We start from the raw sequence: 44107 nt of genomic DNA on the forward strand, positions 1-44107 counted from the left end.
CAGGGCCGGGATCGTCATCGAGAACTGCAGGCCGGGGTTGGCGGCCTTCAGCGCGGCGATGGCGGTGAAGTTCCGGGTGGCCGCGGCCTGGTCGGCGACGGCGGCGCCCTCGACGTCGAAGTCGAGGTGGTTCACGCCGTAGTCGCTGATGATCGCCTGGTAGCCGGACTGGATCGCCGACTGGTCGCTGCAGGTCCAGGCCAGCGGCTCGCCGGCGGCGCCGCCGGAGGAGATGATGACCGAGGCGCCCTCGGACTTGGCCCGGGCGATCTCAGGGTCCGTATAGGAGTCGTTGCCGACCGGGAGCGTGTCGCCCCACTCCTGGTTGCAGCCGACACCGATGATGAAGGCGGCGGTGTAGGCCTTCACGCCGTGCCCGGTGATCGCGGTGTCCAGGACCGGTTCCTGGCCGTTGGACATGTCCACGTACGGGGCGACGGAGTAGACACTGGCGCCGGAAGCCGCCTTCGGCGTGGCCGAGGCGCTGTGCACGAGCGCCGTCGCGGTCGCGGCTATCGCCGCGGCCAGGAGTGCGCCGGTCCGGATCGCCATGCGGCGTCGGCCCGGGGCTGGAGTCGTCATGGGAGGGTCGTACCTTTCCATGTGGGGACAGGAAGGTGACAGCATGAGGCGATGTAATCGCCCTGACACACAAAGTGGATTAGACCAATGAGTTCTGTCAAGGGTCTAAACCACTGATCTTTTCTCGCAGGTCAGCCGAGAGATCACCCATGCTTGACCCTTATTTGCCGCCCCTTTACCCGTAACCCTTGACGGGGAGCTGGTCTAGTCCAATCATGATTCGCTACTGACGGAGTCAGCATCTTCCCTCCCCCGCCACCCGTTCGGAGACCCCATGGCAACCGCGAGCTTGAAGCGGCGAATAGCCTTGCCCACAGCGGCACTGGCCATCGCCGCCGGCACCACCATGGCGCTCGCCGCCACCGGCCACGCCACGCCCGGCAAGGCCGCGCTCAGCAGCACCTGGTACGCCTCGGCGCCGTATCTGATGCCCGAGGACAACTCGCCGCCGGACATCTCGGCCGTCATGGACGCCACCGGCCAGAAGGCGTTCCAGCTGGCGTTCATCCTGGCGCCCAACGGCGGCGGCTGTTCCGCGACCTGGGGCGGCACCAGCCCGATCGGTTCGGACACCGCCATCCCGGCGGTGATCAACACCATTCGCGGCAAGGGCGGCGACGTCTCGGTCTCGGTCGGCGGCTACGGCGGTACGAAGCTGGGCCAGACCTGCGGCAGCGTCGCGGCCACGGCGGCGGCGTACCAGCAGGTCGTCAACACCTACCAGCTGCACGCCATCGACTTCGACCTCGAAGAGCCGGAGTACGAGAACACCTCGGCCATCGCCAACGAGCTCGGCGCGGCGAAGACGCTCCAGCAGAACAACCCGGGGCTGTACGTCTCGGTGACGATGCCGGGCACCAGCGCCGGCACCGGCTGGTTCGGCACGCAGCTGCTGGACCAGGCGCACTCGATCGGGTTCACGCCCAACAACTTCTCCATCATGCCGTTCGACGGCGGCTTCAGCGGGGCGTCGTCTCAGGTCTCTGCGCTGGAGGCGTTCCACGGCCTGCTGGAGACGCACATGGGCTGGGACTCCACGACCGCCTACCAGCACGAGGGCGTGTCGATGATGAACGGCCGCACCGACGCAGCGGAGTTCTTCTACCAGTCGGACTTCCAGACGGTGCTGAACTACGCGACCAGTCACGGCCTGGCGCGCTACACCTACTGGTCGGTGAACCGCGACCGGCAGTGCAACCCGCCGGACAACAACGGCACGTTGTCGGGCAGCTGCTCCTCGGTCCCGCAGAACAACTGGGACTTCACGAAGTTCACGGCGCAGTTCGCCGGCGTGGCGACCCCGCCCCCGCCGCCCCCGACCTCCAGCACGCCGAGCACGACCCCGCCCACCACCCCGCCCACGTCGTCGTCCTCGTCCTCGGGCGGCGGCGGGACGTGCACCGCGGCGCCCTGGAACTCGCAGACCGCTTACCTGGGCAACGCGGTGGTGTCGTACAACGGCCACCAGTGGACAGCCAAGTGGTGGACCGAGGCCGACGTCCCCGGTGGTTCGGCCGGGGTGTGGACGGACAACGGGCCCTGCTGAGGTCGCGACAGCCCGGCCGATCCGGCTGATCGGGGCTGATCCAGCCCGTGTGAGAACCCTGATGCCCCGCACGCTGACCCCGCTGCGGGGCATCAGGCTTTTGAGTCACAACCGCGTTTGAGTCACAACCGAGCTTGAGTCACAACCAGGCAAGCACCGCGTCGAGCGGATAAGGCACCGCTTCCAAAGGCACCCGCTCCACGAGCAACCGAGCCCACCGCTCCTTGCCCCCGCTGCGGCCCCCCATCATCCGCCGCAGCTGGTGAATCAGGCTCTTGTCGCGCATCGCCGGCTGCCGTTGCAACGTCCGGAACGAGCGCTCCTCCCCCTCGGCGGCCACCAGGCGCAGCACCTCGGTCGCGCCGACCGCGCGGATGAGCTCGTCCTCCAGGTCGGCGCGGCAGACGAAGAAGCCGAACTCCTCCAGGTCCTCGGTCTTGGGGCCGGGCTCCAGGCCGGCGCGCTCCAGTCCCAGGCGGAAGAAGCGCTCCTCGGCCTCGTCGAACAGCCCGGCGAGCTTCAGGGCGCGGCCTCGGGGCCCGTATTCGTGCAGATAGCGCGCGGCGTTGGTGGCGCCGTCCATCGCGACCACCTCGATGCCCTCGGCGTCCAGGTCGCGGCCCCGGCGGCGGGCCAGCGCGCACAGCGCCGCCTGGTCGCTCACTCCCTCGACGAGGATGGCCGCGCGCATGCGTCGAGGATAGATCAGCGACCGATCAGATGCTGAGGATAAGGGCCAGCGGTACCAGGACCAATGTCACGACCAGCACGAGGTAGCCGCTGAAGACCGCCGCGTACCGCACGACGTGGCGCACCGGGTGCGGCGGCGCGGCCGCCTCGAACTCGCGGTCCGCCACCTCGCCGCGCCGGGCCCCCTGCACCGCCAGCACGACCAGGCTCGCGCCGACCCAGCCCAGCACCGCGCCGCGGACGTCCCCACCCATGCCGCCGGGACCCCAGCCCAGAGCTCGGTAGAGCGCCCAGGAACCGAAGGCGACCGCCGGCGTCCAGAACCACAACGCGGCGGCGTGTACGGCCGCGTGGATGCTTCCGCGCGACCGCAGCACGGCTCGCAGATCGCCACGTGCCCGAGACCAGGACCACACCACCCGAAGCTTAGGGGGCGGCGACACGGAGCGAATCAGGGTCGATACGTCACCGACTACGTATTCAGCAGTTGATATAGTGCCGGACGTCGATCAATTCCCGCGCTTCGCCAGGTATTCACCTCTGGACGATCCGCCCCGCCGGATCGAAGCTCTAATGAAAACCGCACCGATCCGAGGAGTCGCACATGTTCCCCATGGGCTTGGTCATCCTCATCGCCGCCATCGTGGCCGTCGCGCTGGCGTTCATCTGTCTGATCGACGCACGCTCGGACCGCTGAGCGACGCTCGCACTGCTAACCACGCCGATTCGCACGCGGGTTCAGCCGCACGAAGAACTCCCAGTACCTCGCCGGGAACAGCCGGGCCAGCACGTCCGGCACCCGCGCCGACAGCGCGATCAGCACCCGGCCGCGCCGGTGCCGCACGCCCTCGATGATCCGGGCGGCGGCGCGGTCGGCCGGGTATGTCAGAACCTTGCTGAAGGCGCGCATGGCCTTCTCGCTCTGCTCCCGGTCGGCGCCGGAAGCCACCCTCGCGTCCAGCGCGATGCGGGTCTTGATACCGCCGGGATGCACGCTGGTCACCCCGACCTCGCCGGCCAGCTCGTGCCGCAGCGCCTCGGTGAACCCGCGCAGCGCGAACTTGCTCGCCGAATACGCGGTCTGACCGGGCGGCGCGATCAGCCCGAACAGGCTGGAGGTGTTGACGATGTGGCTGCCGGCCGACTCCCGCAGGCGTGGCAGCAGCGCCCGCGTCAGGGCCACGGGAGCTGCGAAGTTGACCGCCATCACCCAGTCGAACTCCTCGGCCGAGGTCTGCGCGAACGTCCCGGCCAGCGCCACGCCGGCGTTGTTGATCAGCAGGTTGAGGACCGGTTCGGCGTCGAGGATGTCGGCGGCCACCTTGGCGACCGAGCCGGCGTCGGACAGATCGGCGACGAAGGTGCGCACCCGCGTTTCCGGACGCCGCCGGGTGACGGTCCCGGCGACCTTCTCCAACCGGTCGCCGTCCCGGTCGACCAGCACCAGGTGCGAACCCCGCAGCGCCAGGCCGTAGGCGAGCTGCTCCCCCATCCCGCCGGCCGCGCCGGTCACCACGGCGACCGCGCCGTTGAAGCGGAACGGGGTGAGCTTGGGCGTCACGTCGGCCATCAGGAACCCACTCCCGCCTTCTCCCGCCGCGTCGGCCGCAGCGTCCGGTCCAGATCGGTCCGCAGCGTGGTCGCCGCGTCCAGGATGTAGTTCTGCCGCACCCGCCACGGGCTGCGGTGTCCGGCACGCGGGAACTCCTGGATCGAGCGCTGGATGTACCCCGAGCTCAGATCCAGCAGCGGCCGCTCCCGCAGCGTGCCGTCGGGCACCGGCACCACCGAGGAGTAGCCGCGCGCCGCCATGTGGTTCAGTATCTTGCACACCAGTCGCGAGGTCAGGTCCCCGCGCAGCGTCCAGGAGGCGTTGGTGTAGCCGACGCACACCGCGAAGTTCGGGATCCCGGTGACCATCGCCCCGCGCCACACGAACTGCTCCGCCAGCGGCACCTCGACGCCGTCCACGCTCGGCCCGATCCCGCCGAAGGCCAGCAGCCGCAGCCCGGTGGCGGTGACGACGACGTCCGCCGGCAGCACCTCGCCCGACTTCAGCCGGATGCCCTCGGGCACGAACGCCTCGATGTGGTCGGTGACCACCTCGGCCTTGCCGGAGCCGATCGCCCGGAAGAAGTCCGCGTCGCGCGCCGCGCACACCCGCTGCTCCCACGGGTTGTAGCTCGGCGTGAAGTGCTCGCGCACCATCTCCTCGTCCTTCACGACCCGGGAGACCAGCTTGGTGAACAGCTTGCGCGCGGCTTGGGGACGGCGGCGGCAGAACTGGTTGACGCCGACCGTGAACGCGATGTTCTTGGCCCGGATGATCCGGTGCGCGACCTTCGACGGCAGCACGGCGCGCAGCTGGTCGGCCAGCTTGTCCCGGCCCGGCAGCGGGCTGATCCAGGTCGGGGAGCGCTGGAGCATGGTGACGTGCCCGGCGTCCGCGGCCAGGGCGGGGACCAGGGTGACGGCCGTCGCGCCGCTGCCGATGACCACGACCCGCTTGCCGGCGTAGTCCAGGTCCTCGGGCCAGAACTGCGGGTGCACGACTGTGCCCTGGTAGTCCTCGATGCCCGGGAAGTCGGGGGTATAGCCGCTGTCGTAGTTGTAGTAGCCGGCGCAGGAGTAGAGGAAGTCGCAGGTCAGCGTGCGGCGCTCGACGGTTCCGTCGTCCCCGGCCTGCTCGACCGTGACCGTCCAGCACGCCTGCTCGCTCGACCAGTCCGCGCCGACCACCTTGGTCCGGAACCGGATCTTCTCCTCGATCCGGTACCGCCGCGCGGTGTCCCGGACGTAGTCCAGGACCACGGCGCCGTCGGCCAGGGAATCGGCGCCCCGCCAGGGCTGGAACGGGTATCCCAGCGTGAACATGTCCGAGTCCGACCGCACGCCGGGATACCGGAACAGGTCCCACGTGCCGCCGATCGCGGCGCGGGCCTCCAGGATCACGTAGCTGCGCTCCGGGCATTCGGTCTGCAGCCGGTACCCGGCACCGATCCCGGACAGGCCCGCGCCGACCACGACCACGTCGAAATGCTCCATGTCCCTCAGTGTGGCCGACGATGCTTTACGCGACAAGGATTTGTGTAAAGAAGATTCCGACACGCCTTAGCCGAGGTGCCTGCCGTGCAGGTGGTGGTGGCGGATGTGGGCGATGGTGCGATGGCGGCGGATTTTGCCGTGGCGTCGCCGCATCTTGTGCTTCTGGTTCATGTGCGTCCCCTTTGCAGAGTCCGATTGGTTCGAACCTAGTCACGGGACGTGCGCAGTCAATACCTGTGTGAAGTCGCCGCCGAAGCCGTCCACGCCACGCCGGCGCCGCACGTCAGCGATCCGCCCCGCCGAGCACCGGGTCCACCGAGGCCACCACCGCCACGACGTCGGCCAGCATCCCGCCCTCGGCCATCGACGACACCGCCTGCAGGTGCGTGAAGGACGGGTCGCGCAGGTGGACGCGGAACGGCCGGGTCCCGCCGTCGCTGACCACGTGCGCGCCGAGTTCGCCGCGCGGGGACTCCACGCAGGAGTACACCTGCCCGGCGGGCACCGCGAAGCCCTCGGTGACCAGCTTGAAGTGGTGGATGAGCGCCTCCATCGACTGCGCCATGATGTGCTGGATCCACTGCTCGGAGTTGCCCAGGCCGTCGGCGCCCAGCGCCAGCCGGGCCGGCCAGGCGATCTTCGGGTCGTCGAGCATCACCGGGCCGGGTTCCAGGCGGTCCAGGGCCTGCTCGACGATGCGCAGCGATTCGGCCATCTCGTGCAGGCGGACCAGGTAGCGGCCGTAGGCGTCGCAGCCGGTCTCGGTCGGCACCTCGAAGTCGTACGTGTCATAGCCCAGATACGGCTCGGACTTGCGCAGATCGTGCGGCAGGCCGGTGGCGCGCAGCACCGGCCCGGTGACGCCCAGGGCCATGCACCCGGCCAGATCGAGGTACCCGACGCCCTTGGTGCGGCCGATGAATATCGGGTTGGCGTTCAGCAGGCGCTCGTAGTCCAGCAGCCGCTTCGGGAACTCCGCTATCAGTGTCCTGATGTCCTCGACGACGCCGTCCGGCAGGTCCTGCGCCAGGCCGCCGGGCCGCACGTAGGCGTGGTTCATCCGGTTGCCGGTGACCGCCTCCAGGATGTCCAGGATCGGCTCGCGGTCCCGGAAACCGTTGGTCATCACGGTCATCGCGCCGAGCTCCATGCCGCCGGTGGCCAGCGCCACCAGGTGCGAGGAGATGCGGTTCAGCTCCATCAGCAGGACCCTGATGACGTTCGCGCGCGGCGGCACCTCGTCCTCGACGCCGAGCAGCGCCTCGACGGCACGGCAGTACACGGTCTCGTTGAACAGCGGCATCAGGTAGTCGGCGCGGGTCAGGAACGTCACCGCCTGGGTCCAGTTCCGATACTCCAGGTTCTTCTCGATCCCGGTGTGCAGGTAGCCGATGCCGCAGCGGGCCTCGACGACGCTCTCACCCTCGATCTCCAGGATCAGCCGCAGCACGCCGTGCGTCGAGGGGTGCTGCGGGCCCATGTTGACGATGAGCCGGTCCACGCCGCCGGGTCCGGCCCCGGGCTGGCGCTCGGCGTCGCGCAGGACTTCGTCCCAGTCGTACATATGGGGCATTTTTCCGCACCGAGGGAACTCCTGCCACCGGATGGGACGCGCAGCGCAGAACGGTACGCAATATGCCGGTGGGACATCCGCCGAAGAGGTCTCATTCGCGCGTATATTCGAAGAGGATGGACTGCCGCCGGGTGTCCTGCAGGTACTGTCCGGCGGCGTCGATGCGGGCGGGGCGCAGGTTTGCGCGGCCGCCGGCGTCGGCCGTGGCGGTCGGCCGCCCGTCCGCCGGGCCGGCCGGCCGCCGCTTGGGGGCTGCTCGGGGGCTGCTCGGGTGGCGCTCCAGCGCAGGTCGGGACCTCGGGGTTTCAGAGCGTCAGCAGGCCGGGCCGAGCTTGGCGCCGGGCTTGAGCGACGTGAGCGCCTGCCATCCGGGTGGACTGGCGTTGTCGATGCGGCCGTAGACCCAGGTGGCGCCGTAGCCGTTCACGGCGTGGCACCAGATGTACATGTGCTGACCGCTTCGGAAGGATCCGAGGCTGCCGCAGGTGTCGTAAGGGCCCGAACGCAGGGTGGACGCGCCGGCCGCGAAGCCCTTGCCGTCCTGGGCGGGAACGTGCGTCGTATGCCAGCCGGTGCAGACCGCGGGAGGCTTGCCGGCGGCCGGCGGCGGCTTCGGCGGCGGCGTGATCGCGGCGGGCGGATTCGCATTCTGATTCCCGAACGCGCCGTTCTGTCCGCCGCTGCTGGTAACGCTCTGGCCGCCGGGCGCGGAAGTAGCACCGTCCAGCGGCTGGCCGCCGTTCTGCGCGCCCTCGGTGGGGTCACCGGCGCCGGGCCCGAACGCCGCGTTGGACTTCCCGTCTGCGGCGGAGGAGGTCGATGGGGAGGATCCGTGGGTCAGCGATATCGCGCCGATCGCCACTGCCACGGCTGCGGCGGCGCTGGCTCCGATGACGAGGTTGTTGCGTCGCCGGCTGCCGTCGGGTATCTCAGGGCCCTCCCACGACGGATCCCAGGAGACTTCCGGGACCGGTTCCTGGATCTGCTGAGGCGGCGCCTGCGCCTCGGCCGGTCGCAGAGCCGCCGGTTCCGGTGCCACGGATCGCTGACGCGGCGCGAAGCCGGGCGTGCGCGCGGGGATCGCCTGGACCTCCGGCGGTATCGACCACACCGGCGTCTGGAACGGATTGCCAGTCGGCGTGCCGCCGCTCATCGACAACCCGGCGGCGTGCCCCGAGCCCGGTACCGTCCCAGGTCGCGACGGCGGTATCGACTCGATCGCCTTGTCCGTCACAACCCACTCCCAGTCCGCCAGTCCGCCGCGCGGCAACAACGTGTCAGGAGTCTAATACCGGCGCCAGTCAGCCCGCGGTCCACTCCACCGCCGGCGGCACCAGGCGGGCCGTGACCGGGTTCCCCTTGGCGTTGGTCAGCCCGCATCGGGCCGACAGCCTGCCGGCGGCGACACCGGCCTCGAAGACGTCCTGCGGGATCCCGGACAGCATCAGCTTCGCGCGGCAGAACATCGCGTACTCGCCTTCCTCGCCGATCCGGTACCACGACAGGTACACGAAGCGTCCGCCGATGCCGTCCGTCACGTGAACGCCACGCAGCGTGCGCTCCCCCTGCTTGTTCGTGAACGGCTCGACTGTCAGGTCCCAGGACGCCTCGGCGGCGTCGGCCGGCACCGGCTCCAACATCGCGTACGGCTTGGCCCTGGCCTGGACCGCGACCACGACGCCCGGCGTCCCCGGCAGGTCGCGTCCTTCAATGCGCAGCAGCATGTGACCATGCTCGCATGCCGGTCGGACACCGCCACGGCGCCGCCGCGCTGCGTATCCTTTTGCGGTGAACAACCGAGCGACGGGGGCGGGACGATGACGATCTGCGAAGTGCGGCAGGCGGCGGACCGGCACACGGTCGAGTCCTGGCAGCGGCGCGAGCCGGCGCTCCCGGCGGTCGCGGTGCTGGGCATAGGCCCGGTCGCGGACCGGCTGGCCGAGGCGGCGCAGGCGCTCGTGGCCGACGGCGCGGCGCTGCGCCTGATGGCCGACCCCGAGTACCTGGTGGTCCTCGGTGAGGAGGCGGCGCTGCCCTGGGTGGACGGCGCGCGCTACCTCGGCTGGGACGGCAACGCCCTGACTCTGACCACGCACCAGGTGCTGCCGGCCGCCGACCTGTGGCGCGAGGGCGCGCTGGCCGCCGCCGACGCCGACCCGGCCTCGCTGGTGATCGTGCTGCCGGACCAGGTGCTGATCGCGGCCGGGGTCGAGGCGGGGATCGAGATACCCGCCCCCGCCGCGCAGACTTCCTGAGCGCGGGGCGCACCGAACACCGGGGCCGCGTCCAGCTCGCCGCTCGCCCCGCGATACCGAGTCGAGGCACCGCGGCGCACCGCCGTAGCCGACTCGGCGCGCGACCCAACCGGCCGCCGCGCGCCTCCAGCCGCGCCCCGCACCCCTACTCACTCCACAGCAGCCTCCCCCGAGCCGCCACGCGCTCCCCGATCCGTTTGCCCGCCTCGGCCACCGACATCGGCTCCAGCCGCCGCCCGTCGCGCAGCCGGATCGCCACCGCCCCCGCAGCAGCCTCCCGTCCCCCGATCACCGCCTGGTACGGCACCAGCCGCGCCTCCCTGATCCGCGCGCCGAGGCTGCCGCGCTCCGGATCCAGCACCTCCGAGCGCAGCCCGAGGTCCAGGCACAGCTCGTGGAACTCCCGCGCCGCACCCGCCTCGTCCTCCCCGACCGGCAGCACCGCCACCTGCACCGGGGCCAGCCACGCCGGGAACGCCCCGCCGTGCTGTTCGATGAGGTGCGCCATCACCCGCTCCAGGCTGCCCACAATGCTCCGGTGCACCATCACCGGCCGGTGCCGCGCCCCGTCGGCGCCGATGTACTCCAGCCCGAACTGCTCCGGCTGGTGGAAGTCGATCTGCACGGTCGACAGGGTCGACTCCCGTCCCGCCGGGTCGGCGATCTGCACGTCGATCTTCGGCCCGTAGAACGCCGCCTCGCCCTCGGCCTCCTCGTACTCCAGCCCGGAGGCGTCCAGCACCTCGCGCAGCATCCGGGTGGCCCGCTCCCACATCTCGGGCTTGTCGACGTACTTCCCGCCCGGCCCCGGCAACGACAGCCGGAACCGCGCAGCCTCGATCCCCAGCGCCGCGTAGGCGTCCCGGATCAGCTGCAGCGCGGCCTGCGCCTCGGCGGGGACCTGGTCCAGGGTGCAGAAGATGTGTGCGTCGTTCAGGGTGATGGCCCGCACCCGGGTGAGCCCGCCGAGCGCCCCGGACATCTCCGAGCGGTACATGCCGCCGATCTCGGCCATCCGCAACGGCAGTTCGCGGTAGCTGTGCGCGCGGGAGCGGTAGATCAGCGCGTGGGTCGGGCACAGGCTCGGCCGCAGCACCACCTGCTCGGCGCCCAGGTCCATCGGCGGGAACATGTCGTCGCTGTAGTGCTGCCAGTGGCCGGAGATCTCGTAGAGCTCACGCTTGCCGAGCACCGGCGAGTACACGTGCTGATATCCGGCGCGTCGCTCGACGGAGCGGATGTACTCCTCGACGGTGTGGCGCACGACCGCGCCGTCCGGGAGCCAGTACGGCAGCCCGGCGCCGATCAGCGGATCGGTGTCGAACAGTTCGAGCTCGCGGCCGAGCCTGCGGTGGTCGTGCTGGACCTCGTTCATGGGACCTTCTCCTCGCCAATGCTCGATAGGGATCGGGTGGGGCGAGGGTCCCGGGAACGGCGAAGCCCCGGGGCACTCGCCCCGGGGCTTCGTAGCTGGTTCAGGAATCAGCGCGCCGGGACGGTGTCCGGCGTCGTCGTCTGCATGGCGCGCTTCATGTGATCAACGGTAGCAGATCTCAGGCCGACGACACATCCCTGCGTTGCACGCCGACCAGCCCCGCGACGGTCAACACCGCGGCCACCGCCGTCATCCACACCAGCGGCGTCCAGTGGAACACCCCGCCGGGCACCTTCGGGATGTGCGTGTACGGCGTCAGGTCCAGGAACCACTGCCCGGCGTTGATCAACGGCCCCAGATACGCGATGAACACCAGCACGCCGAACACCCCGTACGCCGCCGACGTCCACTTCGGCACGAGCCCGAACAACGCCACCGCGGCCGCCGCGACGATCCACAGCGCCGGCGTGGTGACCAGACCGGCCTTCACCATCTGCCCGACGTAGCCCCAGAAGTCGCCCAGCACCGCCCCGGCGCCGACTCCCACCCCGAGCCCGCCGGCGGCCATCACCAGCGCGCTGCCGACCGCCGGGAACACCAGATGGCTGCCGACCCACGCCAACCGCCCGGCGGACCCCGACAGCACCGGCTCGGCACGTCCGGAGGTCTCCTCCCCGCGCAGCCGCAGCACCGCCTGCACCGCGTAGAAGGCAGCGGCCATCCCGAGGAAGCTGACCGCGGTCGCCAGATAGGAGTCGGTCAGGCCCTTGGCCCCGCCGTAGCGGCCGATGATCTTCTGGACCTGCTGGTTGTCGTTCAGCAACTGGTCGATGCCCTTGGCGATGGAGCCCATGACGATCCCGAACACGAACATGCCGGCCATCCAGCCCAGCAGCGTCGGTTGCTGGAGCCGCCGTCCCAGGCCGAACACGCCGCGCAGCCCCGGCCCCGCTCCCGCCGGCCCCGGACGCTGCGGCAATAGCCCGCTGCCGAGGTCCCGGGCGTTCTGCACGCGGTAGCCGACGGCGGCGGCCACGACCCCGGCGACCAGCGTCAGGCCGACGACCCACCACCGGTTCCCGGCCCACGGATGCACGCGCTCGATCCAGCCGAACGGCGACAGCCACGCCACCCACCCGGCGCCGCCGCTGTTCCCGGCCGCGTCGCCGACCGTCCGCAGCAGGTACGCCACGCCGAGGATCAGCGCGCCGATCCCGTTGGCGGCCCGGCCGGTCTCGGTCAGCTGCACCGCGACCGCCTGCGTCCCGGCGAACGCCACGCCGACGGTGAACAGGCACGCGCCGAACACCAGCGCGCCGCCGACGCTCTGCCCCAGCGCCAGCATCACCACGGCCGAGAGCAGCCCGATGCCGAAGCACGCGCCGACCGCGATCGACAACGCCGCGCTCAACGGCGCGTCGCGTCCCACGGCGCCCGAGCCCAGCAGCTCCAGCCGCCCGGACTCCTCCTCGGCCCGGGTGTGCCGGGTGATCAGCAGGACCACCATGATGCCGATCAGCAGGCCGCCGAAGCCGAGCGTGCGCCAGGCGGTCAGGGCGCCGAGGCTGTGCGTGTCGTAGAGCGGGCCGTAGAGGGCACGGAGCGAGGGGTTGGTGCCGATGCTGCCGGCGAGCTTGTCGCGGTCGGACTGCGCCGGGTACAGCTTCTTGAGCGAGTACGCGGTGCTGCCGACGGTGGCCAGGAGCGCGTAGATCCACACCGGGAGCATGACGCGGTCGCGGTGTGAGGCGAGTTTGATCAGGGTTCGAAGACCGCCGTCGGCGTTCCTTTGGGCACCGGGCTCGGTGGCGAACTTCGAGGTCTTGTTCGGGTTCTTCGGGTTCTTCTTCGAGTTCTTCTTCGGGGCGTTCTTCGACGCCTCCGGGGCCGTCGCGGTGCTCACGGCTGCACCGCTTCGGGCTCGTAGTGCCGCAGGAACAGCTCTTCCAGCGTCGGCGGCCGGCTGACCAGGGTCCTGACCCCGATCGCGGTGAGGGCCTTGAGCACGCCGCCGAGGTGGTCGGTGTCGACCTGGGCGGTGAACTTCTCGGCGCCGGCCTTGGCGTCGACCTTGGCATCGTGGACGCCGGGCAGGTCCGCCAGGCCGGTCGGGGGTCCGGCGAGTTCGGCCTCGACGGTGGTGCGGGTCAGGTGCCGCAGGTCGGCCAGCGAGCCGGTCTCTACAGTCTTGCCGGCGCGGATGATGTTCACCCGGTCGCACAGCGCCTCGACCTCGGACAGGATGTGGCTGGAGAGCAGGATGGTGCGGCCGCGTTCGCGCTCGTCGGCCACGCACTGACGGAAGACGTCCTCCATCAGCGGGTCCAGACCGGAGGTCGGCTCGTCGAAGACCAGCAGTTCCACGTCGGAGGCCAGGGCGGCGATCAGCGCGACCTTCTGGCGGTTGCCCTTGGAGTACTGGCCGCCCTTCTTGGTCGGGTCCAGCTCGAAGCGCTCCAGCAGATCGGCGCGGCGGCGGGCGTCGACCCCGCCGTGCAGACCGCCGAGCAGGTCGATCACCTCCCCGCCGGACAGGTTCCGCCAGAGCGTGACGTCGCCGGGCACGTAGGCCAGGCGCTTGTGCAGGGCCACCCGGTCGCGCCAGGGGTCGCCGCCGAGCAGGGTCGCGGCGCCGGAATCGGCCCGGATCAGGCCCAGCAGCACCCGGATGGTCGTCGACTTGCCGGCCCCGTTGGGCCCGAGGAAGCCCAGGACCTCGCCCTCGGCGACGGTGAGGTCCAGCCCGTCGAGCGCGCGGGTCCGGCCGAAGGTCTTCACCAGGCCGGACGCGCTGATCGCAGTCGTCATGGAACCGATCCTACTCCGAACTTTCAGAGTTTTGTGAATGTTATGAAAGTGCAAGCGGAACCGCTACCGTGGACAGATGCGCAAGGACGACCGCCCCGCCGGGCAAGACGCCGACCACGAGGCCGACCACGACGCCCGCCCGGCCCCGGACCCGCTGCTGGTGTACATCGACCGCCTCGCCAGCGTCCTGACCGACAGCGGCATCCCGCGCATGCCCTCCCGCGTCTTCGCCGCGCTGATCACCCAGGACGACGGCCGCCTGACCTCCCAAGAACTGTCCGAGATGCTCGACATCTCCCCGGCAGCCGTCTCCGGCGCCATCCGCTACCTGACGCAGGTCAACCTGGCCACCCGCGAACGCCAGCCCGGCACCCGCCGCGACCGCTACCGCGTCCTGGACGAGGTGTGGCAGGACGCGCTGTTCGAACGGGACACGATCATGTCGCGCTGGGAGGGCAGCCTGGCCGAAGGAGTCGCGGTGGTCGGCGCGGAAACGCCGGCCGGGCGACGGCTGACGGAGTCGGTGCTGATGTTCCAGTTCCTGCGCGGAGAGCTGTCGGGAATGCTGGAGCGGTGGCAGGCGCGGCGCGCGGAACTGCGGGCCGAGGGGGATCAGGCTGCGGCGGTGGCGCGGGCGCTGGGGTCGAGGCGCGGGTCGGGGCCGGGGTCAGGGGTGGCGGGGTCAGGGGGCTGAGTCGCAGCACGCATTTTCACCGCGCCCCATTTTTCGGCGCTGCTGGCCTGTGTGTGGGTGCTGGTGGCGGGTGCGGTTTGTTTGTGGGTTGACGGTCAAGGGCGTTTTTTGACGGCTTCGCGCGGGTTTAAGAAGGATCCGCTGGGTGGCGCAGTTCGGTGGTGTGCCTGGGGACGCGCTGGCGGCCGGCGGGTGATGCTGGGCACGACCGCGCGCGGGTCCGAGTCACTGCGCACGCGTCAGGTAGACGGGCGGCGGCCGCGTGTGGGAAGGATTCCCCGAGTCTCGGACGCACCACGTCACGGCCGGGCGTGTGCGCACCTGGTGGACCGTGTCCACACCACAGGCCGGGGTTGTCCCGGGTTCCCCGTCGCGTCGGCGGGCGTAGCCAAGCTGACCGGGCCGGTGGTGTCAAGTCGCACGAAACCCGACCGAAGCAGCAGCGATCCGACTTGATACCACCGGACCGGTCTGCTTCCGTCAGGCGACGACGCGACGGGGAACCCGGGACAAGGCGACCACAAGCAGCGTCCGCCAGCCGACTACGCGGCCCCCCTCCCCGGAGCGAGTGCCGCTCGCCGCGCAGGCGCCGCCGGAGGCCCTGCTTTTGACTTTCGGTGCCCACCACGCCCGGCCGCCGGCCGCCGACCTGACGCGTGCGCAGTGACTCGGACCCGCGCGCGGTCGTGCACACGAACACCGCCAGCCGCCAGCGCATCCCCAGGCACACCACCGAACTGCGCCACCCAGCGGATCCTTCTTAAACCCGCGCGAAGCCGTAAAAAGCTCCTAAAACCCACCAACAAACCGCACCCAAGGGGCTACACCACCCTCAGCTCAATGATCTCAAACCGTCAAGGCCCGAACGAAGGACCCGGCCCGCGAACCGCCCGATCGGACCAGCGCGAGCCCGCCCCCGACGGCCTCACACCCGAATACTCCGCGGCAACTCCGCATCCGCCACGTACCCGATCCCCCGCACCGTGCGAATCAGGTCCGGCACACCCAGCTTCGCGCGCAGCGTCGCGATGTGGACCTCCAGCGTGCGGTTCGCCGACTTCTCCGTGGTGTGCCAGACCTTGCGCAGTATCAGTTCCCTGCACAGCACCGCGCCCGGCGTGCTCGCCAGCAGGTGCAGGAGGTCGAACTCCTTGCGCGTCAGGACCACCGGCTGGCCGTGCACGTTCACCCGGCGCTCGTCGGCGTCCACGACGACCGGGCCGACGCCCAGGTGGTCGGGCCGCTCCGTCGGCGTGCGCACCGCCGCGCGTATTCGCGTCGAGAGCTCGGTGAGGCCGTAGGGCTTCACCACGAAGTCGTCCACGCCGATCCGGCGCCCCTCGATCCACAGGCCGCGGTCGGCGCGCGCGGTGATCGCCACCAGTGCGGCCTCGGTCTGGCGGCGGATGCGCTCGCACAGGGCCAGCGCTTCCTCGTCGAGCAGGCCCAGATCCAGCAGCACCGCGTGCGGCGAGAACGCCGCCATGCCCGGCAGGTCGTCGGCGCGCAGCCGCCGGACCGCGAACCCGTCCAGGCGCAGTGCGTTGTCCAACGCCGGTTGCACCCGGTCATCCCTGCGGCCGGCCACCACTAGCCTCATTCGCCCGTCACCTCACAGCGCCGAAGTGCGCCCGTTACGACCAAAAACCCGCAAAAATCCGGCAATTTATTAACAATGTTTACCAGGGTCCTGCCATTCTGCTCACCCAGCGTGCCGGAAGGCAATACCGCGCGTGTGGGTTTTCTCAACGGATCCTCAAGTCGACCCGCTCCACCAGGGGCGAAAGAAACGGGGCACTGAGCATCGGCCGACCCGTGGCGGCCCCTTGTCAAGAGCGACATCTCCCTACCCTCCGACACAACACACTGAGAGTACGGAAGATCGGACGAATACGCCGAATGCATGACGTGACACCGCGCCGCACGGTGCGGGAGGCATGAATCCGCGGCGGCGTCGGCGATGGTGGCCGCATGACCGTCGACGGCTCGTACATGGCGTGGGCACGTCCCACGCGCCGAGTGCACCTCGCGCTGTCGGTGGGGATGACCGTGACTGGCGTCATCCTCATCGCGGCGGGGAGTTCCGGGGGACCGAGCGCGGCACGGACGGCGCCGGTGCTGGGGCGGACCGCGGACAGTCGGGCTGCGGACAGCATGGTGAGCGGGAGCAGCGGGAGCAGCGGGAGCAGCGGGGCGGCGGGCGGTCCGATGCCGGCAGCGCCGCTGGTGCGCTTCGCGCCCCGCGTGCCGGTTCCGATTCCGGTTCCGGTTCCGGTCGGCGGGCCGGGTGTCGGCACTAAGACGCATTCGAAGCCGCGGTCACACGGTCGGCACGACGCTTCAGTACCGCCGCCGGAACCCGCACCCTCACCAGCCCATCACCTGCCCCAACCCTCCGACCTTTCCCGCGTCCTCACCCCATCCCCGCGCCTCTCCTCGCCACAACTGCCGGCCCACCCGCCGAAGCACTGATTCCGGCGGCGTCTCTGCTGGTCTGTACCCCTGGCGAACGTCTAGGCTTGCGGCCGTGGCGATGCGACAACTCGGGGACCTCGAAGCGGCAGTCATGGACCGCATATGGCGGCGCAACCGCCCGGTGCTGGTCAGGGACATCCTCGACGACCTGAACACCGACCGGTCCCTCGCCTACACCACGGTCATGACCGTCATGGACAAGCTGCACCGCAAGGGGTGGCTGCGCCGCCAGCCCCAGGGGCGGGCGTACGTTTACGAAGCGGTCGCCTCGCGCGAGTCGTACACCGCGCGGCTGATGCGGGACGCGTGGGCGACGAGCGACAACCAGGCGGTGGCGTTCGTCCACTTCCTGGAGCAGCTGTCCGACGAGGAAGCCAAGGCGCTGCGCGCGGCGCTGGAGATCTGTCCCCCGGCGTCGTCCCACCCGGCCCCGGAGGAAGAGCAGACGCAGTGACGGCCGCGCTCCTCCTGGTCGTCTACGCGCTTTCCGTGGCGGTGTTCGCACCGCCGCTCCTCGCCCGGCACTGGCCCTCGGATCGTGCTCCCCGGCTGACGGTGACGCTGCTGCAGATCCTGACGTGCTCGTTCCTGGTGGCTGCGGTCGCGGCCGGGCTGGCGCTGGCGTTCACGCTGGTCGAGGGGCTGTCGGAGCTGTCGCCGGCCCTGGACTCGTGCGCCGATCAGCTCCCGGTGACCGACCACGGCTCCGTCGGCACGGCCCTGGGCCACCTCGGCTGGATCTCGGCGGCCCTGCTCTCCGCGCGGCTGCTGTACTGCCTGGCCGCCACGTTCGGCACGGCCCGCCGTCGCCGCCGCGCGCACAGCGAAATGCTCCGCATACTCGCCACCCGCAACGACGAACTCGGCGTCCTGGTCCTGGACCACCCGGCACCGGCCTGCTACTGCCTCCCCGGCGACGTGGTGATCACCACCGGCGCACTGGAGCGCCTGAGCGCGAAGCAGCTGGAAGCGGTCCTCCTGCACGAACGCGCGCACCTGTCAGGCCGCCACCACCTGATCATCGCCCTCGCCGCCGCCATCCGCCGCGCCATCCCGCACATCAGACTCCTGGCCTACGCCGAACGCGAAACCCGCCGCCTGGTCGAACTCATCGCCGACGACGCCGCCGTCGCCCGCACCGGAGCCCCCACCGTCGCCGCCGCCCTCGCCGTCATCGGCACAGCCCAGGGCACCGACCCCGCCCCGGAGTACGACCCGGTCCCGGAGACCGCCCTCGCCATCGACTCCTCCCCCACCCTCCGCCGCATCCGCCGCCTCCTCCACCTGGACCACCCCCTCACCCGCCGCGGCCACGCCCTGATCATCGCCACAACAACCGTCGCCACGGTGTTACCGGTCGCGCTCCTGGCGCTGTCCGGCGCGACGCTGTTCCGGCCGTGCCCGCCGGACAGCGACAACGGGTGGTCGCGGACCGTGGTGGTGTCGGTGGACGGTGCGGACGGGAGTTAGGGGGCTGATGGGGCACCGCGGCCGACCGCCGCTGCCAAACAACCAGCCCCAGGACCGACCTGCTTCCGCCGCCAAGCACTACGACCGGCCCGATCCCGCCGCCAAGCGTCGAGCACCGCAACCGGCCTGGCAGAACTGCCTGCGGTCCGGCACCTCGATCGGCCCGGTCCTGCACCGCAACCGTGCGACCGACCACGCCGGCCATCCCGCCACTAGTGCCAGGCGGCGGTTGCGTTCAGCAGCGCTCGCCCCGCCGCCATCCCGTGTCCGGACCCCGTCGGGCCAGCTACCTACTCCCCCACCGCGCCCACAACCTCCACCACCATCTCCCCCAGCAGCCCGGCGTCCGCGAGCATCTCGATCCCGGCGATCCGGCCGCCGACGATCGTGAAGTCGAACACCACCCGCGGCGTGCCGGACACCGCCCAGACCAGGCCGGCGGTTCCGTCGAGCAGGGCGAGTTGTGCCGCCTGGGCGCGGCCGGAGAAGACCTCGGCCACGTCGCGGGCGCCGCGGGCGTCCGTGGCGCCGAAGCCAGCGGCCGTGAGGTCGGTGCGGAGCACCACGTCGGGGTCGAGCAGCTTGAGCAGGCCGGCGAAGTTGCCGCCGCGTGAGGCCGCCAGGAAGGCGCTCACCACCTCGCGCTGGCGGCCGCGGTCGGCTTCCGACTCCTCCTCGCCCTGGCCCTGGACCCGGCGGCGGGCGCGGCTGGCGAGCTGGCGTACCGCAGCCGTGGACTTGCCGACGATCGGCGAGATCTCCTCGAACGGGACCGCGAACATGTCGTGCAGCACGAACGCCAGCCGCTCCGCCGGGCTCAGCGTGTCCATCACCACCAGCAGTGCCAGCCCGACCGAGTCCGACAGCTCCGCCGCCAGCTCCGGGTCGGCCAGCGCGTCGCGCTCCGTCGCCTCGACCGCCTCGGCGCCGGCCGGCCCCTCCAGGTCCTCCTCGCCGTGGTTGCGGCGCGCCCGCAGCACGTCCAGGCACACCCGGCCGGTCACCGTGGTGAGCCACCCCGCCAGGTTCTCCACCTCCGCCACGTCCGAGCGGTTCAGCCGCAGGTACGCCTCCTGCACGGCGTCGTCCGCCTCGGCCAGCGAACCGAGCATCCGGTACGCCACCGCCAACAGGTGCGGACGCTGCGACTGGAAGAACTGAGCGAGCTGATCGGCGTCGGTCATGGCTCCACATTCTGCGGTCAGGATCAGGCGGTCACCACTTTGACGTCCGCGTTCGCGGGAATGTGACAGCCGTCGGAGGGTTCTGGATCACTGATACCACCACCATCGTCAACCACGCCAGACTCACGAGCCCCACCAGACTCATGCACCCCGGAATTCACCGTCCCCCGCAGCAACACCCCCGCCACAACCGCCGCCACCACGCTCACCGCAGCCGTCGCCGCGAACCCCCACCGGCTGTCAGTACGGTCGGTGAGCTCCGCGACCCCGAGCATCACCACCACGGTCGCCGCCAACCCGCCGCCGTTCGCCAACCCGAACGCCCTCCCCGCGTGTGCCTCGTCCACGCTCGTCAGCACCAACGACCGCGACGCGATCCGCGCCGTCCCGAACGTGAACGCCCCGATCGCGACCCCCACCGCCAGAAACCCCGGCCCGAACTGCGGCTCCAGCACGAACACCGTGTTGCACGCCAGGAACCCGACCACCGCGATCGGCAGATCCCCGAACCGCCGCCCCACGACCTTGTAGAACACCGTCGCCGCCAGAAACCCCAGACTCCCGACCGCATCGACGAGCCCGAACAACCCGGCCCCGCGCCCCCACTCCCCCATGACCAGCTTCGGCAGCAACGCGTTGAACACCGTCACCACCACGCTCCCCTGCGCGTAGAGCACGATCAGCCGAACGAGCGGAACGTACGACACGGGCCCCGCGCCGCCCGCACCACCCGAGCCGACAGGAATCCGAGCACTCACAACCGAATCAGCGCCTGTGTTTAACTCCGGTCTCAGCTCCAGAGGACGCCGCCCCACCGCCGCCACCAACCCGGCCGACACCACGAACGTCCCGGCGTTGAACACCAACAACGGCGAAGCCCCCAACCGCTGCACCAACAACCCACCGACCGTCGCCGACAACAACATCCCGGCTTGCGTCGCCATCTCATAGTTCGCGTTGAACCGCCGCACCTGCGAAGCCCGCACCCGCTCCTTGACCATCGCGTTGCTCACCGGAAAGAACAGCGCCGCCACCACCGCCAACGCGAAGTTCGCCGCGTACACCCCCGGCCCCCTCGCACCCCCCGAGGTCAACCACACCGGCAGAGCCAACGCCAGCACCGCCGACGTCACATCGCAGCCGATCCACAGCCGACGCCGGTCGTACCGGTCGGCCAACCTCCCGAAGTACGGCGAGAGCACCGCCTGGGGCACCGCGACCGCGATGAACAACAACCCGACCGACACCATCGTCTTGTCGCTGCGGATCATCAGCAACGCCCCGGCGATCAACTGCACGTTGTTGCCCAAGGCGGTCACGAAAGCCGCGGGCACGAGCAGCCGCTCGGCCCGCCGCGTGGCGCTTGCGAGTTCCATACGTCCCAGTGTCAGCAGGGTCACTGACACCGACTGTCAGCAGTAGGGAGACAGTCCCGCCTCACTCCTCCGGACGCCGAAAGACCACCACCAGAATCCGCAACGCCAACACACTCGCCACCGCCAGGAAGCTGTACCCGAGGAACTGGTACAGGCTCACCGCCTTCCCGACCATCGGCCCGTTCTGCCGCCCGACCAACAACACCCCCATCAGCCCGGACGTCGCCGCGATCACCGTGATCAGCACCTGGTGCACCAGCCCGGTCACCACATCCCGGTCCCGCCGGTCGGCGAACAGCCGCACGTTCACACTCAGCTTCCCGCTCTCCAGCGCCCCGACCAGCCGGTCCACTCGCCGCGGCAGCCGCCGCAGCATCGGCACCAGCGCCGCCAGCTCGGTCACCGCCTCGCGCTTGAGCGCCGACGGCGTCAGCCGCTCGGCCGCGTACCCGCCGGCCAGCTTGCGCGCCTCGGCGACGATGTCGAAGTCCCGCGCCAACTCGGTGAGCGTCCCCTCCAACGTCCCCAACGCCCGGAACACCGCCGCGACCTCGGCCGGGACCGCCAAACCGTACGAGCTGACGATCCGGAACAGATCGGTGAACATGGCGACGTCGAACCCTGAGTTGCTGCGCAGATGCCGCGCGGTGAACCGCCCCAGGTCCCGCTCCAGCGCGGCCTCGTCGATCTCCTCCGGCGCCGTCATCACCTCCAGCACCGCATCGCACAGATACAGCGGGTCCCCCGCGTCGACGGCGGCCAGCAGCCGCTGCATCGAGGACCGCAGCGAGGAGTCCAGACGCCCGACAGATCCGAAGTCGAGCATCCCGAGCCGGCCGTCGGTCAGCAGCAGGATGTTGCCGGGATGCGGATCGGCGTGGAAGACACCGTCGATCATCATCTGCCGCAGCAAGTAGTCCAGCAGCCGCTCGGCCAGCTCCCGCGACGAGATCCCGCGCTCGGCCAGCTGCGGCATCGCGCGCCGCAGCGGCACGCCCTCGAACCGCTCCATCACCAGCACCCGCTTCGACGAATGCTCGGTGAACGCCTTCGGCACCGCCACGCCCTCGACCCGCGTCACCCCGACCGCCGCCAGGTTCCGCGCCTCGATGCAGAAGTCCAGCTCCTCGCGCAGCGCGGCCGCGAACCCCGAGGCGAGCGCCACCGCGCCCAACGACCGGGCCCACGACGTGCGCCGCTCCAGCGTCCGGGCCAGCCGCCGGATGATGTCCAGGTCCCGTTCCACGACGGTGGTCACGCCGGGCCTGCGCACCTTGACCACCACCTCCTCGCCGGAGACCAGCCGCGCGGAGTGCACCTGCGCGACCGACGCTGCGGCCATCGGCTCACGGTCGAAGCGATCGAAGACGGAGGCGACCGTGCCGTATTCGGCGACCAGGACGGCCTCTATCTCCGGCCACGGCACGAATGCGGCCTCGTGCTGCAACAGCGACAGCTCGTGGACCACCTCGGCCGGCAGCAGGTCCCGCCGGGTGGACAGGATCTGGCCGAACTTGATGAAGGTCAGCCCGCCCTCGTTGAGCGCGCCGCGCAACGACCGGCCGATGTTCGCCTGCGGACGTCGGCCGCGCAGGTACGGTCCGAGGCCGTGGCGCATCAGGATCATGGTGAACCGCCAGTAGCGGCGCGAGCGTGCCACCCGCTGTCGCAGGCCACTGATCCACTCCAGCGGCGTCGGCAGGCTGCCGCTGGGGGCGAGCACCTCGGCGACCACCAGGAACACCATGCTGGGCAACAGGATCACCAGCAGCGCCAGGACCAGCAGCAGCGGCTTCGTGGAATCCGCGAGGGAGCCGTCGGGCAGTTTGGGCCCGAGCATGGCGGTCAGGATCGGCCCCGACATGGCCCAGGAGATCCCGGCGGCCAGGATCAGCCGGGTGGCCGAGAACCGGACGCCGAGCAGGCGGCGCACAACCGAGGCCAGCACGACCACCGTCAGGATCCACGTGAGGACGAACAGCGGCCCCTGCAAGTAGCTCATGCGGCGACCTTATTGGTCGCCGCATGAGGGAGGTGCTCTTTACGCCCCGGCGGCCACGGCGCCGGACGCCGGCTTGGCGTCGGACGTCCCGCTGCCCCCGGTGCCCCCGGAGGCTCCGGCCGAGGACGACGCCGGGGCCGCTTCCGGCAGCTTCATCTCCGGCAGATCGGTGTGCAGCGGGATCTCGCCGGGGATCTCATCGGTGAGCGCCGGGGAGTCCTCGTCGAGGATCGGGGACACCGCCGAGGTGCAGAAGCTGCAACGGCGGGCCCGCGCCGGTATCTGCTGCAGGCACTCCGGGCAGGCGCGCTTGGCGTGCGACAGATCGTGGTGCGGGTTCAGCTCCTCGGTGATCTTGTTCACCGGCAGCACGATGAGGAAGTACAGCGTCGCGGCGGTGAGCAGGAAGCTGATGCCGGCGTTGATGAACGTCCCGTAGGGGAACGTCGTCTTGCCGAGCGTGAACACCTTCTTGCTGTAGTCGCCGATGCCGCCGGTCGCCCAGCCGATCAGCGGCGTGAGGAACGCGCCGGTGAACGCGGTGACCAGCGTGGCGAACGCGGCGCCGATGACCACGCCGACGGCGAGCCCGACGACGTTGCCGCGCACGACGAATTTCACGAAGCCGTTCATTGACCCCCCTGGGTCTGGACAGGATCCTGACGAGATGTGCGCGCGGCAGCATGCCACATTCAGGAGACACCTGTGAAAACCGAGGCGCCAGCAGGGGTTTTCACTCCTGGGGCTGCTGCTCCGGCAGTTCCTCGGGCTGCTCCTTGGACACCTGCGCGGGCGCCTTCTCAGGCTCCTGCGCGGACGCTTCCTCGGCCTGCGCGCGCCGCGTGCTCCACAGGCTGGTCACCGTGGTGATGGCCAGCACGCCGATGATGACGCCGAGCGAGGTGGCGATGCCGATGGTCGGCACGGTGACCGGTCCGACGTGCTCGACCCCGGAGCCGTGCAGCGCCTCGAAGACCATCTTCACGCCGATGAAGCCCAGGATCACCGACAGGCCGTAGGACAGGTGCACCAGCCGGTCCATCAGGGCGCCGAGCAGGAAGTACAGCTGGCGCAGGCCCAGCAGCGCGAAGGCGTTGGCCGTGAAGACGATGTACGGCTCCTTGGTCAGACCGAAGATGGCCGGGATCGAGTCCAGGGCGAAGAGCAGGTCGGTGGAGCCGATGGCGACCATGACGATCAGCATCGGGGTGAAGCGTCGGTGGCCGTCGACGTGGCTGACCAGCCGCGCGCCGTCGTAGTCGTCGGTGGTCCGCACGGCCTTCCGCACCCGGCGCAGCAGGCGGTTCTCCTTGAACTCCTCCTCGCCGCCGTGCCCGGTGGCCAGCTTCACCGCGGTGTAGACCAGGAAGGCGCCGAAGACGTAGAAGATCCAGCTGAACTGGTTGATCACGGCGCTGCCGACGCCGATGAAGATGCCGCGCAGGACCAGCGCCATCACGACGCCCCACAGCAGCACCTGGGACTGGTAGGCGCGCGGGACGCGGAGCTTGGTCAGGATGATGACGAAGACGAACAGGTTGTCGACGCTGAGGCTGTACTCGGTGATCCAGCCGGCGAAGAACTCGCTGCCGTAGCGGTGGCCGGTGAAGTACCAGACGCCGGCGCCGAACAGGATGCTCGCCGCGACGATGCCGGTGACCCAGACCGCGGCTTCGCGGGTCTTGATGGCGTGCGGGTACCGGATGCCGTGCCACAGGTCCAGACCGACGGCCACGGCCAGGACGGCGATCGTGGCGATCCAGACGGTCAGGGTGACGTGCATGGCGGGACTCCTCCGGCGTTGTCAGGACGTGCACAAGCGCCGAAAGTCTTCTCCACCTGAAACCTACGGAACCGCAGGTCAGGCCGGGGGACCGGGAGCCGTGGGCTCCGTGATGACGATCCGTCCGATTGAGGAGTACTCCCCTTCGATACCTCCATGCTCCCAGGCCGGACGGCGATAGCGCAAACCATGGTGGTCTCCGGGGTGGATCTGCTTTGATGGACCCGGATCTTTGTGGTGTAGACCACATGGCCGGATTGCATCACGCCGCACCGCATCGAGGGAGAAGCCCATGGAGTCCCTGTCGCCGGAGCTGTCGCCGACCGGATACCTCGCCGAGGTGCGCCGGGTCCTGGAGCACATCGAGAAGACCCAGGCTGACGCGGTCGTGGCGGCCGGAGCCCTGATCGCGGACTCGATCGCGGCCGAGGGCGTGCTGCAGGCCTTCGGGACCGGGCATTCGGAGGCGCTGGCGATGGAGGTGTCCGGGCGTGCCGGGGGGTTCGTGCCGAGCAACAAGCTGGCCATGCGCGACCTGATCCTGTTCGGCGGGGAGCCGGTGGACCTGCTCAACGACCCCAAGGTCGAGCGGCAGGAGGGGCTGGCGAAGCGGATCTACGAGCTGGCGCCGGTCGAGCCGCAGGACGTGTTCGTGATCGCGTCGAACTCGGGAGGCAACGGGGTGATCGTGGACATGGCCGAGCACGTCACCTCCCTGGGTCACAAGCTGATCGCCATCACCTCCTTGGAGCACACGTCGCGCATCACCTCGCGCCATTCCTCCGGCAAGGTGCTCAAGGACTTCGCCGACGTGGTGCTGGACAACGGCGCGCCGTACGGGGACGCGGTGCTCCCGCTGCCGTCCTTCGGCGCGAACGTGTGCGGGATCTCCTCGGTCGGCAACGCGGTGCTGGCGCAGATGGTGATCGCCGAGGCGGTGCGGCTGCTGGCCGAGCGCGGTGTCGAGGCGCCGATGTACCTTTCGGCGAACGCCACCGGCAGCGACGCCCACAACGACGCCCTGGAGGCGCGCTATGCAGGGCGGATCCGGCGCTCGGCCTCCTAAACGCCGCAGCAGCGGACTACCGGCGTCGCTCACAAACACCGCAACTTTGTGCACCGGGATGGAATAGATCACCACCGGTTCGCCGCTCTTCGTTAGGCTGGACGTGAACCGCCGGACAGCCACGACAAGACGGATGGGGTGCTTCACAGTGGTCGCGCGCAAGGATCCGAAGGCTCTCTACGAGCTGGCGCCCGGCACACCGGGCCTGGCCGGCGTCGTGTTGCTGCACCAGATGGAGGGCTTCATGGACGCCGGCGGCGCCGGCCGCCTGGCCTCCGAGCACCTCCTGGACCAGTTCGACCACCGCCTGGTGGCATCCTTCGACGTGGACCGGCTCATCGACTACCGCAGCCGGCGCCCCACGATGACCTTCGACAAGGACCACTACGACCACTACGAAGACCCGGCCCTGGACCTGCACCTGCTCACAGACGGCGCGGGCAAGCGCTTCCTGCTCCTGGACGGCCTGGAACCGGACCGCGAGTGGGAGCTGTTCGCCCTGGCGGTCCGCAGCCTGATCGAGCACTTCGACGTCAGCATCACCGTCGGCATGCACGGCATCCCCATGGGCATCCCGCACACCCGCCCCCTGGGCATCACGGCCCACGCCACCAACCCCGGCCTGGTCGACACCACAGACCAGCCGGTCCTGGACCGCCTCCAGGTCCCCAGCAGCGCGGCATCCCTGCTGGAGTACCGCCTCGGCGAGTGGGGCCACGACGCGGCAGGGTTCGCGGTACACGTCCCGCACTACCTGGCCTCGTCCCTGTATCCGCAGGCTGCGATCCGCCTCCTGCGCGCCGTGTCGGAGGCGACGGGCCTGGTCCTGCCCGACGTCGAACTCCGCGACGCGGCGCGTCGCGCGTCGGAGGACATCGACCGCCAGGTCCAGGAGTCCTCGGAGGTCGAGGACGTGGTGCGAGCGCTGGAGCGGCAGTACGACGCCTTCAACGTGACGGACCGCAAGAACCTGCTGAGCGACAACGACGGGAAGATGCCGACCGCGGACGAACTCGCGGCGGAGTTCGAGCGGTTCCTGGCCGATCAGGACGGGCCGCCGCCGAGCCCGTGAGGCTTCGGCCAGAACCCTGATTCAGGTGGATCACAGGCCGCCGCACCCGACATGATGGTCGGATGCGGCGGTCTTTGCGTTACAGCGATGCGGTCAAGCTCCTGGGTGGCGGCGAGAACCAGCTGGTCAAGCTGCTCGACGACGTGAGTGCCACGGTACTGCTCGGAACGGGGGTGCTCGACCTCTTCGAAGCGCGAGAGCAGGCGCTGCGGCTGATGGCGAAGGTGCTCGACAAGTTCGGAGAAAAGCTGCGCGGAGTTGATCGGCTGACCCGGACCGAGCGGATTCACGCGGCGCACGCGGTTATACGGACTACCGCGTATTTCGATGCCCTCGGCGAGGCGATACGCGAGTTCCTACAGACTGAGGCGCCGCAGATCCCAGCCGCGACGCAGGCAGCGATGACTCTCGCGACCGGCCCCAGCAGCGGCCGGCGCGATCTCTACAAGCAACTGAGCCTGACGACGAGCGCCGGATCACCATTGTGGGACGCCACCTCGGTGAGGATCTTCGCGAACGCTTCCGCAGACGTGCAAAAGTTCCTGGCGGGGCTGGCGTTCTGGGACACGCTCGACGAGACCCGGCGAGACCGTCTCACCGAGCTGGTGGCAGATCGCGTACCCCGCGAGGCGGCAGCGCGTTATCAAGAGAATCTGAGGCGGCTGTCCGCGGACTGCCCCGAGTTCGGAGTCTGGGTCAACCTCCAAGCCCACGCCGCGACCCGCGAACAGCTGGCCGCCGGCCTGGCCGATCTGGAAGCGCTTCTGGCACCGCTCGCCGCCGAATCCGCGGCACACCACCAGGAGTCCCTCGTCCGCGCCCATCGAGCGGCCCTGGCGAAGCCGATCATCGTCACCGACGGTCCGGAATCCCACCTCGCGGTGCCCTCACTCGGCGAGGGCTACATCGACCACAGCTTCCGGCTCACGTTCACGACGCTTCCCGCCAGCCAGAGCTGGGACGACCGCGAACTCCGCCACGACCTGCCCACGGTGCTGAGTTCGTACCTGATGTCCGAGTACGCCCTGGGCCTACCGCTGCTGATCCTCGGCCAACCCGGCTCCGGCAAGTCCGTCCTCACCCGGATCCTCGCGGCCCGCCTGCCGACCGAGTACTTCCTGCCGATCCGGGTCGAGCTGCGCCGCGTCGACGCCGAAGGCGATCTGCAGGACTACATCGAGTCCGCGATCCGCGAGCAGACCGGTGAGCGCGTGCAGTGGCCCCGGTTCGCGACCGCCGACCCGAACCTGACCCCGGTGGTGATCCTGGACGGCTTCGACGAACTGCTCCAGGCCACCGGTGTCGCCCAGACCGACTTCCTGCTCCGGATCGAGCGCTTCCAGGAACGCGAACGCGACCAGGGCCGCTCGGTCGCGGTGATCGTCACCAGCCGGACCGCCGTCGCCAACCGGGCGACGATTCCCACCCACACCCCGATCATCCGCCTGGAGCCGTTCGACGACGAGCAGATCGCCGTCTGGGTCGACATCTGGAACCGGACGAACGAGCCCTCGCTCACGGACCGCGGCGTGCGGGTGTTGTCCCTCGCGACCGTACTCCGCTACCGCACGCTCGCCGAGCAGCCGCTCCTGCTGCTGATGCTGGCGCTGTACGACGCCTCGGACAACGCGTTGAGCTCATTGGATCCCGGCATCAGCCTGAGCACGGTCTACGAACAGTTGCTCAAGGACTTCGCCCGCCGCGAGCTGATGAAGGACCCGGACGTCACCGACCTGGACCGCCGGGTCGAGCAGGAGCTACTGCGGCTGTCGATCGTCGCTTTCGCGATGTTCAACCGGGGCGCTCAGTGGATCGATGCGGAAAGCGTCACCGCGGACCTGGGCAACCTGAACATCTGGAAAGCCGAGCGCAGCCAGAACACCATGCGTTCGACGCTCACCGCCGGCCAGCAGATGATCGGCAGGTTCTTCTTCATCCACGACGTGCGCGCGACGCGTGACGGCGAGGAGATGCAGACCTATGAGTTCCTGCACGCGACCTTCAGCGAATACCTCATCGCACGCCTGGTCGTCCTCCTGCTCGACGATCTCGCCGCGCAGCACCTCGCCTCGACCTCGACCTACGCGATGTCCCCCACGATCAACGACACGCTGCTCTACTCGCTGTTGTCGTTCGACGCCCTGGCCGCCCGGGCGCCGATCGTCGATTTCCTGGCGGAGCTGACGGCCCAACGCGATCCAGCGGTCCGCGACGCCATGGCCGAGGTGGTCACCACGCTGTTCCACAACAGCCTCATGGAGCGGAGCGACCACACGTACTCCGGTTACCAGCCGGTCCTCGCGGAGGTGGTGACGCGCGCCGCAAGCTGGCACGCGAACCTGTTCCTCCTCATGGTCATGACCCGGGGCAGCATCAGCATGCGGGCGATGTACCCGGACAAGGGCTACGGCGCCGTGAACCAGTGGCGCCGGTTCGTGAACCTGTGGCGAAGCTGCGTTCGCGGCGAGGGGTGGAACGGCCTCGCCGACTGCCTGACGGTGGAGCGTACGTGGATCGGCGAGCACCAGGACATCGTGGTCCGCTTCGGACAGCCCGGCGCCGTCACGGCCGAGCCCGACATGAAGTGGCCGTACCACTTCGCCGGTTCCCGGTGGCAGAACGGCGGCCGGTGGGATTCGCACTCCCACGACGCGATGGTAGGGCGGGCGAACTTCCTCACCGACCGGCGCCTGGACATGGCCATGCACAACATGATGCCGATAGCCGATGCCCTGCCGCGTCTCGCGAGCACCCTCTACAACACCGCGGACGGGCGGCTCGTGACGGCGAGCGCCCTGATGACGGCGGCGCTCGTGGCGCCGTACACCTCCGAGCACGCCGACGACGCGATCCTCGATCTCGCGAACGCGCTTCCGGACGTCCCGTCGAACCTGCCGCTGAACGAGACATTCGCCTTCAACGCGCTCTGCCTCGGCCTGTTCGTCAACGCGGTTGAACTGGACAGGGTGTCGGCCGACACTCGTAGGCGATTGCGGGCGCTGGCGCTCGAGATGCACGAGAAGTGGATTGGCTCGTTTCGAATCCGCAAGCTCTACAACCGCCTCGCAGCCCTTGAGGCTAAAGAACCAGCTCCGCCAACCCCCGCAACGTCTCCCCCTTCCGAGCCGTCACCAGCAACGTCGTCACCGGAGACTCCCGCCACGCCACCAGACGCTCCTTGACGCGCTCGGGCGGGCCGACCAGCGAGATCTCGTCTGCGAACGCGCTCGGGACCGCCATCACCGCCTCGTCGCGCTTGCCGGCGAGGAACAGTTCCTGGATGCGGTCCGCCTCGGCTTCGTAGCCCATGCGGACCATCAGGTTCTTGTGGAAGTTCGCGCCCTTGGCGCCCATGCCGCCGATGTAGAAAGCGAGGGCGCCCTTGATGGGCCACAGGGCCTGTTCGATGTCTTCGGGGGCGGGGCCGGTGAAGGCGAGGTGGACCATGGCGGTGATCTCGAAGCCGTCCTTGGCGGCGGCGATCTGGTCGGCGTAGACCTCGGGGCGTTCCGGGACGTAGTACAGGGGGAGCCAGCCGTCGGCGATCTCGGCGGTCAGGGCGACGTTCTTGGGGCCTTCGGCGCCGAGGAAGAGGGGGAGGTCTTTGCGCAGGGGGCGCAGGTTGGTGCGCAGGGGCTTGCCCAGGCCCATCGAGTCTGGGCCCTGATACGGCAGGGGGTAGTACTCGCCGTCGTTGGTGACGGTCTCGCGGCGGAGGACCTTGCGGATCACCTCGACGTACTCGCGGGTGCGCGCCAGCGGCTTCGGGTACGGCCGGCCGTACCAGCCCTCGACCACCTGCGGACCGCTCAGCCCCAGCCCCAGGATCACGCGGCCGCCGGAGAGGTGGTCCAGCGTGATGGCGTGCATCGCCGTGGCGGTGGGCGTGCGCGCGGCCATCTGCGCGATGCCGGTGCCGAGGCGGATCCGGCTGGTGCTGGCCGCCAGGTACGCCAGGGGCGTGAACACGTCGGAGCCCCACGACTCCGCGGTCCAGACCGAGTCGTAGCCGAGGTCCTCGGCCTGGCGCGCCAGGCCGACCCAGTCGTACGAGGGCGGGGTGGAGGCCCAGTAGCCGAGTTGGAGGCCGAGCTTGAGGTCCGCGGTCATGAGGGCTCCTCGCCGGGGGCTGGGACGGAACTAGAACACGTTACAGTAATCGGACGGCGGAGTGCAGCCTACGTGCGGTCGCGGCTGCTCGCCAGAGGTGAGATTTCGTCGTAGGCGAAGGCGGAGGGAGTGCTGCCTTCGTAGACGTTGCGGAGCAGGGCGTCCTGCGGGAGGACCCAGCCGGACTCGTGGAAGATCTGCTTCACCGCGTCGCGAAGCCCCGCATCGGCGCGCGCCTTGGTGACCCAGTCCTGCGGGGAGTCGAACAGCCGCCGCAGACGCGCTGACCGTTCCAGCAAGTCGCTCAGTAGCGCGGTCTGGGCGCTGGGGAGACGAGGCTTGCCGTCCGCACCGGCGAGCACGCCGGTGGCGTTGACGTACAGATACGCGGCGACCAACCGCTCCCCCGACGGCAGCGTCATCGGGAAGTCCGCGCCGGACAGCAGGACCCTGCGGTATGGGGGCAGCTCGGTGTCGTCCACGGCTTGCAGCTGGTCGGCGTCCAGAAGCGTCAGCACCACCTCTGCCTCGCTGCCGGGGTCGGCGAACGGGGAGTTGGCGACGTAGCCGTTCCGTGCGACGTGCGCTGAGACACCGACGCCGAGCCCTGATACGCGGAGCGTCGTCATCGGGACGACTGCGGCGCGGCCGAGCCGGCTCAGCTTGTAGTGCAGCTGACCGGGTGCGGCGTTGGAGCCGATCGCGATCACCGGGTGACGCTTGCCGGTCGACGACCCGCCGGTCTCGTCGAGCGTGTCGTCCAGAGTCGCGCCGCCGGCCACGAGCCAGTTGCCCAGGTACCGCTGTGCGGTCGGCGCCATCTCAAACAACTGCGAACCGCTGAGCAACGCGGGCCCATCGATCGTCCGGCCGGGATAGCTCAACGGATCGAGGGCCGGGACGCCGTCCATCCCCAGCGCCGCCAAGCTCACCAATTGCGCCCCCGCGCGTTCGCCACCATCACCGCGAACGGCGGGATGAACGCCGCCACGACGCTCATCGCGATCGCCAGGCCCGGCGAGAACAGCCGGACGACGGTCCAGGCGAGGATGACGAGGACCAGGCAGGTGCCCATCATGATCAGGTAGACCTGCTCGCGGGTCCGCTGCGAGAGCGGCGAGGGGTCTTCCGGCCAGTCCTCGGGCTCCTCGACGGGACGGTACGGCGGGATGTCGCGCCCGGGCTGCCAATGCGGGCCCTGACGGATGTGGCGGGCCACGACCAGCGCGTCGACCAGGGCGACGAGGCCGACGACGGCGCAGAAGACGACGAAGCCGACGGCGTGCTGGGTGATGAAGAAGACCACCCCGCCGATCGCACTGGCCAGGCCGATGAGAGCCATGGTCAGCCGCATGCGCAGGGGGCTGCGCGCGTGCATGGGCTCGTCGCCGCTGCGGATCCGGTGCGGATCGAACCTGGTCATCGCGATGTTTCGCTCCTCTCTTCCAGAGTAATGCCCGGTGGGGAGGCGGGGATATCACCGACACGCGTGATCGGCGAGGGGGCGAGCCGAAGCACCTCGACCCCGAGCACCCGGCCGCAAGCACCCCGAAACGCCAAAGGCGGCCCGCAGCAGAACCTCCCGCCGCGGACCGCCCCAGCAACCAGAGCCCAAGCACCAGCCCTACATAGCCGCCTGCATAGCCCGCAGCTCCTTCTTCAACTCCCCGATCTCGTCCCGGAACCGAGCCGCCAGCTCGAACTGCAGCTCCGCCGCGGCCGCGTGCATCTGCTGCGACAGGTCCTCGATCAGCCCCAGCAGCTCGTCCGCCGGCTTGCCGGCCACGTCCAGGGACCGCATGGTCCCCTTCGACGCGACGCCCGGCACCGGCGCCTTGCCGCGCGACTGCTGCCGCCCGGAGCCGCCCAGCAGCTCGGCCGTGTCGGCGTCCTCGCGGGCCAGCAGGTCGGTGATGTCCGCGATGCGCTTGCGCAGCGGCTGGGGGTCGACGCCGTGGGCTTCGTTGTACGCGACCTGCTTCTCGCGGCGGCGGTTGGTCTCGTCGATCGCCAGCCGCATCGACGGGGTGATGGTGTCCGCGTACATGTGGACCTCGCCGGAGACGTTGCGGGCCGCACGGCCGATGGTCTGGATCAGGGAGCGCCCGCTGCGCAGGAAGCCTTCCTTGTCCGCGTCGAGGATCGCCACCAGGGAGACTTCGGGCAGGTCCAGGCCCTCGCGCAGCAGGTTGATGCCGACCAGGACGTCGTACTCGCCCATCCGCAGCTCGCGCAGGAGCTCCACGCGGCGCAGCGTGTCCACCTCGGAGTGCAGGTAGCGGGTACGGACGCCGCGCTCCAGGAGGTAGTCCGTCAGGTCCTCGGACATCTTCTTCGTCAGCGTCGTGACCAGCGAGCGCTCGTCGCGGGCGGCGCGCGCCTGGACCTCGGCGACCAGGTCGTCGATCTGGCCGTGCGTCGGCTTGAGCACCACCTGCGGGTCGATCAGGCCGGTGGGCCGGATGATCTGCTCGACCGGGGTCTTGGAGGGCTCGTCGCCCTGCTTGGCCAGCTCGTACGGGCCCGGCGTGGCCGACAGGTAGACGGTCTGCCCGACCCGCTCCTCGAACTCCTCCCAGCGCAGCGGCCGGTTGTCGATCGCCGAGGGCAGCCGGAAGCCGTGTTCGACCAGCGTGCGCTTGCGGGAGGCGTCGCCCTCGTGCATGGCGCCGATCTGCGGCACGGTGACGTGCGACTCGTCGATGACCAGTAGGAAGTCCTCGGGGAAGAAGTCGATCAGGGTGGACGGCGCGGAGCCGGCCTCGCGGCCGTCGATGTGCCGGGAGTAGTTCTCGATGCCGGAGGTGAAGCCGACCTGGCGCATCATCTCCAGGTCGTAGGTGGTGCGCATGCGCAGCCGCTGCGCCTCCAGCAGCTTGCCCTGCTTCTCCAGCTCGGCCAGCCGGTCGGCGAGTTCGATCTCGATGTTGCCCAGCGCGCGCTCCATCCGGTCCGAGCCCGCGACGTAGTGCGTGGCCGGGAAGACCCGCAGCTCCTCGTCGACGGTCAGGATCTCGCCGGTGACCGGGTGCAGCGTCATCAGGCGCTCGACCTCGTCGCCGAACATCTCGATGCGGACCGGGTGCTCCTCGTAGACCGGGAAGATCTCGACGGTGTCGCCGCGCACCCGGAACGTGCCGCGGGTGAAGGCCAGGTCGTTGCGCGCGTACTGCATGTCCACGAAGCGGCGCAGCAGCTTGTCGCGGTCGTGCTCCTCGCCGACCCGCAGCCGCACCGAGGCCTTCAGGTACTCCTCCGGCGTGCCCAGGCCGTAGATGCAGGACACGGTCGAGACCACGACCACGTCGCGCCGGGTCAGCAGCGAGTTGGTGGTGGAGTGCCGCAGCCGCTCGACCTCCTCGTTGATCGAGGAGTCCTTCTCGATGTAGGTGTCGGTCTGCGGGACGTAAGCCTCGGGCTGGTAGTAGTCGTAGTAGGAGACGAAGTACTCGACCGCGTTGTTCGGCAGCAGCTCGCGGAACTCGTTCGCCAGCTGCGCGGCCAGCGTCTTGTTCGGCGCCATGACCAGGGTCGGGCGCTGGACCTTCTCGATCAGCCACGCGGTGGTGGCCGACTTGCCGGTGCCGGTGGCGCCGAGCAGCACCACGTCCTTCTCCCCGGCCTCGATCCGCCGAGCCAGCTCGGCGATGGCCGCCGGCTGGTCGCCGGCGGGCTGGTAGTCGCTGACGACCTCGATCGGCGCGACGGTGCGGGTGAGTTCGGACAGAGGGCGCATGGTTTAGAGATTACGCGGCGCCTCTGACAAGCGCTGACAAGCGCTGACAAGCGCCGGAACGTCGCGGAGCAGGCTCGGCGAGAATCACCTCATGTCACACGCGCCACTCCTGATCCTGGTCCACAGCCCGCTGGTGGGCCCCGCGACCTGGCAGCCGGTAGCGGCTCTGCTGCGCGACCGCTACGACGTACTCGTGCCGAGTCTGCACGGCATCGCCGCCGGGCCCGGGCCGTACGCACGCCGCATCGCCGACGAGGTGGCCCGGAAGGCCCGGACCGCGCCGTACCACGACGAGGTCGTCCTCGTCGGCCACAGCGGTGCCGGCGCCTACCTCCCGGCCATCGCGGACGCTCTCGCCGACGCCCTCAGCAGCCGAGTAAGAGCCGCCGCCTTCATCGACGCGCAACTCCCCCGCCCCGGCCTGAGCGACTTCGACGCCTCCCCGCCGGACTTCCGCGAAGCCCTGACCGCGATGGCCGACGGCGGCATGCTCCCGCCCTGGAGCCAGTGGTTCCCACCGGCGCTCATGACAGAGTTGATTCCTCAAGCAGAGCAACGAGAAGCGTTCCTGGCCGAGCTCCATCCGATCGCGCTGGCGTACTTCGAAGAGCCGATTCCGGACACTGTGTTGCCATCGGAGACACAGTGTCTCTACCTCCAGCTCAGCGAGGGCTACCAGGAGCAGGCCGACCGCGCCGAAGCCCTCGGCTGGCCCACGACCCGCCTGGACGCCGACCACCTCGCCGTGTTCACCCGCCCCGAACCGGTCGCCGACTTCCTCTCAGAGTTCGTGGAGACGCTTGCCAAGCGCTGATCCTTGTTCAATACTGCGCACTAGCGCGCGCCAGCGGTCTAGACCACGCACCTTTCGCTCAAAACCATGCACCGCTCCCACCTAGTGAACCGGGCAGGTCCATGCGATCCATGCGATCCCTCCGTATCGTCCCGGCGGCTGCCCTCATAGCCGCCGTCGTCCCCGTCTCCCTGGTCACCACGCCGCACGCCGCGCGCGCCGCCACCGCCTCCGGCCCGCCGCAGACCATCCCGGCGGTCCGCACCTGGTCGGCCAACTCCGGCTCCGGCTCCTACACCTGGAGTACGGCAAGCCGCGTCGTCATCGACCCGGCCTACGCCGCACGACTCCAAGGCGACGCCGCCACCTTCGCCACCGACCTGTCCGCCCTGGAAGGCCGCACCGTCGGCGTCGCACAAGGCACCGCGGGCCCCGGCGACATCGCCCTGACCCTCGGCGGCAGCCAGCCCTCCGAGGGCTACACCATGACCGTCGGCACCAGCATCTCGATCCAGGGCAGCACCACCACCGGCGAGTTCTGGGGCACCCGCACCGTGCTGCAGCTCCTGCATCAGGGCCCGACGATCGCAGCCGGCACCGCGACCGACTCCCCCGACAAGTCCGAGCGCGGGCTGATGCTGGACACCGGCCGCCGCTTCTTCGACGTGGCGTTCGTGGAGAACCAGATCCGCGAGATGTCCTACCTCAAGATGAACTACCTGCACCTGCACTTGTCGGACACCTACGGCTTCCGGCTGGAGAGCACCACGCACCCGGAGATCACCTCCTCGCAGCACTACTCCAAGCAGGACATCGCGACCATCATCGCGCTGGCGAACCAGTACCACGTGACGGTCGTCCCGGAGATCGACATGCCGGGCCACATGGACGCGATCCTGTCCGCCGAACTGGGCATCGGCCATGACTACCGGCTCAAGGACAGCAGCGGCAACGCCAGCAGCAGCTTCATCGACCTGACCATCCCCGGCGCCCGGCAGCTGATCAGCGACCTGATCACCGAGTACGAACCCTTGTTCACCAACAGCCCGTACTGGCACCTCGGGGCCGACGAATACGTCACGAACTACGGCTCCTACCCGCAGCTACTCACCTACGCCCAGCAGAACTACGGCGCGAACGCCACCGCGAAGGACACCTACTACGGCTTCGTGAACTGGGCCGACGGCATCGTGCGGGCCGGCGGCAAGACGATGCGGATGTGGAACGACGGCCTGAAGTCAGGCGATGGCACGATCACCGTCAACCCGGACGTCATCGTCGAGTACTGGTACAACTACGGCCTCACGCCCCAGCAGCTCGTCGACGCCGGCCACACGGTCGCCAACGAGTCGTGGACCCCGACGTACTACGTCTACGGCGGCGCCAAGCCGGACACGACGTGGATGTACGAGTCCTGGAACCCGGACCTGTTCCAGGGTTCGAACACCATCACCGACGCCGCCAAGAACCTCGGCTCCCTGATCCACGTCTGGTGTGACAACCCGGGCGCCGAGACCGAGGACCAGACCGCCGACGGCATCAAGTACCCGATGCGCGACCTCGCGCAGATGACGTGGAACTCCCCCAAGCTGGTCGCCACCTACGCCGCCTTCGTCCCGATCATGGACGCCGTCGGCCGCGACCCGCTCTACCCGAAGCCCTCCATCGCCGGCGACCTGGCGCAGGGCAAGCCGACCACCGCCTCCAGCATCGAGACGCCGAGCTTCCCGGCGTCCGACGCCACAGACGCCGACCTGAGCACCCGCTGGTCCAGCCAGTACGTCGACCCGACGTGGCTCCAAGCGGACCTGGGCTCAGTGCAGACCGTGAACCGCGTGGTGCTGGCCTGGGAGGCCGCGTACGGCAAGAACTACCAGGTCCAGCTGTCGACCGACGGTACGACCTGGACCACCGTGGCCACCCGCACGAACGGCACCGGTGGCACCGAGACCCTCACGTTCCCGAACGCCACCGGCCGCTACATCCGCATGTACGGCACCGCGCGCGGCACGCAGTGGGGCTACTCACTGTGGGAGTTCGAGGTCTTCGACGATACGACGTCGTCGCTGAACGGCACCCACACCATCACCACCGGCGGCCAGGCCCTGGACGACCCCGGATCCTCCACCGCGACCGGCACCCAGCTCATCACCTGGGTCCTGCACGGCGGCAGCAACCAGCAGTGGACGTTCGCCGAGCAGCCCGACGGCTCCTACCAGCTCACCAACGGCGCGTCCGGGCTGTGCCTGGACGTGACCGGCAGCTCCACGGCGGCCGGCACGGCCGTGATCCAGTGGACCTGCACCGGGAACGCGAATCAGCACTGGAACGTCAAGGCACTGGCAGGCGGCGGGTACACGATCGCCTCGGTCACCAGCGGCCTGCTGCTGACCACGGCCTCGACGGCGAACAACGCGCCGGTGACGCAGCAGAACGACAGCGGCAGCGCGTTGCAGCACTGGTCGATCACCTGAGCGGGCGAGGCTCGTAGCACTCGGATCAGAGTTCGAAGGCGTACCGGTTGAGCGTCCGCCCGGGAATCGAGCCTGAAGGCACGACTCCGACGCGAACGCAGCCCATCGCCTCGTAGAACGGCTCGGCGTTTGGGTCCGCATCAAGAGCCATGGTGCGGAACCCGACGCCGCGCGCCGTGTCGGCCATGTGCTGGAACATCGTCCGCCCCACGCCCTTGCCGATCACGTCCGGCTCGACGAACAGGTTCAGGAGTTCACCCTCCGGCAGCTGTCCGTCCAGCGACGCCACGGCGACGACGCGCCCCTCGGCCTCGGCGACGGTCATACGCAGCGGAACCATCTCTTCGGCATGGACCCTGAGCTCGTCCCGGCAGCTCTCCATGAACTCCTCGCTGTAGCCCCAATGGGCCTTGGAGCGCATGACCAGCTCCGTCAGCGCTTCAGCTTCGTCGGGCCGGGCCGGGCGAATCGTCACATCCAAAGTCACGTCTCACACCTTACATTTCGAGCGCCGGACCGCTGTGTTTTTCTCCGCGCGGCCTTGGATTCTGCTCGGAAAAGCTCGACTCGTGCCCGCCGGTGAGAGATAACTCTCGGGCAATCCCCCACCCCTCGGAAGGAGTACCTGTGAGACTCCGCAAAACCCTCCTGGCGTCCCTCGCCGCCGGCGCGTTGGCCTGCGTCGGCGCGCTGACGCCGGGCAGCGCCTCGGCCACGCCGCCGAACGCGACGTACACCGTCACCATCGGCTCGAACGGCACCTTCTCGGCGCAGTCCGACTCCCCGGCCGGGGCGTTCGTCGACCGCGACGGCACCTTCTACTTCCAGGAGTCCTACTCGGGCTACGGGTCGACCGACAGCCGGGTCTGGCAGTTCTACTCCGGCAGCGACTTCGACAACGCCGGCCTGAACACGACGATCAGCAACTCGGTCAATCCGGCCAACTCCCAGGACGCGAACAACAACACCACCTGGCGCTGCGACAACAGCCCGACGGGCCTGTCCTCGACCAGCGCCGGGTCCGGCTCGGGATACACCCAGCCGAACTTCTGCGACCTGATCGGCATGTGGGTGGACCCCGACACCGGCAACTGGGTCGGCCTGGTGCACAACGAGTTCACACCGCAGCCCTTCGGCGACGGCCTGCACTACGACGCCATCGACTACGCGGTGTCGACCGACCGGGGCATGACCTGGAAGATCGAGGGCCACGCGATCACCTCGCCGTACAGCACGACCCGCGACGACACGACGGCGTTCCCGAACCAGACGTACTACTACGGCGACGGCGACCAGCGGCTGTACGTGGACACCGCGTCAGGGTACTTCTACGTCTACTACGGCTCCCGCGTCGTCCCCAAGGGCGGCGTCGGCGGCAGCACCGGCGGCCTGGCACACGTCGCACGCGCTCCGATCAGCGGCAAGATGGCGACCGGCACGTGGCAGAAGTGGTACAACGGCGCCTGGACTCAGCCCGGCGTCGGCGGCCTGGAGAGCAACATGGAGCCGGTCGACTCCAGCAACCCGAACGGCTACACGGCCCCGGCCAACGACTACAACCCGGCCAACACCGGGACCGTGGACCAGCAGGTGTCGGCCGGCCAGCTGCCCTCGAAGTCGCCGCTGTTCATCATGAACATCACCTACGACGCCTACCTGGGTCTGTACCTCGGCACGCCGGAGGCCGTATCCGGCACCCAGCCGCAGCAGTACTACGTCACCGACGACCTATCGACACAGAAGTGGTACTACGTCGGCGACTCAGGGTCCTCCTACACCCAGGGGTCCTGGTACCGCTGGTTCGCCGACAGCGGCGACAAGTGGAATCCGACTATCGTCGGCAAATCGTTCCGCGCGTACTGCTCGGTGGCCTGTGTGAACAACGCCGGCTCGCTGTACACCAACGAGACCATCGGCTCCACCGCTCCGGCCCAGCCGCCGGTGGACACCACCAAGTCCTACACGATCGGCACGTCCGCGGGCCGCGTGCTGGCGCAGGTCTCGAACAGCTCGGCGACCACCTCCGACGCCGCCGCGACCGGCTCGGCGCTGGAGGCGTGGCAGTTCACCGCCAACGGCGACGGCTCGTACCGCATCACCAACTCCTCGACCGGCCAGGCCCTCGGCGTCAACTCGTCGACGACCTCCAGCCGGGCCTGGGGCACCGCGCCGACCGCGACGACGCTGTCCGGCGGGACCGGCAGCGTGGGGCAGCAGTGGTGGATCGTGCCAGTGACCGGCGCCGGCGGCAGCTACAAGCTGGTCAACAGGTACAGCGGCCTGGTGCTGGCGTTGTCGTCGAACACCTCACGGCTCGCCGAGACCACGCCGACGCGCGCCTGGGACGACACGTCGGGCAGCAGCGTCGGCGGCGGCCGGACCGCGGCGGAGCAGGCGCTGGCCTTCACGGCGGTGACGTCGTCGGGCGCCGAGACCGTGGCGGTCGCGAACCCGGGGACGCAGAACACGACCGTGAACACCGCGGCCTCGCTGCAGATCACGGCCTCGGACAGCAAGAACAATGCCCTGACGTACTCCGCGACCGGACTGCCCGCCGGGCTTTCGATCAGCTCCTCCGGGCTGATCTCCGGCACGGCGACCACCGCCGGTTCGTCGAGCGTGACGGTGACCGCCTCGTCGGGGACCGCGAGCGGATCGACGACGTTCACCTGGACCGTCGGGTCGGCGCCGCCGAACCTGACCGGCACGCACACGCTGACCGCGTCCGGGCAGGCACTGGACGATCCGAACCACTCCACGACCGCCGGGACGCAGCTGATCACCTGGGCGCCGAACGGCGGGTCGAACCAGAAGTGGGTGTTCACGCAGCAGTCGGACGGCTCGTACCAGATCCAGAACCAGCAGTCGCAGCTGTGCATGGACGACAACGGCGGGTTCACGACGCCGGGGACGTCGGTGATCCAGTGGACCTGCACCGGCAACAGCAACCAGCACTGGACGGCGACACGGCTGGCCAGTGGCGCGTACACGTTGACGAACGTGAACAGCGGGCTGCTGGTGACGACGGCGTCGACGTCGAACGGGGCGCTGGTCACGCAGCAGACGAACAGCGGCTCGGCGCTCCAGCAGTGGACCGTCAACTAACGGTGAAGTAGTTATGAGGCGCATCAGGCGCCCGGATCGACAACGGTCCGGGCGCCTGCACTTTTCTCCGCGCCGACTTGGATTCTGCTTGAGAATGCTCGACTGTCTGCTCGATCTTGCGAGATAACCATCTGGTACCACCGGATGAACGTTCAGAGCCGAACGGAGTACCTGTGCGACACCCGCGCAAAATCCTCGCCGTGACGACCGCCGTGGCAGCGGTCGCGGCCATGGCGTTGCTGCCTTCGGGCCAAGCGTCGGCGGCGTCCGGCGCCAAGCCCACGTACCAGATCTCGATCGGTGCCGTGAACAGCTTCGCGTACCCGGACGACACCCCGGCCTCGGCCTACCTCGACACCGACGGCTCGTTCCACTTCCAGGAGTCGTACTCGCTGTACGCCAAGACCGACCCGCGCTCGTGGGAGTTCTACAGCGGGACGAACTTCGACGACGCGACGCTGGACACCGGCCTGAGCAACGCGGTGAACCCGGCGAACCCCCAGGACTCGAACAACGACACCACCTGGCGCTGCAACAACAGCCCGACCGGCCTTGAGTCGACCTATATGAACAACGGCACCGGCTACTACTCGCAACGCAACTACTGCGACCTGTCCGACACCTGGGTCGACCCGGACACCGGCGACTGGTACGGCCTGGTGCACAACGAGTTCACCCCGCAGCCCTTCGGCGACGGCCTGCACTACGACGCCATCGACTACGCGGTCTCGCACGACCACGGCAAGACCTGGTCGATCCTCGGGCACGCGATCACCTCGCCGTACAGCACGACCCGCAACGACACCAAGGCCTTCCCGAACCAGACGTACGACTACGGCGACGGCGACCAGCGCCTGTTCGTCGACCCGGCGTCCGGCTACTTCTACGTGTTCTACGGCTCCCGCATCGTCAACAAGCCGGGCACCGGCGGCAAGCAAAACGGCGGCCTGGCGCACGTCGCGCGTGCCCCGATCAGCGGCAAGATGGCCGCCGGGACCTGGCAGAAGTGGTACAACGGCAGCTGGTCGCAGCCCGGCGTCGGCGGGCTGGAGAGCAACATGGAGCCGGCGGACGCCGCGAACCCGAGCGGCTACACCGACCCGGCGCACGACTACAACCCGGCGAACACCGGCACCGCCGACCAGCAGATGGCCGCCGGGAAGCTGCCGACGAAGTCGCCGCTGTTCATCATGAACATCACCTACGACGCCTACCTGGGCCTGTACATCGGCGAGCCGGAGACGGTCGGCCAGACCGGCAAGGAGCCGCAGCAGTTCTACGCCACCGACAACCTGGCCACCCAGAAGTGGCGGCTGATCGGCGACTCGGGGAGCTACGTGTCCGGGTCCTGGTACCGGTGGTTCGCGGACACGGCGAACAAGTGGAGCCCGACGATCGTCGGCAAGACGTTCCGCTCCTACTGCTCGATCGCCTGCGCGACCTCGGACGGGGAGTACGCAGACGTCACGATCGGCAGCTCGGCCCCGGCGCGGCCGGTGGTGCCGCAGGGTCAGAACGTGGTCATCAACAGCGGGAACGGCCGGGTGCTGGCGCAGACGGCCGGGAGCTCGCAGGTGACGTCGCTGGACGCGTACCACGGCTGGGCGCAGGCGGCGTGGTCGATCGCGCCGACCGGCGACGGTTCGTACACCGTGGTGAACGCCGCGACCGGCGACGCGCTGGGCGTGGACTCCTCGAAGACCGCGGCACGCGCCTGGGGCACGGCTCCGGCGGCGACGCCGATCGGCGCGTCCGGCCCGAGCGTGGGCCAGGAGTGGTTCGCGGTGCCGAACGCCGGCTCGCCGGGCTCGTTCCGGCTGGTGAACCGGGACAGCGGCCTGGCGCTGGGGATGGCGTGGGACTCCTCGCGCTCGGCGGAGACCACGCCGGTGCGGACATGGACGGACACCTCCGGCAGCGCGGTCGGCGGCGGGCGTCAGCCCTCGGAGCAGACACTGACGTTCACGCCGGCGCACCCGGGGCAGGGGCCTGAGGTCGTGCACGTGGCGACGCCGGGGAACCAGAGCGGCGTGGTCGGGACCGCGACGAGCGTGCAGGTGAACGGCAGCGACTCCAAGGGGCGGCAGCTGCGCTACTCGGCGACCGGGCTGCCCGCGGGCCTGACGATCGACGCCGGCAGCGGCCTGGTCAGCGGCACGCCGACCGAACCGGGGACGTCCCCGGTTACGGTGACGGCGTCCTCCGGCCACGCGTCGGCCACCGCGACGTTCACGTACGCGGTCAGCCCGAAGCCGGTGGACCTGTCCGGCGTGCACACGCTCACGGTCTCGGGACAGGCGCTGGAGACGCCGAACGGTTCGAAGAACGGCGGCGACCAGCTGGTGACCGGCGCCGCTTCGGGCGCCACGAGCCAGTGGACGTTCGCACGTCAGACGGACGGCAGCTACACGCTGACGAACGGCGACTCGGGCATGTGCGCCGACGACAACGGCGGGAACACGGCGCCGGGGACCGCGGTGATCCAGTGGTCCTGCTCCGGAGCGGTCAATCAGCGCTGGACGGCGACGCAGCTGCCGTCGGGGTCGTGGACGTTAAAGAACAACCACACCGGGCTGCTGCTGACGACGGCCTCGACGGCCGCGGCCGCGCTGATGACGCAGGAGGCGGACACCGGCTCCGCGCTCCAGCAGTGGACGCTGAGCTAGTCGACAGCAGCTCAGAGCCGGGGCCGCCGCGGGGGTTTTCTCGCGGTGGCTCCGGACATGCCGAATGGACATGCCGAAGCCCTGGACCGGAGGGGATCGGTCCAGGGCTTCGGTTTTACTCGCGGAGTGCGCCTAGAAGGCTGCTGAAGATCTTGTTGTGAGGGGTGGTTCCGGTTCTGGGGCGGCCCCTGGTCATGTGGTGGCCAGGGTCCAGCGGTTGTCGGTGT

General features: G+C 69.6%; 34 protein-coding genes (1 of these 34 cut by a window edge). 12 read left to right on the plus strand and 22 right to left on the minus strand.

Features of this window, described 5'->3' with window-relative positions:
* Positions 1 to 582: the 5' portion of a chitinase gene (locus ABH935_RS29880; RefSeq protein ID WP_370381262.1), read on the minus strand. Its footprint begins 708 nt before the window's first position; the window shows 582 of its 1290 coding nt (coding positions 1–582); its start codon is at positions 580 to 582; its stop codon lies off the left edge, out of view.
* A gap of 274 nt (positions 583 to 856) precedes the next feature.
* On the opposite strand from ABH935_RS29880, the gene ABH935_RS29885 reads away from it, so the two are divergent.
* Positions 857 to 2128, plus strand: a complete 1272-nt coding sequence (locus tag ABH935_RS29885) for a chitinase (protein ID WP_370381263.1) — start codon at positions 857 to 859, stop codon at positions 2126 to 2128.
* A 139-nt stretch (positions 2129 to 2267) separates the two neighbouring features.
* On the opposite strand, the gene ABH935_RS29890 is transcribed toward ABH935_RS29885, so the two are convergent.
* The 7 genes from ABH935_RS29890 to ABH935_RS29920 form a co-directional block, all read right to left on the minus strand.
* On the minus strand, positions 2268 to 2819 hold the full coding sequence (locus ABH935_RS29890) for a TOPRIM nucleotidyl transferase/hydrolase domain-containing protein (protein ID WP_370381264.1): 552 nt from the start codon (positions 2817 to 2819) through the stop codon (positions 2268 to 2270).
* A 25-nt stretch (positions 2820 to 2844) separates the two neighbouring features.
* Entirely contained in the window at positions 2845 to 3234 is a 390-nt protein-coding gene (locus ABH935_RS29895) for a hypothetical protein (protein ID WP_370381265.1), read from the minus strand.
* Positions 3235 to 3530: 296 nt separating this feature from the next.
* Positions 3531 to 4388, minus strand: coding sequence for an SDR family NAD(P)-dependent oxidoreductase (locus tag ABH935_RS29900; protein WP_370381266.1), 858 nt, complete (start codon positions 4386 to 4388; stop codon positions 3531 to 3533).
* Complete coding sequence (locus tag ABH935_RS29905; RefSeq protein WP_370381267.1) at positions 4388 to 5863, minus strand: flavin-containing monooxygenase; 1476 nt, start codon at positions 5861 to 5863, stop codon at positions 4388 to 4390. The genes ABH935_RS29900 and ABH935_RS29905 overlap by 1 nt, the downstream gene beginning before the upstream one ends.
* 283 nt (positions 5864 to 6146) lie before the next feature.
* Positions 6147 to 7427, minus strand: coding sequence for an NADH-quinone oxidoreductase subunit D (locus tag ABH935_RS29910; RefSeq protein WP_370381268.1), 1281 nt, complete (start codon positions 7425 to 7427; stop codon positions 6147 to 6149).
* Positions 7428 to 7749: 322 nt separating this feature from the next.
* A complete protein-coding gene (locus ABH935_RS29915; RefSeq protein WP_370381269.1) occupies positions 7750 to 8670 on the minus strand; it encodes a hypothetical protein in 921 nt (306 codons plus the stop codon).
* 67 nt (positions 8671 to 8737) lie between these two features.
* Positions 8738 to 9160 carry a DUF5990 family protein gene (locus tag ABH935_RS29920; protein ID WP_370381270.1) on the minus strand — a complete coding sequence of 141 codons (423 nt, stop codon included), beginning with the start codon at positions 9158 to 9160 and terminating at the stop codon, positions 8738 to 8740.
* A gap of 93 nt (positions 9161 to 9253) precedes the next feature.
* Here ABH935_RS29920 and ABH935_RS29925 point away from each other — a divergent pair, with 93 nt between their 5' ends.
* Entirely contained in the window at positions 9254 to 9691 is a 438-nt protein-coding gene (locus tag ABH935_RS29925; RefSeq protein WP_370381271.1) for a hypothetical protein, read from the plus strand.
* Between the two features lie 145 nt (positions 9692 to 9836).
* On the opposite strand, the gene thrS is transcribed toward ABH935_RS29925, so the two are convergent.
* The 3 genes from thrS to ABH935_RS29940 all read right to left on the minus strand — a co-directional run bounded on the left by thrS (position 9837) and on the right by ABH935_RS29940 (position 13874).
* Positions 9837 to 11066 carry a threonine--tRNA ligase gene (thrS, locus tag ABH935_RS29930; RefSeq protein WP_370381272.1) on the minus strand — a complete coding sequence of 410 codons (1230 nt, stop codon included), beginning with the start codon at positions 11064 to 11066 and terminating at the stop codon, positions 9837 to 9839.
* A 178-nt stretch (positions 11067 to 11244) separates the two neighbouring features.
* Positions 11245 to 12969, minus strand: coding sequence for an ABC transporter permease (locus tag ABH935_RS29935; protein ID WP_370381273.1), 1725 nt, complete (start codon positions 12967 to 12969; stop codon positions 11245 to 11247).
* A complete protein-coding gene (locus tag ABH935_RS29940) occupies positions 12966 to 13874 on the minus strand; it encodes an ATP-binding cassette domain-containing protein (protein WP_370381274.1) in 909 nt (302 codons plus the stop codon). The genes ABH935_RS29935 and ABH935_RS29940 overlap by 4 nt, the downstream gene beginning before the upstream one ends.
* Before the next feature lie 76 nt (positions 13875 to 13950).
* Between ABH935_RS29940 and ABH935_RS29945 the strand changes: the two genes are divergently transcribed.
* Positions 13951 to 14568, plus strand: coding sequence for a GbsR/MarR family transcriptional regulator (locus ABH935_RS29945; RefSeq protein WP_370381275.1), 618 nt, complete (start codon positions 13951 to 13953; stop codon positions 14566 to 14568).
* Between the two features lie 925 nt (positions 14569 to 15493).
* Here ABH935_RS29945 and ABH935_RS29950 read toward each other — a convergent pair.
* Positions 15494 to 16168: a response regulator transcription factor gene (locus ABH935_RS29950; protein WP_194922138.1), complete on the minus strand. Its 675-nt coding sequence runs from the start codon at positions 16166 to 16168 to the stop codon at positions 15494 to 15496.
* 933 nt (positions 16169 to 17101) lie between these two features.
* On the opposite strand from ABH935_RS29950, the gene ABH935_RS29955 reads away from it, so the two are divergent.
* Both ABH935_RS29955 and ABH935_RS29960 read left to right on the plus strand, forming a co-directional pair.
* Complete coding sequence (locus ABH935_RS29955; RefSeq protein WP_370381307.1) at positions 17102 to 17497, plus strand: BlaI/MecI/CopY family transcriptional regulator; 396 nt, start codon at positions 17102 to 17104, stop codon at positions 17495 to 17497.
* Positions 17494 to 18513 (plus strand): M56 family metallopeptidase, encoded by a 1020-nt coding sequence (locus ABH935_RS29960; RefSeq protein WP_370381276.1) that lies wholly within the window; start codon positions 17494 to 17496, stop codon positions 18511 to 18513. The genes ABH935_RS29955 and ABH935_RS29960 overlap by 4 nt, the downstream gene beginning before the upstream one ends.
* Before the next feature lie 290 nt (positions 18514 to 18803).
* On the opposite strand, the gene ABH935_RS29965 is transcribed toward ABH935_RS29960, so the two are convergent.
* The 5 genes from ABH935_RS29965 to ABH935_RS29985 all read right to left on the minus strand — a co-directional run bounded on the left by ABH935_RS29965 (position 18804) and on the right by ABH935_RS29985 (position 24858).
* A complete protein-coding gene (locus ABH935_RS29965) occupies positions 18804 to 19697 on the minus strand; it encodes a sigma-70 family RNA polymerase sigma factor (protein ID WP_370381277.1) in 894 nt (297 codons plus the stop codon).
* Between the two features lie 23 nt (positions 19698 to 19720).
* Positions 19721 to 21073, minus strand: a complete 1353-nt coding sequence (locus ABH935_RS29970; RefSeq protein ID WP_370381278.1) for an MFS transporter — start codon at positions 21071 to 21073, stop codon at positions 19721 to 19723.
* A 61-nt stretch (positions 21074 to 21134) separates the two neighbouring features.
* On the minus strand, positions 21135 to 23075 hold the full coding sequence (locus ABH935_RS29975; protein ID WP_370381279.1) for an ABC1 kinase family protein: 1941 nt from the start codon (positions 23073 to 23075) through the stop codon (positions 21135 to 21137).
* A gap of 39 nt (positions 23076 to 23114) precedes the next feature.
* The gene (locus ABH935_RS29980; protein WP_370381280.1) at positions 23115 to 23708 is read right to left on the minus strand and encodes an MscL family protein; all 594 of its coding nucleotides are present in this window, start codon (positions 23706 to 23708) and stop codon (positions 23115 to 23117) included.
* A gap of 100 nt (positions 23709 to 23808) precedes the next feature.
* Entirely contained in the window at positions 23809 to 24858 is a 1050-nt protein-coding gene (locus ABH935_RS29985) for a TerC family protein (RefSeq protein WP_370381281.1), read from the minus strand.
* A 292-nt stretch (positions 24859 to 25150) separates the two neighbouring features.
* Here ABH935_RS29985 and ABH935_RS29990 point away from each other — a divergent pair, with 292 nt between their 5' ends.
* The 3 genes from ABH935_RS29990 to ABH935_RS30000 all read left to right on the plus strand — a co-directional run bounded on the left by ABH935_RS29990 (position 25151) and on the right by ABH935_RS30000 (position 30178).
* The gene (locus ABH935_RS29990) at positions 25151 to 25924 is read left to right on the plus strand and encodes a sugar isomerase domain-containing protein (RefSeq protein WP_370381282.1); all 774 of its coding nucleotides are present in this window, start codon (positions 25151 to 25153) and stop codon (positions 25922 to 25924) included.
* A gap of 133 nt (positions 25925 to 26057) precedes the next feature.
* Positions 26058 to 26996, plus strand: a complete 939-nt coding sequence (locus ABH935_RS29995) for a proteasome assembly chaperone family protein (RefSeq protein WP_370381283.1) — start codon at positions 26058 to 26060, stop codon at positions 26994 to 26996.
* Positions 26997 to 27058: 62 nt separating this feature from the next.
* Complete coding sequence (locus tag ABH935_RS30000; protein WP_370381284.1) at positions 27059 to 30178, plus strand: NACHT domain-containing NTPase; 3120 nt, start codon at positions 27059 to 27061, stop codon at positions 30176 to 30178.
* Here ABH935_RS30000 and ABH935_RS30005 read toward each other — a convergent pair.
* The 4 genes from ABH935_RS30005 to uvrB all read right to left on the minus strand — a co-directional run bounded on the left by ABH935_RS30005 (position 30075) and on the right by uvrB (position 34842).
* A complete protein-coding gene (locus ABH935_RS30005) occupies positions 30075 to 31106 on the minus strand; it encodes an LLM class F420-dependent oxidoreductase (RefSeq protein WP_370381285.1) in 1032 nt (343 codons plus the stop codon). The two genes, ABH935_RS30000 and ABH935_RS30005, sit on opposite strands and share 104 nt — an antisense overlap.
* Positions 31107 to 31174: 68 nt before the next feature.
* Positions 31175 to 32038: a hypothetical protein gene (locus tag ABH935_RS30010; protein WP_370381286.1), complete on the minus strand. Its 864-nt coding sequence runs from the start codon at positions 32036 to 32038 to the stop codon at positions 31175 to 31177.
* On the minus strand, positions 32035 to 32529 hold the full coding sequence (locus ABH935_RS30015) for a DUF6343 family protein (RefSeq protein WP_370381287.1): 495 nt from the start codon (positions 32527 to 32529) through the stop codon (positions 32035 to 32037). The genes ABH935_RS30010 and ABH935_RS30015 overlap by 4 nt, the downstream gene beginning before the upstream one ends.
* Positions 32530 to 32730: 201 nt before the next feature.
* Positions 32731 to 34842 (minus strand): excinuclease ABC subunit UvrB, encoded by a 2112-nt coding sequence (uvrB, locus tag ABH935_RS30020; protein WP_370381288.1) that lies wholly within the window; start codon positions 34840 to 34842, stop codon positions 32731 to 32733.
* Between the two features lie 91 nt (positions 34843 to 34933).
* Here uvrB and ABH935_RS30025 point away from each other — a divergent pair, with 91 nt between their 5' ends.
* Positions 34934 to 35656 (plus strand): alpha/beta fold hydrolase, encoded by a 723-nt coding sequence (locus ABH935_RS30025; protein WP_370381289.1) that lies wholly within the window; start codon positions 34934 to 34936, stop codon positions 35654 to 35656.
* A gap of 110 nt (positions 35657 to 35766) precedes the next feature.
* A complete protein-coding gene (locus ABH935_RS30030; RefSeq protein ID WP_370381290.1) occupies positions 35767 to 38109 on the plus strand; it encodes a family 20 glycosylhydrolase in 2343 nt (780 codons plus the stop codon).
* A gap of 25 nt (positions 38110 to 38134) precedes the next feature.
* On the opposite strand, the gene ABH935_RS30035 is transcribed toward ABH935_RS30030, so the two are convergent.
* Positions 38135 to 38530 (minus strand): GNAT family N-acetyltransferase, encoded by a 396-nt coding sequence (locus ABH935_RS30035; protein WP_370381308.1) that lies wholly within the window; start codon positions 38528 to 38530, stop codon positions 38135 to 38137.
* Positions 38531 to 38736: 206 nt separating this feature from the next.
* Here ABH935_RS30035 and ABH935_RS30040 point away from each other — a divergent pair, with 206 nt between their 5' ends.
* Together ABH935_RS30040 and ABH935_RS30045 are read left to right on the plus strand one after the other, a co-directional pair.
* A complete protein-coding gene (locus ABH935_RS30040) occupies positions 38737 to 41214 on the plus strand; it encodes an RICIN domain-containing protein (protein ID WP_370381291.1) in 2478 nt (825 codons plus the stop codon).
* Between the two features lie 230 nt (positions 41215 to 41444).
* Positions 41445 to 43880, plus strand: coding sequence for an RICIN domain-containing protein (locus ABH935_RS30045; protein ID WP_370381309.1), 2436 nt, complete (start codon positions 41445 to 41447; stop codon positions 43878 to 43880).
* Positions 43881 to 44107: the final 227 nt, after the last annotated feature.

Origin of the sequence: Catenulispora sp. GAS73 (assembly GCF_041262085.1) — a bacterium.
Classification (GTDB): Bacteria; Actinomycetota; Actinomycetes; order Streptomycetales; family Catenulisporaceae; genus Catenulispora.

Excerpts from the sequence above, each read along its gene's own strand:
- ABH935_RS29950 (WP_194922138.1), bottom strand. The coding sequence starts at position 16,168 with ATGAGGCTAGTGGTGGCCGGCCGCAGGGATGACCGGGTGCAACCGGCG.
- ABH935_RS30000 (WP_370381284.1), top strand. The coding sequence starts at position 27,059 with ATGCGGCGGTCTTTGCGTTACAGCGATGCGGTCAAGCTCCTGGGTGGC.
- ABH935_RS29905 (WP_370381267.1), bottom strand. The coding sequence starts at position 5,863 with ATGGAGCATTTCGACGTGGTCGTGGTCGGCGCGGGCCTGTCCGGGATC.
- ABH935_RS29990 (WP_370381282.1), top strand. The coding sequence starts at position 25,151 with ATGGAGTCCCTGTCGCCGGAGCTGTCGCCGACCGGATACCTCGCCGAG.
- ABH935_RS29940 (WP_370381274.1), bottom strand. The coding sequence starts at position 13,874 with ATGACGACTGCGATCAGCGCGTCCGGCCTGGTGAAGACCTTCGGCCGG.
- ABH935_RS29910 (WP_370381268.1), bottom strand. The coding sequence starts at position 7,427 with ATGTACGACTGGGACGAAGTCCTGCGCGACGCCGAGCGCCAGCCCGGG.
- ABH935_RS29965 (WP_370381277.1), bottom strand. The coding sequence starts at position 19,697 with ATGACCGACGCCGATCAGCTCGCTCAGTTCTTCCAGTCGCAGCGTCCG.
- thrS (WP_370381272.1), bottom strand. The coding sequence starts at position 11,066 with ATGAACGAGGTCCAGCACGACCACCGCAGGCTCGGCCGCGAGCTCGAA.
- ABH935_RS29885 (WP_370381263.1), top strand. The coding sequence starts at position 857 with ATGGCAACCGCGAGCTTGAAGCGGCGAATAGCCTTGCCCACAGCGGCA.
- ABH935_RS29920 (WP_370381270.1), bottom strand. The coding sequence starts at position 9,160 with ATGCTGCTGCGCATTGAAGGACGCGACCTGCCGGGGACGCCGGGCGTC.
- ABH935_RS29970 (WP_370381278.1), bottom strand. The coding sequence starts at position 21,073 with ATGGAACTCGCAAGCGCCACGCGGCGGGCCGAGCGGCTGCTCGTGCCC.
- uvrB (WP_370381288.1), bottom strand. The coding sequence starts at position 34,842 with ATGCGCCCTCTGTCCGAACTCACCCGCACCGTCGCGCCGATCGAGGTC.
- ABH935_RS30030 (WP_370381290.1), top strand. The coding sequence starts at position 35,767 with ATGCGATCCCTCCGTATCGTCCCGGCGGCTGCCCTCATAGCCGCCGTC.
- ABH935_RS30005 (WP_370381285.1), bottom strand. The coding sequence starts at position 31,106 with ATGACCGCGGACCTCAAGCTCGGCCTCCAACTCGGCTACTGGGCCTCC.
- ABH935_RS29985 (WP_370381281.1), bottom strand. The coding sequence starts at position 24,858 with ATGCACGTCACCCTGACCGTCTGGATCGCCACGATCGCCGTCCTGGCC.
- ABH935_RS29980 (WP_370381280.1), bottom strand. The coding sequence starts at position 23,708 with ATGAACGGCTTCGTGAAATTCGTCGTGCGCGGCAACGTCGTCGGGCTC.
- ABH935_RS30015 (WP_370381287.1), bottom strand. The coding sequence starts at position 32,529 with ATGACCAGGTTCGATCCGCACCGGATCCGCAGCGGCGACGAGCCCATG.
- ABH935_RS30045 (WP_370381309.1), top strand. The coding sequence starts at position 41,445 with ATGGCGTTGCTGCCTTCGGGCCAAGCGTCGGCGGCGTCCGGCGCCAAG.
- ABH935_RS29955 (WP_370381307.1), top strand. The coding sequence starts at position 17,102 with ATGCGACAACTCGGGGACCTCGAAGCGGCAGTCATGGACCGCATATGG.
- ABH935_RS30025 (WP_370381289.1), top strand. The coding sequence starts at position 34,934 with ATGTCACACGCGCCACTCCTGATCCTGGTCCACAGCCCGCTGGTGGGC.
- ABH935_RS29890 (WP_370381264.1), bottom strand. The coding sequence starts at position 2,819 with ATGCGCGCGGCCATCCTCGTCGAGGGAGTGAGCGACCAGGCGGCGCTG.
- ABH935_RS30035 (WP_370381308.1), bottom strand. The coding sequence starts at position 38,530 with ATGCGCTCCAAGGCCCATTGGGGCTACAGCGAGGAGTTCATGGAGAGC.
- ABH935_RS29975 (WP_370381279.1), bottom strand. The coding sequence starts at position 23,075 with ATGAGCTACTTGCAGGGGCCGCTGTTCGTCCTCACGTGGATCCTGACG.
- ABH935_RS29945 (WP_370381275.1), top strand. The coding sequence starts at position 13,951 with ATGCGCAAGGACGACCGCCCCGCCGGGCAAGACGCCGACCACGAGGCC.
- ABH935_RS29925 (WP_370381271.1), top strand. The coding sequence starts at position 9,254 with ATGACGATCTGCGAAGTGCGGCAGGCGGCGGACCGGCACACGGTCGAG.
- ABH935_RS29900 (WP_370381266.1), bottom strand. The coding sequence starts at position 4,388 with ATGGCCGACGTGACGCCCAAGCTCACCCCGTTCCGCTTCAACGGCGCG.
- ABH935_RS29995 (WP_370381283.1), top strand. The coding sequence starts at position 26,058 with ATGGGGTGCTTCACAGTGGTCGCGCGCAAGGATCCGAAGGCTCTCTAC.